Origin of the sequence: Rhodanobacter sp. T12-5 (genome assembly GCF_008329435.1) — a bacterium.
GTDB lineage: Bacteria > Pseudomonadota > Gammaproteobacteria > Xanthomonadales > Rhodanobacteraceae > Rhodanobacter.
The window spans coordinates 1-57,671 of sequence record NZ_NPKN01000007.1; the positions used below are offsets into that span (position 1 = coordinate 1).

50 protein-coding genes, 1 tRNA gene and 2 pseudogenes (1 of these 53 running past the window's edge) are annotated in these 57,671 nt (G+C 64.5%); 13 read left to right on the forward strand and 40 right to left on the reverse strand.

Annotation, left to right across the window (positions count from 1 at the left end):
• Positions 1-122, forward strand: a pseudogene (locus tag CIW53_RS17970) (IS3 family transposase); the annotation flags it as partial.
• Between the two features lies 1 nt (position 123).
• On the opposite strand, the pseudogene CIW53_RS13700 reads toward CIW53_RS17970, so the two are convergent.
• A pseudogene (locus CIW53_RS13700) lies at positions 124-900 on the reverse strand (IS110 family transposase); the annotation flags it as partial.
• A gap of 132 nt (positions 901-1,032) precedes the next feature.
• Here CIW53_RS13700 and CIW53_RS13705 point away from each other — a divergent pair.
• A complete protein-coding gene (locus CIW53_RS13705) occupies positions 1,033-1,437 on the forward strand; it encodes a hypothetical protein (RefSeq protein ID WP_207105467.1) in 405 nt (134 codons plus the stop codon).
• 91 nt (positions 1,438-1,528) lie between these two features.
• Here CIW53_RS13705 and gstA read toward each other — a convergent pair whose 3' ends face one another.
• On the reverse strand, positions 1,529-2,146 hold the full coding sequence (gstA, locus tag CIW53_RS13710; RefSeq protein ID WP_149365287.1) for a glutathione transferase GstA: 618 nt from the start codon (positions 2,144-2,146) through the stop codon (positions 1,529-1,531).
• Positions 2,147-2,315: 169 nt separating this feature from the next.
• On the opposite strand from gstA, the gene CIW53_RS13715 reads away from it, so the two are divergent.
• The gene (locus tag CIW53_RS13715; RefSeq protein ID WP_149365288.1) at positions 2,316-2,750 is read left to right on the forward strand and encodes a helix-turn-helix domain-containing protein; all 435 of its coding nucleotides are present in this window, start codon (positions 2,316-2,318) and stop codon (positions 2,748-2,750) included.
• Between the two features lie 6 nt (positions 2,751-2,756).
• Here the strand turns inward: CIW53_RS13715 and cysK are convergent, their stop codons facing one another.
• The gene (cysK, locus tag CIW53_RS13720; RefSeq protein WP_149365289.1) at positions 2,757-3,695 is read right to left on the reverse strand and encodes a cysteine synthase A; all 939 of its coding nucleotides are present in this window, start codon (positions 3,693-3,695) and stop codon (positions 2,757-2,759) included.
• Between the two features lie 217 nt (positions 3,696-3,912).
• On the opposite strand from cysK, the gene CIW53_RS13725 reads away from it, so the two are divergent.
• From CIW53_RS13725 to pilH, 8 genes are all read left to right on the forward strand, one after another.
• The gene (locus tag CIW53_RS13725; protein WP_149365290.1) at positions 3,913-5,109 is read left to right on the forward strand and encodes a cupin domain-containing protein; all 1,197 of its coding nucleotides are present in this window, start codon (positions 3,913-3,915) and stop codon (positions 5,107-5,109) included.
• Positions 5,106-6,056 (forward strand): GNAT family N-acetyltransferase, encoded by a 951-nt coding sequence (locus CIW53_RS13730; protein ID WP_149365291.1) that lies wholly within the window; start codon positions 5,106-5,108, stop codon positions 6,054-6,056. Before CIW53_RS13725 ends, CIW53_RS13730 begins: the two co-directional genes overlap by 4 nt.
• Before the next feature lie 283 nt (positions 6,057-6,339).
• Entirely contained in the window at positions 6,340-9,216 is a 2,877-nt protein-coding gene (locus tag CIW53_RS13735) for a 2-oxoglutarate dehydrogenase E1 component (RefSeq protein ID WP_343192465.1), read from the forward strand.
• Between the two features lie 80 nt (positions 9,217-9,296).
• The gene (odhB, locus tag CIW53_RS13740) at positions 9,297-10,505 is read left to right on the forward strand and encodes a 2-oxoglutarate dehydrogenase complex dihydrolipoyllysine-residue succinyltransferase (protein ID WP_149365293.1); all 1,209 of its coding nucleotides are present in this window, start codon (positions 9,297-9,299) and stop codon (positions 10,503-10,505) included.
• A 143-nt stretch (positions 10,506-10,648) separates the two neighbouring features.
• Positions 10,649-12,073 (forward strand): dihydrolipoyl dehydrogenase, encoded by a 1,425-nt coding sequence (lpdA, locus tag CIW53_RS13745; RefSeq protein ID WP_149365294.1) that lies wholly within the window; start codon positions 10,649-10,651, stop codon positions 12,071-12,073.
• 149 nt (positions 12,074-12,222) lie between these two features.
• Positions 12,223-12,819 carry a TIGR00730 family Rossman fold protein gene (locus tag CIW53_RS13750; protein WP_149365295.1) on the forward strand — a complete coding sequence of 199 codons (597 nt, stop codon included), beginning with the start codon at positions 12,223-12,225 and terminating at the stop codon, positions 12,817-12,819.
• Positions 12,820-12,841: 22 nt separating this feature from the next.
• Complete coding sequence (locus CIW53_RS13755; RefSeq protein ID WP_149365296.1) at positions 12,842-13,840, forward strand: oxidoreductase; 999 nt, start codon at positions 12,842-12,844, stop codon at positions 13,838-13,840.
• Positions 13,841-13,909: 69 nt separating this feature from the next.
• Entirely contained in the window at positions 13,910-14,275 is a 366-nt protein-coding gene (gene pilH, locus CIW53_RS13760) for a twitching motility response regulator PilH (RefSeq protein WP_149365297.1), read from the forward strand.
• Positions 14,276-14,349: 74 nt separating this feature from the next.
• Here the strand turns inward: pilH and CIW53_RS13765 are convergent, their stop codons facing one another.
• Positions 14,350-15,249, reverse strand: a complete 900-nt coding sequence (locus CIW53_RS13765; RefSeq protein ID WP_149365298.1) for a DnaJ C-terminal domain-containing protein — start codon at positions 15,247-15,249, stop codon at positions 14,350-14,352.
• 71 nt (positions 15,250-15,320) lie between these two features.
• On the reverse strand, positions 15,321-15,770 hold the full coding sequence (locus CIW53_RS13770; protein ID WP_149365299.1) for an Hsp20/alpha crystallin family protein: 450 nt from the start codon (positions 15,768-15,770) through the stop codon (positions 15,321-15,323).
• Positions 15,771-15,903: 133 nt separating this feature from the next.
• Here CIW53_RS13770 and CIW53_RS13775 point away from each other — a divergent pair, with 133 nt between their 5' ends.
• Positions 15,904-16,395 carry a peroxiredoxin gene (locus tag CIW53_RS13775; protein WP_149365300.1) on the forward strand — a complete coding sequence of 164 codons (492 nt, stop codon included), beginning with the start codon at positions 15,904-15,906 and terminating at the stop codon, positions 16,393-16,395.
• A gap of 70 nt (positions 16,396-16,465) precedes the next feature.
• Here CIW53_RS13775 and gyrA read toward each other — a convergent pair whose 3' ends face one another.
• Together gyrA and mtnA are read right to left on the reverse strand one after the other, a co-directional pair.
• Positions 16,466-19,087 (reverse strand): DNA gyrase subunit A, encoded by a 2,622-nt coding sequence (gyrA, locus tag CIW53_RS13780; protein ID WP_149365301.1) that lies wholly within the window; start codon positions 19,085-19,087, stop codon positions 16,466-16,468.
• Between the two features lie 310 nt (positions 19,088-19,397).
• Positions 19,398-20,426 (reverse strand): S-methyl-5-thioribose-1-phosphate isomerase, encoded by a 1,029-nt coding sequence (gene mtnA, locus CIW53_RS13785; RefSeq protein WP_149365302.1) that lies wholly within the window; start codon positions 20,424-20,426, stop codon positions 19,398-19,400.
• A 111-nt stretch (positions 20,427-20,537) separates the two neighbouring features.
• Between mtnA and CIW53_RS13790 the strand changes: the two genes are divergently transcribed.
• Entirely contained in the window at positions 20,538-21,467 is a 930-nt protein-coding gene (locus CIW53_RS13790) for a PD40 domain-containing protein (protein WP_149365303.1), read from the forward strand.
• 137 nt (positions 21,468-21,604) lie between these two features.
• On the opposite strand, the gene CIW53_RS13795 is transcribed toward CIW53_RS13790, so the two are convergent.
• From CIW53_RS13795 to fabF, 33 genes are all read right to left on the reverse strand, one after another.
• Positions 21,605-22,675, reverse strand: coding sequence for a class III poly(R)-hydroxyalkanoic acid synthase subunit PhaC (locus tag CIW53_RS13795; RefSeq protein ID WP_149365304.1), 1,071 nt, complete (start codon positions 22,673-22,675; stop codon positions 21,605-21,607).
• A gap of 12 nt (positions 22,676-22,687) precedes the next feature.
• Positions 22,688-23,779: a poly(R)-hydroxyalkanoic acid synthase subunit PhaE gene (locus CIW53_RS13800; protein ID WP_149365305.1), complete on the reverse strand. Its 1,092-nt coding sequence runs from the start codon at positions 23,777-23,779 to the stop codon at positions 22,688-22,690.
• Between the two features lie 124 nt (positions 23,780-23,903).
• Positions 23,904-26,018 carry a polyribonucleotide nucleotidyltransferase gene (pnp, locus tag CIW53_RS13805; RefSeq protein ID WP_149365306.1) on the reverse strand — a complete coding sequence of 705 codons (2,115 nt, stop codon included), beginning with the start codon at positions 26,016-26,018 and terminating at the stop codon, positions 23,904-23,906.
• Between the two features lie 84 nt (positions 26,019-26,102).
• Positions 26,103-26,372 (reverse strand): 30S ribosomal protein S15, encoded by a 270-nt coding sequence (gene rpsO / locus CIW53_RS13810; RefSeq protein WP_007513234.1) that lies wholly within the window; start codon positions 26,370-26,372, stop codon positions 26,103-26,105.
• A 166-nt stretch (positions 26,373-26,538) separates the two neighbouring features.
• Complete coding sequence (gene truB, locus CIW53_RS13815) at positions 26,539-27,465, reverse strand: tRNA pseudouridine(55) synthase TruB (RefSeq protein ID WP_149365307.1); 927 nt, start codon at positions 27,463-27,465, stop codon at positions 26,539-26,541.
• Between the two features lie 27 nt (positions 27,466-27,492).
• On the reverse strand, positions 27,493-27,876 hold the full coding sequence (gene rbfA / locus CIW53_RS13820; RefSeq protein ID WP_149365308.1) for a 30S ribosome-binding factor RbfA: 384 nt from the start codon (positions 27,874-27,876) through the stop codon (positions 27,493-27,495).
• Positions 27,877-27,971: 95 nt separating this feature from the next.
• A complete protein-coding gene (infB, locus tag CIW53_RS13825; protein ID WP_149365309.1) occupies positions 27,972-30,794 on the reverse strand; it encodes a translation initiation factor IF-2 in 2,823 nt (940 codons plus the stop codon).
• 130 nt (positions 30,795-30,924) lie between these two features.
• Complete coding sequence (nusA, locus tag CIW53_RS13830) at positions 30,925-32,430, reverse strand: transcription termination factor NusA (RefSeq protein ID WP_149365310.1); 1,506 nt, start codon at positions 32,428-32,430, stop codon at positions 30,925-30,927.
• 48 nt (positions 32,431-32,478) lie between these two features.
• Complete coding sequence (gene rimP / locus CIW53_RS13835) at positions 32,479-33,024, reverse strand: ribosome maturation factor RimP (RefSeq protein WP_149365311.1); 546 nt, start codon at positions 33,022-33,024, stop codon at positions 32,479-32,481.
• Positions 33,025-33,220: 196 nt separating this feature from the next.
• Positions 33,221-33,297: transfer RNA gene (locus CIW53_RS13840), tRNA-Met, on the reverse strand.
• A gap of 70 nt (positions 33,298-33,367) precedes the next feature.
• On the reverse strand, positions 33,368-34,822 hold the full coding sequence (gene nuoN / locus CIW53_RS13845) for an NADH-quinone oxidoreductase subunit NuoN (protein WP_149365312.1): 1,455 nt from the start codon (positions 34,820-34,822) through the stop codon (positions 33,368-33,370).
• A 12-nt stretch (positions 34,823-34,834) separates the two neighbouring features.
• A complete protein-coding gene (locus tag CIW53_RS13850; protein WP_149365313.1) occupies positions 34,835-36,343 on the reverse strand; it encodes an NADH-quinone oxidoreductase subunit M in 1,509 nt (502 codons plus the stop codon).
• Positions 36,344-36,357: 14 nt separating this feature from the next.
• The gene (nuoL, locus tag CIW53_RS13855; protein ID WP_149365314.1) at positions 36,358-38,418 is read right to left on the reverse strand and encodes an NADH-quinone oxidoreductase subunit L; all 2,061 of its coding nucleotides are present in this window, start codon (positions 38,416-38,418) and stop codon (positions 36,358-36,360) included.
• A gap of 4 nt (positions 38,419-38,422) precedes the next feature.
• Positions 38,423-38,728 (reverse strand): NADH-quinone oxidoreductase subunit NuoK, encoded by a 306-nt coding sequence (nuoK, locus tag CIW53_RS13860; protein WP_007513213.1) that lies wholly within the window; start codon positions 38,726-38,728, stop codon positions 38,423-38,425.
• Entirely contained in the window at positions 38,725-39,372 is a 648-nt protein-coding gene (locus tag CIW53_RS13865) for an NADH-quinone oxidoreductase subunit J (protein WP_149365315.1), read from the reverse strand. The genes nuoK and CIW53_RS13865 overlap by 4 nt, the downstream gene beginning before the upstream one ends.
• 9 nt (positions 39,373-39,381) lie before the next feature.
• Positions 39,382-39,873 (reverse strand): NADH-quinone oxidoreductase subunit NuoI, encoded by a 492-nt coding sequence (gene nuoI, locus CIW53_RS13870; RefSeq protein ID WP_149365316.1) that lies wholly within the window; start codon positions 39,871-39,873, stop codon positions 39,382-39,384.
• A gap of 3 nt (positions 39,874-39,876) precedes the next feature.
• Positions 39,877-40,905 (reverse strand): NADH-quinone oxidoreductase subunit NuoH, encoded by a 1,029-nt coding sequence (gene nuoH, locus CIW53_RS13875; RefSeq protein ID WP_149365317.1) that lies wholly within the window; start codon positions 40,903-40,905, stop codon positions 39,877-39,879.
• A gap of 5 nt (positions 40,906-40,910) precedes the next feature.
• A complete protein-coding gene (gene nuoG / locus CIW53_RS13880; protein ID WP_149365318.1) occupies positions 40,911-43,235 on the reverse strand; it encodes an NADH-quinone oxidoreductase subunit NuoG in 2,325 nt (774 codons plus the stop codon).
• Positions 43,232-44,557, reverse strand: coding sequence for an NADH-quinone oxidoreductase subunit NuoF (nuoF, locus tag CIW53_RS13885; protein ID WP_149365319.1), 1,326 nt, complete (start codon positions 44,555-44,557; stop codon positions 43,232-43,234). The genes nuoG and nuoF overlap by 4 nt, the downstream gene beginning before the upstream one ends.
• Positions 44,557-45,126: an NADH-quinone oxidoreductase subunit NuoE gene (nuoE, locus tag CIW53_RS13890; protein ID WP_149365320.1), complete on the reverse strand. Its 570-nt coding sequence runs from the start codon at positions 45,124-45,126 to the stop codon at positions 44,557-44,559. The genes nuoF and nuoE overlap by 1 nt, the downstream gene beginning before the upstream one ends.
• Before the next feature lie 21 nt (positions 45,127-45,147).
• Positions 45,148-46,401, reverse strand: coding sequence for an NADH-quinone oxidoreductase subunit D (locus CIW53_RS13895; protein ID WP_149365321.1), 1,254 nt, complete (start codon positions 46,399-46,401; stop codon positions 45,148-45,150).
• Between the two features lie 2 nt (positions 46,402-46,403).
• Complete coding sequence (locus tag CIW53_RS13900) at positions 46,404-47,138, reverse strand: NADH-quinone oxidoreductase subunit C (protein ID WP_149365322.1); 735 nt, start codon at positions 47,136-47,138, stop codon at positions 46,404-46,406.
• A gap of 25 nt (positions 47,139-47,163) precedes the next feature.
• Positions 47,164-47,721 carry an NADH-quinone oxidoreductase subunit B gene (locus CIW53_RS13905; RefSeq protein ID WP_108471354.1) on the reverse strand — a complete coding sequence of 186 codons (558 nt, stop codon included), beginning with the start codon at positions 47,719-47,721 and terminating at the stop codon, positions 47,164-47,166.
• Positions 47,712-48,068: an NADH-quinone oxidoreductase subunit A gene (gene ndhC, locus CIW53_RS13910; RefSeq protein WP_149365323.1), complete on the reverse strand. Its 357-nt coding sequence runs from the start codon at positions 48,066-48,068 to the stop codon at positions 47,712-47,714. The genes CIW53_RS13905 and ndhC overlap by 10 nt, the downstream gene beginning before the upstream one ends.
• Before the next feature lie 262 nt (positions 48,069-48,330).
• On the reverse strand, positions 48,331-48,684 hold the full coding sequence (locus CIW53_RS13915; protein ID WP_149365324.1) for a PilZ domain-containing protein: 354 nt from the start codon (positions 48,682-48,684) through the stop codon (positions 48,331-48,333).
• A 121-nt stretch (positions 48,685-48,805) separates the two neighbouring features.
• On the reverse strand, positions 48,806-51,646 hold the full coding sequence (locus tag CIW53_RS13920) for an EAL domain-containing protein (RefSeq protein WP_242451916.1): 2,841 nt from the start codon (positions 51,644-51,646) through the stop codon (positions 48,806-48,808).
• Between the two features lie 169 nt (positions 51,647-51,815).
• Entirely contained in the window at positions 51,816-52,835 is a 1,020-nt protein-coding gene (locus CIW53_RS13925; protein ID WP_149365326.1) for a PIG-L family deacetylase, read from the reverse strand.
• A complete protein-coding gene (gene holB / locus CIW53_RS13930) occupies positions 52,826-53,761 on the reverse strand; it encodes a DNA polymerase III subunit delta' (protein ID WP_149365327.1) in 936 nt (311 codons plus the stop codon). Before holB ends, CIW53_RS13925 begins: the two co-directional genes overlap by 10 nt.
• On the reverse strand, positions 53,758-54,399 hold the full coding sequence (gene tmk / locus CIW53_RS13935; protein WP_149365328.1) for a dTMP kinase: 642 nt from the start codon (positions 54,397-54,399) through the stop codon (positions 53,758-53,760). The genes holB and tmk overlap by 4 nt, the downstream gene beginning before the upstream one ends.
• Positions 54,396-55,433: an endolytic transglycosylase MltG gene (gene mltG, locus CIW53_RS13940; protein ID WP_149365329.1), complete on the reverse strand. Its 1,038-nt coding sequence runs from the start codon at positions 55,431-55,433 to the stop codon at positions 54,396-54,398. Before mltG ends, tmk begins: the two co-directional genes overlap by 4 nt.
• The gene (pabC, locus tag CIW53_RS13945) at positions 55,426-56,256 is read right to left on the reverse strand and encodes an aminodeoxychorismate lyase (RefSeq protein ID WP_149365330.1); all 831 of its coding nucleotides are present in this window, start codon (positions 56,254-56,256) and stop codon (positions 55,426-55,428) included. Before pabC ends, mltG begins: the two co-directional genes overlap by 8 nt.
• Positions 56,256-57,602, reverse strand: a complete 1,347-nt coding sequence (locus tag CIW53_RS13950) for an aminodeoxychorismate synthase component I (protein ID WP_149365331.1) — start codon at positions 57,600-57,602, stop codon at positions 56,256-56,258. The genes pabC and CIW53_RS13950 overlap by 1 nt, the downstream gene beginning before the upstream one ends.
• A gap of 2 nt (positions 57,603-57,604) precedes the next feature.
• Positions 57,605-57,671: the end of a beta-ketoacyl-ACP synthase II gene (gene fabF, locus CIW53_RS13955; RefSeq protein WP_149365332.1), read on the reverse strand. The gene runs 1,172 nt beyond the window's last position; 67 of the gene's 1,239 nt are visible here — the last part of the coding sequence; the start codon falls outside the window, past its right edge; its stop codon occupies positions 57,605-57,607.

Sequence of the window (57,671 nt, forward strand, 5' to 3'; positions counted from 1 at the left end):
AGGCACGGTCCGACGTCTTTGACTACATCGAACGCTTCCACAATCCCCGAATGCAACGCAGAATCGAGGTTCGGGATCGGGCCTTCACGGCCTTAACTCAACTGTCCGCGAAAACGGGGTAGAACCCCTGGAGTGCTGAGTCGGCACCACACCCAGCCAGGCGGCCAGTTGCCGTCCATTCCGAAACTCCCGTGCGTTGCCGATGCTGGCGACCATCGCATCGACGGTGATCGGCCCCACGCCGACAATCGCGCCGATCCGCATGCACCGCACGTCCTGTCGCGCGTGAGCGTCGATGCGTGCACCGCACGCGTCGATGGCCGCGTGCAACTGCGCCCAGTGGGCGCTGAGGTCGTGCAGCAACTCGATGAACTCGCCAGGCAGTGCCGCCGCCCCATCGAGATCCACCAGCACGCGGCGCAGAGCCGCATCGCTTTTCGCCACCACGATGCCGAACTCGGCCAGCAGGCCGCGCAAGCGGTTGCCGACCGCCAGCGACTCGGTCTTGTAGCCCTCGCGCACCCGATGCCACGCCAGCCGCGCCTGCTGATCGACATCCTTGACCGGCACGAAGCGCATGTTGCCCTGCCGGGCCGCGGTGGCGATCGCCTCGGCGTCGTTGCGATCGTTCTTGGCCGTGCGGCTCTTGCGGAACGGGGTGACGAACTGCGCCGCCATCAGGCGCGGCTGCAGACCGTACTCCAGGCAACGGCGCCCCCAATGATGCGCCCCACTGCACGCCTCCATCGCCACCACCGTGCCGGGCGGCCGCTGGGCCAGCCACAGCGCAAACGCCTCGCGTCCCAGATCCCGCCGGCCCAGCACGTGGCCGGCCGCATCCATCTCACACACCGAAAACACGCTCTTCGCCAAGTCCACGCCAATGGTTATAGTGCTCATGGAGACTTCCTCTTCTGCTGACGGTTGTGTCGCAACACCATCATGGCCCTCGAGGCCGAAAGGGGAGGAAGTCTCTTTTTACTCGTTCAAGGCGGACGGCTTCGCCGCCGCTTAACTCCAGCGTTAGATCCCATGAAATCATCTCGGCTCGGCAAACTAGAAGCACAACTTTCGGCCGCCGAGACGTCGCTGTTCGACTTGCTTGCGCAGGCGCTTCCTCGCGTAGTTCACTCCGGCGAGATGCTCTTCTTCAACCCCACCTTTCTGCCGGACACTATCCAGCCTCATTGGCTACCTCAAGAGAGCGAGGAGCTCCTGTCCCTCGCCAGCGACTCAGTGTCATTACGTGAAGAGCTGGGCTTGCCCGTAGTTGGCACGGTTGGCCAGCTTTACCTTTCTGCGTGCAGCGAATCGGCAAACCACGCCAATGGCAATCGGCGCGGGCCTCGGCAGCTAGCAACGTGGTTGCTTGGCGAGCTGAGGTCTAACATCTCGTTCGAGGCGGACGGCTACGCCGCCGCTCAACTTAAGCGTTAGGCGGCGCAGCGTTTCATCCTGCTTCAAATGGTCGTTGGCGGCCGCGTTACGTTCACGGCTTCTCTCACCATCAGGGCAGCTTCGGCGGGTTCTACCCCGTCTTCTTGCGCAACCCCTCGGCCTCCAGCGCCGCTTGCACCGCGGGGCGCTCCGCCACGCGCTGCTGGAATGCCATCAGCGCGGTGAATCCGGACAGATCCAGCTCGACGTGCCTGGCCCAGTTGGTGACCGTGAAAAGGTAGGCGTCCGCTGCGGTGAAATGGTCGCCCAGCAGCCACGGCTGCTTCGCCAGCACGTCTTCGATCAACTGGTAGCGCTTGAGCAGGTATGCCTTGCGCTCGGCGCGGGTGGCCTCGGGCGTGTCGGGCTTGAACAACGGGCTGTAGGTCTTGTGGATCTCGGAGTTGATGTAGCCCAGCATTTCCTGCAGGCGGTAGCGCGCCAGCGTGCCGTTGGCGGGCGCCAGGCCGCTCTCGGGCTTGAGGTCGGCCAAGTACTGCACGATCGCCGGACCTTCGGTCAGCAGTTCGCCATTGTCCAGCGCCAGCGCCGGCACGTAGCCCTTCGGGTTGACCTGCCAGAAATCCGCGCCGCCCTCGGTGCGTTTGGCCTTGCCGTCGACCTTCTCCAGCGACAGCGCGATGCCGGCTTCCAGCGCCACGATGTGCGGCGACAACGAGCAGGCGCCCGCCGAGTAATAGAGCTTCATGCGTTTTCTCCGTGATGGGGAAGTGGGGAAGAACCACCGCCGCGGCTACACGCACCACAACGATGCCGGCATGCTAGCCATCATGGTTACTTATGGATACCACCTAACCAGCGGTTAGCGTAAAAATGTAGTATCCGTCGGGTTACCGCACTCTCCCGAGGCAATTCCGATGGGCCTGCCCGTACGCAAGAGCAAGGTCGCCGCGCCGCCGGCCTGCCCGCTCACCGAAAGCCTCGCGCTGCTGCGCGGTGCATGGGCGCCGAACGTGGTCTGGTACCTGAGCGCCGAGCCGCGCCGCTTCGGCGAACTGCGTCACGACATCCCGCGCATCTCCGCGCGCGTGTTGAGCGCGCGGCTGCGCGAGCTGGAATCGCGCGGGCTGGTGACGCGGCGCGTGCTGGCCACCTCGCCGCCGTCGGCCGAGTACGCGCTTACGCCGCTCGGCCGCGAACTGCTGCCGGCGATCCAGGCGCTGGCCAGCGTGGGCCGGAAACTGATCGAGGAATGGGAGGAAGGCCGATCGAAACGTGCGTCCGCAGCCGCACGCACGCGCACGAAACCTGCCGTGACCGGCCGCCGGAAACATCCGACGACCAGCCCGTGAGCCCGCTCAGACTTCGTCCGAACCTTCGTTGACACCCTCGAACAGGAAGGTCGACAAATAGCGTTCGCCGGTATCGGGCAGCATCGCCAGCAGCACCGAACCGGCGGGCGCGTCCTTTGCCACGTCGAGCGCGGCGGCCAGCGTGGCGCCGGAAGAGATACCGGTGAAGATGCCTTCGCGTTGCGCCAGTGCGCGCGAGGTGTCGCGGGCCAGCACGTCATCGATAAGCACGATGCGGTCGACCACCTTCGGGTTCAGCACGGCCGGCACGAAGTCCGGGGTCCAGCCCTGGATCTTGTGCGGCTGCCACTCCTTGCCGGAGAGCAACGCGGCACCCGTCGGCTCGGTGGCGATGACCTGCACTTCCGGGCGGGCCACTTTCAGCACCTCGCCGACACCGGTCAGCGTGCCGCCGGTACCCCAGCCGCTGACGAAGTAATCCAGCCGGCGTCCGGCGAAGTCGCGCAGGATTTCCGGCCCGGTGGTCTGTCGGTGATACGCCGGGTTGGCAGGGTTTTCGAATTGGTTGGTGAAGAACCAGCCATGCTTCTGCGCCAGTTCCACGGCCTTCTCCACCATGCCGGTGCCACGGGCTGCACCGGGCGTCAGCACGACCTTGCCGCCGTAGGCGCGGATCAGCTTGCGTCGTTCGATCGAGAACGTGTCCGACATCACCGCCACGAACGGATAGCCGCGTGCGGCGCAGACGGCGGCCAGCGCCACGCCGGTGTTGCCCGAGGTGGCTTCGATCACGGTCTGGCCGGGCTTCAGCGTGCCGCGCTGTTCGGCGTCGAGGATGATCGCCAGCGCGAGGCGGTCCTTCACCGAGCCGGCCGGGTTGAACGCCTCCACCTTCACGTAGAGTTCGACGTGTTTCGGCGCCAACTGATGGAGACGGACGATCGGCGTGTTGCCGATGGTGTCGAGGATGCTGTCGTGGATCATGGGAGAGTTTCCGGCAGGCAGGAGTGAATGAAAGAAACGGGCGGCAGGCATCATGCGCCTGCAAAAGTGAAATTATTCGTCAGGCATGGTGCACGGCGGTCAGCACGTCGGCCGCCATCGACACGGCCCGATCCGGTGCATGCAAAGGGTGCACGGTGGCCGGTGACGCAGGCATTGCGATGATACGGCCAGACCCGCCCGCCGTTACAATGAGCGAATGACCAAACCCATCGTTTTCCCCATCGAAGTCCGCGGTTCCGCCAGTCGACCACTGGGCATGTCGCCTGCCCGCTTCCTGCGCGACTACTGGCAGAAACGTCCGCTGCTGATTCGCCAAGCCTTCCCGAACTTCCAGCCACCGCTGCAACCGGACGATCTTGCCGGCCTGGCGTGCGAACCGGCCGCCCTGGCCCGCCTGATCGTGCACGACGAAAAGCGCGACCGCTGGCACGTCAATCCCGGCCCGCTCGGCGAAGCCGATTTCGCCAAGACCCCGGACAGCAACTGGACCCTGCTGGTGCAGGATGTCGACAAGTGGGATGCGGATGTCGCCGGCCTGCTGCAGCACTTCAGCTTCCTGCCGAGCTGGCGCGTGGATGACGTGATGGTGTCCTACGCCGAACCCGGCGGTGGCGTCGGCGCCCATGTCGACCAGTACGACGTGTTCCTGCTGCAGGGCCTGGGCCAACGGCACTGGGCTATAAGCGACGACCCGATGGCGCCCAAGGCGTTTCGCCACGACGTCGAGCTCAAGCAACTCGCGCATTTCGAGCCCACCCACGAATGGCTGCTGGAGCCGGGCGACATGCTGTACCTGCCGCCGGGGGTGCCGCACGACGGCGTCGCCTTCGGCGGCCCGTGCATGACGTTCTCGATCGGCATGCGTGCACCTTCGCAGGCAGAACTCACCGGCGATCTGGCCGACCACATCGCCGAACACCTGCCGGAAGAACTGCGTTACGCCGACCCCGACCTGAAGCCGGCGAAGGCTACCGGCGAAATCGACCGCGCCGCGATCGAACGGCTGAAGGACGCACTGCCGTTTGCTGCCGCGCTGCGTGACGACATGCTGTACGACTGGTTCGGTCGCTTCATCACACGCTACCGCAACGCGCAGATTCCGGCGCCGCTGGAAAAGCCGCTGGACGCCGCCGCCCTGACCAGGCAACTCGACGCCGGCGCGCAGTTGCTGCGTCATCCGTGGTCGCGGCTGGCCTGGAGCCACGGCAAATCCGGCTGCACGCTGTATGTCAGCGGCCATGCCTACCCGGCCACGCCCGCGCTGGCTCAGCAATTGTGCGAGCAGCGCGAACTCGTCGTGCACGGCAAGCCGGATGCCGTCGAACGCGCCTTGCTGCTGGCCCTGGTCAATGACGGCCACCTGTTGCCGAGCAAGTCCCGCCGACGTCGATGAAACTGCAGAACTTCCACGTCGAGTCCGCCGACTGGTCGCGCGAAGACCAGCGTGCCGCGTTGCTCGATCTGCGTTACACCGTGTTCGTGCAGGAACAAGGCGTACCGGAGCAACGCGAGCGCGACGGACTGGACGGGGAGTGCTGGCACGTGCTGGCGCGCGACGAAGCCGGGCGACCGATCGGCTGCGGCCGACTTACGCCCGCACACAAGATCGGCCGCATGGCGGTATCGCAGGAATGGCGCGGCCGCGGTGTCGGCGTGGCCATGCTTCGCGAGTTGATCGCGCGTGCCCGCGCGCTGGGCTGGCCGGAGGTGGCGCTGGATGCCCAGGTTGGCGCGATCGGCTTCTATGAACGCGAAGGCTTCGTGGCCCATGGGGCCGAGTTCGAGGATGCCGGGCTTGCCCATCGCGCCATGCAGCTTGCTCTTCCGGTCGACGGCGGTGCCGCGCAACCGTTGCGCGACACCGGCGCGCTGCCTGCCGGCACACCGGGCGACACGGCCAGGGCTCGACTGCAGCTCCTGGGCGAGGCCCGTCATCGGCTGGCGATCTACTTGCCGCTGCTGGGAAATGACGTTTACGCCAGCGAGGAAGAACTGGCCGAGTTGCGACGCATCGCGATCTCCGGCCGTAGCGCGCAGATCCGGATCCTGCTGCACGACCCGGCCAGCGCGCTGCACAACGACCACAGGCTGATCGCATTGGCGCAGCGGCTGTCCAGCGCAATCCAGATCCGCATGCCGGTCGAGGAGGCAGACCTGAACTACGCGTCGTCCTTTCTGCTCAATGACGCCGGCGGCTACCTCTTCCTTCCGGACGCCGCCCGTGCGCAAGGTCGCGCTGCGCGCCACGACCGCGCCGGCCAGGCGCCGCTGCAGCAGCATTTCGACGAAGTGTGGGAACGCGCCGAGCGCGCCAGCGCGCTGCAGATCCTGGATATCTAGCGATGCGGGGATGGAGCCCGGGCAAATACGGCGCCACCGACCGAACGTCTGCGGGCATTGGCCGTCGAAGGCGATCGGGCGGAAGCCGCAAAACGCACGAAAGCGCTGATAAATGCGAAGCGAGCCCGATCCGGGCCCGGCGGCGGATCGTCCCGCGCCACAATCGGGTTGCCGCGTTGCAGCAGCGCAAGGCTATAATTGTGGAGATTCTCCCCAGCCATCCGTGCCAGCGGTCTGTCGGGCTTGAAAACCGACGGAAAACCGCGACCTCAAGGTCACACGGATGGCTGAAAAGCATCCCTTCCCTGCCGGTGGTGACGTGACTACAAACCTGATCCGCGAGTTCTTCGAATCTTCCCAACTCGCAGGCGGCAATGCCGACTACGTCGAATCACTCTACGACGCCTGGTTGGCCGATACTTCGTCGGTGCCGGCCGAATGGGCCAGCTATTTCGAGACCTTCAAGGGCCGCGAATCGGGGGATGTCTCCCATGTCGCGGCCATTGCGCGTATCGAGGCGGCGCAGAAACAGCGCCACAACGGCGCCACCGCCGTGCCGATGAGCGACGAGCACGCGCGCAAGCAGGCTGGCGTGCTGCGCCTGCTCACCGCCTACCGCTCGCGCGGCCACCTCGCCGCCGATCTCGACCCACTCGGCCTGACCGAAAAGATGACCGCGCCCGATCTGGGCCTGGCCTTCCACGGCCTGTCCGATGCCGACCTCGATACCGAATTCGACACCGGCAATTACGCGGGTGGCGGCCACCGCCTGAAGCTGCGCGAGCTGCTGGCCCGCTTGCAGAAAACCTACGCCAGCACGATCGGCGCCGAGTTCATGCACATCAGCAACCATGAACAACGCAACTGGATCTACAGCCGACTCGAACAGCGCGCTGGACAGAGCGGCCTGGACAAGGCCGGCAAGCAGCGCGTGCTGGACGGCCTCACCGCCGCCGAGGGCCTGGAACGCTACCTGCACACGAAGTACGTGGGCCAGAAGCGCTTTTCGCTGGAAGGCGGCGACAGCCTGATCCCGATGATCGACGACGTGGTGCGCGAGGCTGGCGACAACGGCGTCAAGGAGCTGGTGATCGGCATGGCCCATCGCGGTCGGCTCAACGTGCTGGTCAACATCCTGGGCAAGCCTCCCAAGACCCTGTTCGACGAATTCGAAGGCAAGTTCGAGCATCCGGACGACCCGGCACATTCCGGCGACGTGAAGTACCACATGGGCTTCTCCGCCGACGTCAAGACGCCCAAGGGCGGCGTGCACGTGGCGCTGGCGTTCAACCCGTCGCACCTGGAGATCGTCAACCCGGTGGTTTGCGGTTCGGTGCACGCGCGCCAGACCCGCCGCCGCGACACCTTGCACACGCAATCGATGGCCGTGCTGATCCACGGCGACGCCGCCTTCGCCGGGCAAGGCGTCAACATGGAACTGCTGAACATGTCGCAGGCGCGCGGATTCAAGATCGGCGGCAGCCTGCACATCGTGATCAACAACCAGGTCGGCTTCACCACCTCCAATCCGCAGGACGCCCGTTCCACCATGTACTGCACCGACCTGGCCAAGATGGTCAACGCGCCGGTGCTGCACGTGAACGGCGACGACCCGGAAGCGGTGATCGAGGTCACCCGGCTGGCCTACGCGTTCCGCAAGCAGTTCCGCCGCGATGTGGTGATCGACCTGGTCTGCTACCGCCGCCACGGCCACAACGAAGCCGACGAGCCGGCGGCGACCCAGCCGGTGATGTACCAGATCATCCGCAAGCGCCCGACCACGCGCGACCTGTACCAGCAGCAGTTGGTGAAGGACGGCGTGCTGGCCGAGGGCGATGCCCAGAAGCAGTTCGAGGCCTACCGCGACCGGCTCGAAGCGGGCGCGCCGATGACCGAGCTAGACACCTCGCCGCGCCGCGATGGCCATGTCGACTGGGCACGTTTCCTTGGCGGCAAGCTGTCCGCGCCGACCGACACCACGGTGCCGAAGAAAAAGCTTCAGGAGCTCTCCGACAAGATCCTCACCCTGCCCGCCGACATCACCCTGCAGGCGCGCGTGGCGAAGATCTACGACGACCGCCGCAAGATGGCCGCCGGCGAGCAGCCGGCCGACTGGGGATTTGCCGAGAACCTCGCCTACGCCACCCTCGTCGACGCCGGCCACGACATGCGTCTGGTCGGCCAGGATTCCGGCCGCGGCACGTTCTTCCACCGTCATGCGGTCCTGCACGACCAGAAGGACGGCCACACCTACATGCCGCTGGCGACCGTCCGCGCGGGCGCCGACGTCGAGGTGATCGACTCGCTGCTCAGCGAAGAGGCGGTGATGGCGTTCGAGTATGGCCACTCCACCACCGACCCGGACACGCTCAATATCTGGGAAGCCCAGTTCGGCGACTTCGCCAACGGCGCGCAGGTGGTGATCGACCAGTTCATCAGCTCCGGCGAAGCCAAATGGAACCGGCTGTGCGGCCTGGTGCTGCTGCTGCCGCACGGCTACGAAGGCCAGGGCCCGGAGCATTCCTCCGCGCGTCTCGAACGCTTCCTGCAACTGTGCGCGTTCGACAACATGCAGGTCTGCGTGCCGACCACGCCAGCGCAGGATTTCCACATGATCCGCCGACAGATGCTGCGCGCCGCGCGCAAGCCGCTGATCGTGATGACGCCGAAATCGTTGCTGCGCCACAAGCTGGCGGTGTCATCGCTGGACGAGCTGGCCAACGGCAGTTTCCAGTTGGTGATCGGCGAACATCGCGAGCTGGCGGCGAAGAAGGTCCGGCGCGTGGTGCTGTGCTCCGGCAAGGTCTACTACGATCTGCTGGAAGAAGCCGGCAAGCGCGAGCTGAAAGACGTCGCCATCGTGCGTGTCGAGCAGCTCTACCCGTTCCCGCGCGCCGAAGTCACGGCCGAGCTGGACAAGTACCCGACCGCCAAGGAAGTGATCTGGTGCCAGGAAGAGCCGATGAACCAGGGTGCCTGGTTCCAGATCCGTCACCACCTGCAGGCCTGCATCGGCAGCAAGCACAGCCTTTCGTACGCGGGCCGCGCGCGCTCGCCGGCACCGGCAGCCGGCCACCTCAATACCCATAACGTCGAACAGACAGCACTTGTCGAACAGGCGCTCGTCGCGGCCGTCGGCACCGACCACTCCGCAGAATAAAAGAAACTTAGAGTGCGGCCATGGATGGCCGCTTTTTGACCTTAGCGTTCAGGGATGAACGCACTAATTAAGGAAATCTCATGTCCATCGAACTCAAAGTCCCCGTCCTGCCCGAGTCGGTTTCCGACGCCACCATCGCGACCTGGCACAAGAAAGCCGGCGACGCGGTGAAGCGCGACGAGAACCTGGTCGACCTCGAAACCGACAAGGTCGTGCTGGAAGTGCCCTCGCCGGTCGACGGCGTGCTGAAGGAAATCCGCCACGAAGTCGGCGACACGGTGAACAGCGAGCAGATCATCGCGATCATCGAGGAAGGTGCCGCCGCCGCAGCGCCGGCCCCGGCCGCTGCTGCGCCCGCCCCCGCGGCCGCCGCTCCTGCGCCGGCTGCGCCGAAAACCGCCGCGAAAGGCACCGAGGATCTCTCCCCGGCCGGCCTGCGTGTCGCCACCGAAGAAAAAATCGATCCGTCCAAGGTCGCCGGCACCGGCCGCGACGGTCGCGTGACCAAGGAAGACCTGGTCAACTACGGCAAGGGCGGCACGGCTGCCCCGGCCGCCGCTGCACCAGCCGCGAAGCCGACCCCGGGTTCGCGCCCGGAAGAACGCGTACCGATGACGCGCATGCGCGCACGCATCGCCGAGCGCCTGATGCAGTCGAAGAACTCGATCGCCATGCTCACCTCGTTCAACGAAGTGAACCTGGCCGAAGTGGTGAAGATGCGCAAGGCACTCGGCGATGCGTTCCAGAAGGAACACGGCATCAAGCTCGGCTTCATGAGCTTCTTCGTCAAGGCGGCCGCCGAAGCGCTGAAGCGCTACCCGTTCGTCAACGCCTCGGTCGACGGCAACGACGTGATCTACCACGGCTACCAGGACATCTCGATCGCCGTGTCCACCGACAAGGGCCTGGTCACGCCGGTGCTGCGTGACGTGCAGGACATGAGGTTCGCCGACGTCGAGCAGGGCATCGCCGACTACGCCACCAAGGCGCGCGCGAACAAGCTGTCGCTGGACGACCTGCAGGGCGGCACGTTCACCATCACCAACGGCGGCACCTTCGGTTCGCTGCTGTCGACCCCGATCGTGAACCCGCCGCAGAGCGCGATCCTCGGCATGCACACGATCAAGGAACGCCCGATCGTCGAGAACGGCCAGATGATCGCCGCGCCGATGATGTACATCGCGCTGTCCTACGACCACCGCATCATCGACGGCAAGGACGCGGTGCTGTTCCTGGTCGACATCAAGAACCAGTTGGAGAACCCGCAGCGGATGTTGCTGGGCCTGTAAACGCTTGAACCCCTCTCCCGTCGGGAGAGGGGTTGGGGTGAGGGTTCGGTTGCGTCGAACACTTCACACCACACCCGAACCCTCATCCGGCGCTTCGCGCCACCTTCTCCCGACGGGAGAAGAAAAAAGCAAAGAGAAAAACCATGAGCGAAAAATACGATGTCATCGTCATCGGCGCCGGCCCGGCCGGCTATGTGGCCGCGATCCGCGCCGCACAGCTGGGCTTGAAGGCCGCCTGCGTCGACGCGTTCGCAGGCAAGGACGGCAAGCAGGCGCTCGGGGGTACCTGCCTCAACGTGGGCTGCATCCCGTCCAAGGCGCTGCTCGATTCCTCGCGCCAGTTCCACAACCTCACGCACAACTTCGGCGTGCACGGAATCACGGCCGACAACGCGAAGATCGACGTACCGACCTTCATCGGCCGCAAGGACAAGATCGTCAAGCAGTTCACCGGCGGCGTGGCGCAGCTGTTCAAGGCCAACAAGATCACGCCGTACTTCGGTACCGGCAAGCTGCTGAAAGGCAACAGCGTCGAGATTACCGGACCCGACGGCACCAAGCAGACGATCAGCGCGACCAACGTGATCCTCGCCTCAGGCTCGGTACCGATCGAGCTGCCGTTCGCGAAGTTCGACAACAAGATGATTCTCGACAACGCCGGCGCGCTCGACTTGGCCGAAGTGCCCAAGCGCCTCGGCGTGATCGGTGCCGGCGTGATCGGGCTGGAACTGGGCAGCGTGTGGAAGCGCCTGGGCAGTGACGTCACCATCCTCGAAGCACTGCCGGATTTCCTCTCCGTCGCCGATGCCGACGTGGCGAAAGTGGCGGCCCGCGAGTTCGCCAAGCAGGGCTTGACCATCAAGCTCGGCGCCAAGCTGACCAAGGCCGACATCAAGAAGAAGGAAGTCCACCTCACCTACGAGGACAAGGACGGCGCCCATGAACTCGTCGTCGACAAGCTGCTGGTCGCCGTGGGCCGCCGTGCCTACACCGCCGGCCTGCTGGCCGACGACACCGGCGTGAAGCTGGACGAGCGCGGCCGCATCGTGGTCGACGAACACAACCACACCGGCGTCGACGGCGTGTGGGCGATCGGCGATGCCGTGCGTGGCCCGATGCTGGCGCACAAGGGTTCCGAGGAAGGCGTGGCGGTGGCCGAGTGGATCGCCGGCAAGGCCGGCCACGTCAACCTCGACACCGTGCCGTGGGTGATCTACACCGAGCCGGAAATCGCCTGGGCCGGCAAGACCGAGAAGCAGCTCAAGGACGAAGGCGTGCCGTACAAGGTCGGCAGCTTCCCGTTCGCCGCGATCGGCCGCGCCGTCGCGATGAACGAGGCGGTCGGCCAGGTGAAGATGATCGCCCACGCCGAAACCGATCGCATCCTCGGCGTGCACATGGTCGGCCCGGGCGTCTCCGAGCTGATCGCCGAGTGCGTGGTGGCGATGGAGTTCAAGGGCTCGTCCGAGGATCTGGCGCGCATCGTCCATGCCCACCCGACCCTCTCCGAAGCCGTGCACGAGGCCGCGTTGTCGGTCGACAAGCGCGCCATCCACAAGGGCAACTGAGGCCCGCGCAGGACCAACGCGGCCCGCTCGTGGCGACATGGGCGGGTCGCTCTTTTTCAGAAATGAGTGGAGAGAAGTGAGAAACGAGAGAGAGCATGCAAGCGCACACTCTTTTCTCACTCCTCTCCACTCTCCACTCAGGTAAGCCCATGCCCCAACCCACCGCCATCTGCGTCTACTGCGGCTCCAGCAGCGGCAGGCATCCCGAGTACGCCGAGCAGGCGCGCGCCTTCGGTACGGAAATGGCCCGGCGCGGTATCGCGCTGGTCTACGGCGGCGGCAAGGTCGGCCTGATGGGCGTGGTGGCCGACGCGGTGCTCGCCGGCGGCGGCAAGGTCATCGGGGTGATTCCTCGCCAGCTGGTGGAACTCGAAGTGGCCCATCCCGGCCTGAGCGAGCTGGTGGTCGTCGAGACCATGCACCAGCGCAAGACGCGCATGTACGAGCTGTCCGAAGCGTTCGTCGCACTGCCCGGCGGCTTCGGCACGATGGACGAGATGTTCGAGATGCTGACCTGGGCCCAGCTCGGCCTTCACCGTTATCCCTGCGCCTTCCTCGACGTGCGCGGCTATTACCGCGACCTGCGCACGATGATGGAGCACATGGTCGACGAGAACTTCGTGCGCCCCGAGCAGCGCGACAGCATCTGGTTCGGCGATGACATGACCGCCCTTTTCGACTGGATGCAAACGTACGAGGGCAGCTACATTCCCAAACGGATCGATACCAGCAGCGTCAGCGCCTGAACGACCGCCACGGGAGATCACGATGACCGTTTTCCGTTCCTTTCGCATCCACAACGACGACACCGGCCACCGCGCCGGCATCGAAACCGTGGACACCGATGCGCTGTCGCCAGGTGAAGTTCTGGTCAAGACGGCGTACTCGTCGGTCAACTACAAGGACGCGCTGGCCGGCACCGGCAAGGGCCGGATATTGCGCACCTATCCGCTCAACGGCGGCATCGACGTGGCCGGCCACGTGGTCGCCTCGACCGACCCGTCCTTCAGGGAAGGCGACGCGGTGCTGTGCACCGGCAGTGGCCTGTCCGAGACCCGTGACGGCGGCTACGGCGAATACGCGCGCCTCGACGCGCGCTGGACGATCCCGTTACCGGCCGGGCTGAGCCTGCGCGAGAGCATGATCATCGGCACCGCCGGCTTCACCGCCGCGCTCGCCGTGCTGCGCATGCAGGACAACCGGCAGACGCCATCGCTGGGACCGATCGCGATCACCGGCGCCAGCGGCGGCGTCGGCATGCTGGCGATCGACATTTTCAGCCGCGCCGGCTACGAGGTGCACGCGATCAGCGGCAAGGCCGACCACTTCGATTTCCTGCGCGGCCTCGGCGCCAGCGAGTGCATCGACCGACATCAACTCGTCTTCAGCGGCAAGCCGATGGATTCGGCCCGCTTCGGCGGCGCGCTGGACAATGTCGGCGGCAGCACACTGAGCGGCCTGCTGCCGCTGGTCAACCCCTACGGCAATGTGGCGATCTGCGGCAATGCCGGCGGTATTGCATTCGACAGCACGGTGATGCCGTTCATCATTCGCGGCGTGAGTCTGCTCGGCATCGCCTCGGCAGGCACCGCCCGCGACCTCCGTGACCGCATCTGGCAGCACCTGGCCAGTGACTGGAAACCACAGCATCTGGATCGCATCGCCACTCGCGAAATCGGCCTCGACGAACTGCCGGGAATTTTTGGGCGTATGCTCGCTGGCGATTCGTTCGGGCGTACGCTGGTGCGCATCGGCAACACGATTTGACGAACCCGCGCTTGGAAGTACCGTCACCACGGCTTAGAATCAACGAAACTCGAAGGGGACCTTTACCTTATGGCACGCATCCTGATCGTCGACGACTCCCCGTCACAATTGCTGGGCATCAAGCGGATCGTCGAAAAACTCGGGCATGAAACCCTTTCCGCCGAAGATGGTGCCGCCGGTGTCGAAGTGGCCAAACAGGAAAAGCCCGACCTGATCCTGATGGACGTGGTGATGCCCAACCTCAACGGTTTCCAGGCGACCCGCACCATCAGCAAGAATCCCGATACGGCTCATATCCCGATCATCCTGGTGACCACCAAGGATCAGGAAACCGACAAGGTCTGGGGCATGCGCCAAGGTGCCAAGGCCTATGTGACCAAGCCGATCAAGGAAGAGGATCTGGTCAAGGCCTTGCAGGAGTTCCTGCCCGGCTGATTGTTTCGCTGGGTCTGGAAAAAGGACGGCGCCCGCAGGCGCCGTTTTCATTTTCCCGGTCTGGCTTTCGCCGCTCAGCGGCGCGGATCGAAGTCCCTGAAGTGTTCACCCAGGGCCTCGTAGGCCGCCTTCTGCTCGTCATTCTCGGGCACCGGCGCGCGAATCGACAATTCCACCAGTTGATCGCCCGGGTGCGCGCCCGGCATGCCGCGTCCCTTCAGGCGCAGCTTGCGTCCCGACTGCGAACCGGCGGGAATGCGCAGGTCAACCGTCCCGGCAAGAGTCGGTACCGGCACGGTCGCCCCCAGCGCCGCTTCCCAGGGGGTGATCGGCAGCACATGCACCACGTTGCGGCCGTCCAGACGGAAACGCGGATCGTCGCGGATGCCGATTTCCAGCAACAGGTCGCCCTTCGGCCCACCGGCCATGCCGGCCTGGCCCTGACCGGACAGGCGGATCACCTGGCCAGGCTGGATACCTGCGGGAATCTTCACTTCCAGCACGCGCTCGCCGCCGGCCGGATCCTGCATCGCCAGACGGGTACGGCCGCCGTCGAATGCCGTTTTCAGATCGATTTGCACCGAAGCTTGCACATCCCGGCCGCGGCGCGGACGAGGTTGGCCACGAGGCCCGCCGGCCGCGCCCCGCCCGAACAGGCTCTCGAAAAAATCGCTGAAGTCGCCGTCGCCGCCATCACCGAAACCCTGGCTCTGGCCCTGCCAGCCCGGCGGTGGCCGGAACTGCTCGCCCTGCCGATAGCCGCCGGCGCGCAACTGATCGTAGGAACGCCGCTTCTCGGCATCCTTGAGCACCTCGTTGGCCTCGTTGACCGACTTGAATTTCTCCTCCGCGCCGGCTTCCTTGTTCTTGTCCGGATGGTATTTGCGCGCCAGCTTGCGATACGCCGCCTTGATCTCGGCCTCGCTCGCATCGGGCTTCACGCCCAGGATCTCGTAATAGTCTTTGAATTCCACTCGCCACTCCCGACTCACGCAAAACCCGCGACAGATCGCTCCGTCGCGGGATGTACCGCCACACTCCTGGCTCAGTGGCTCGTGTTGATGGTAATGCGTCGCGGCGTTGCCTGTGCCTTCTTCGGTATCACGATTTCCAGCACGCCGAAACGGCCGTTCGCAGTGATGCCCTCGGCATCGGCGCTGTCCGGCAGGGCAAAGCGGCGATGGAAGGCACCCCGGGCACGCTCCACGCGGGTGAACTTGCCGTTCGACTCGGCGCTGCCGGCCTCGCGCTCACCCTTGATGGTCAGGATGCCCTTTTCCATGCTCACCTCGATCTGCGCCGGATCCACACCAGGAATGTCCGCGAGGATCACAAAACGCTGCTCGTCCTCGCGAATGTCCACGCGCGGTGCCCACTGACTGGTGACGACGTTGGATGCGTCGCTGTCTTCCGGCTGCAGGAAACGATCGAATACTTGCCGTACTTCCTCGGGCAGGCCGTTGGTGTTCCAGATGCCATGACGAACCGGATTCATCGCATGTCTCCTCAGGTTGAATTGCGGCCCATCGCCGCTTGCCGGGAAAATAGGTGCTGTGACCGACGATTCAAGGCGACATTCCGGTACCGCCCGAATTAGCATTCAGGTCTCCCCCCGGATCCGAGACCCCATGAGCATCCAACCCGGCGACACGATTCCCGACACGGCCATCCAGCTCATCGACGGCGATATCCAGCCCAGCCAGACCGGCACGCTGTTCGCCGGACGCAAGGTGCTGCTGTTCGGCGTACCTGGCGCATTCACGCCCACCTGTTCGAACAAGCACCTGCCCGGCTACTCGGCGCACTACTCCGAGTTCCGCGCACTGGGCACCGACGTGATGTGCCTGGCGGTGAACGACGGCTACGTGATGCAGGCCTGGGCGGCTTCGCAACAGGTACCCGCCGGCCTGCTGATGTTGGCCGACGGCAATGCCAGTTTCACCCGCGCGCTCGGGCTGGAGCTGGACGGCAGCGCCTTCGGCATGGGCCTGCGCACGCGCCGCTTTGCGCTATACGCGGAAGATGGCGTGGTGCGTATGGTCCATGTCGAGGCACCCGGCGAGTTGCGCGTCTCCAGCGCCGAGGCGATGTTGGCGGCGATCACGGCGATCACCCACTGAGACGGCCACCCTGCCCCTGCAATGAAAAACCCCGGCATCGCCGGGGGTTTTCGATCAAGCCTGCATCAGCTTACTCATCGGTGCCTACTGCTTCGACGCCACTGGAACTGGAGCCGTCGTCACCGGTCGGTACATTGGCATCGGTAGCCACGGCATCCTCGCCGTTGTCCTCTTCCGCGTCCAGCCGCATCACGCTGACCAGTGTCTCGTCCTTGGGCAGGCGAATCAGGGTGACACCCTGGGTATTGCGGCCGAGCTGCGAGACTTCCGCCACCCGAGTACGCACCAGCGTTCCCTGGTCGGAGATCAGCATCAGTTCGTGCGCCTCGGTGACCTGTACCGCAGCGACGAGTGCACCATTGCGCTCGGAGCACTGGATGCCGATCACGCCCTGGGTACCGCGACCCTTCTTGGTGAACTCGACCAGCTGGGTGCGCTTGCCGTAGCCACGCTCGGTCGCGGTGAGGATGTCGCCGTCGGCGGCCACGATCAGCGATACCACGTGGGCGTCCTTGGCCAGCTTCATGCCGCGCACGCCGGCCGCCGTGCGGCCCATCGAGCGCACGGTGTTTTCGTCGAAACGATTGACCTTGCCGTTGGAGGCGAACAGCAGGATGTCGCTGTTGCCATCGGTGAGTTCGACATTGACCAGGGCGTCGTCGTCGTGAAGCTTGATCGCGAGCTTGCCCCTCTGCAGCTGGAACGCGAACTCGGTCAACGGCGTCTTCTTCACCGTGCCTCGTTTCGTGGCAAAAAACACGAAACGATCCTCGCCGTACTCGCGGATCGGCAACACCGCCTGCACTTTCTCGCCTTCGCCCAACGGCAACAGGTTGATGATCGGCTTGCCGCGCGCGCCCGGACCGGATTCGGGGATCTGGTAGACCTTCTGCCAGTAGACCCGGCCGGTGCTGGTGAACGTGAGCAGGGTGTCATGCGTGTTGACCACCCACAACTGCTCGACGACGTCCTCGTCCTTCAAGGCAGAAGCCGAACGCCCCTTGCCGCCGCGCTTCTGCGAGCGGTAGGTGCTGGCCGGCTGCCGCTTGATATAGCCGGTGTGCGACAACGTCACGACCATGTCTTCCGGCGCAATCAGGTCCAGGACGTTGAGATCTTCCTGCGAATGCTGGATTTCGGTGCGGCGGGCATCGCCGAATTCGGCCTTGACCGCATCGAGCTCGCTGCGGATCACCTCGAGCAGACGCTGGGGATTTTCCAGGATTTCGATGAGGCCGCGGATGGCTTCGAGGATCTGCCGGTACTCGTCGGAAAGCTTCTCCTGTTCCAGCCCGGTCAGGCGATGCAGACGCATCGCCAGGATTTCCAGTGCCTGCGCTTCGGACAGCTGGTAACCGTCGGCCTTCAGGCCATCACGCGGATCCATGTCCTCCGGTCGCGATGCATCGGCACCGGTCGCCGACAACAGCGCACGCACGAGGCCTGCCTCCCAGTGACGCGCCACCATGCGCTCGCGCGCCTCGGCCGGCGACGACGAGGTCTTGATCAGCTCGATCATCTCGTCGATGTTGGCCAGCGCGACGGTCAAGCCTTCGAGGATGTGCGCGCGGGCACGCGCCTTGCGCAGTTCGAAGATGGTGCGACGGGTAACCACTTCGCGCCGATGGCGGATGAACGCTTCGAGGATGTCCTTGAGGTTCAGCAGCCGCGGCTGGCCGTCCAGCAGCGCCACCATGTTGATGCCGAACGTCACCTGCATCTGGGTCTGCTGGAACAGGTTGTTCAGCACCACGTCGCCCATCGCATCCTTGCGGATCTCGATGACGATGCGCATGCCGTCCTTGTCGGATTCGTCGCGCAGTTCGCTGATGCCTTCGAGCTTCTTTTCCTTCACCAGCTCGGCGATCTTCTCGATCAGCCGCGCCTTGTTCACCTGGTACGGCAGCTCATGGACGATGATCGTCTCGCGGCCGTTCGACTCGGTCTCGATTTCGGCCCTGGCACGCACCAGGATGCGGCCGCGACCGGTGCGGTACGCCTCGATGATGCCGGACGAACCGTTGATGATGCCCTGGGTGGGAAAGTCCGGGCCGGGGATGTAGTGCATCAATTCGTCGATCGAGAGCGCGGGCTCGTCGATCAGCGCAATCGTTGCCGCAATCACCTCGTTGAGGTTGTGCGGCGGGATATTGGTGGCCATGCCCACGGCAATACCGGCCGAACCGTTGATCAGCAGGTTCGGCACGCGCGACGGCAGCACCAGCGGTTCGCGCTCGCTTTCGTCGTAGTTGAAGCCGAAATCGACGGTGTCCTTGTCGATGTCGGCAAGCAGCTCGTGGGTGAGCCGCGACATGCGCACTTCGGTGTAACGCATCGCGGCGGCGTTGTCGCCGTCGACCGAACCGAAGTTGCCCTGGCCGTCTACCAGCATGTAGCGCAGCGAGAACGGCTGCGCCATGCGCACGATCGCGTCGTATACCGACTGATCGCCATGCGGATGGTATTTACCGATCACGTCACCGACTACGCGGGCCGACTTCTTGTATGGCTTGTTGTACACATTGCCCAGTTCATTCATCGCGAACAGCACGCGACGATGCACGGGTTTCAGGCCATCGCGTACATCCGGGAGGGCGCGGCCCACGATCACGCTCATGGCGTAATCGAGATAGCTCTGGCGCATCTCGTCTTCGATGTTGACACGAATGATTTCTTTGGCGAGTTCTGCCATGAATCGGCTTCCTTGATGACAAAAAAAGGACGCTGGCGCCGCGCCTCCAGCGCATGCGCAAGCGACCCGAAATCAACTCGCTGATTGTAACACGGAGAGCCGCGAAACGACAGGATTTAGTTGTTTGAAATCAATGAGTTGCACTGGCGTTTCGCAGTACGTGGAAAGCGCCCCGCAGACTGCTGAAAATTTGATCAGAAGTGGACGTGACAATGTAGCCCTGACAGGCGCGGACAGCCGCCTCGCCGACTGCCAAATCCGGCAACACGATGGGTTCAGGGCACCCTTGCAAAGGCTCGAGGCAGTGCGCTCACCAACCAAACATTGCCTGCATCGAGATGCTGTTCGGCCGCTCGATCACCCCACGCTCGGTGACGATCGCATCGATAAGTTCGGCGGGCGCCACGTCGAACACCGGGTTCCATGCCTGCGCACCATCGACCACGGTACGTTTGCCGGCCGTGTTCAGCAGTTCGGTCGCGTCGCGCAGCTCGATCTCGATTTCCTCGCCGGAACCGGTCGCCATGTCGACGGTCGAGGACGGTGCCACCACCATGAATTTCACGCCGTGGTATTTCGCGGCGATCGCCAGTTGGTAAGTGCCGATCTTGTTCGCGGTATCTCCGTTCGCGGCGATGCGGTCGGCACCCACGATCACCCATTGCACGTCACCGGATTTCATCAGGTGCGCAGCAGCGGAATCGGCGATCAATTGGGCCGGGATTCCGTCGTGCACCAGCTCCCACATGGTCAGCCGCGCACCCTGCTGCCATGGCCGGGTTTCGCCGGCATAGACGCGCGCAATCCGCCCCGCCGCCACGCCCGCACGGATCACGCCCAGCGCCGTGCCGTAACCGGCGGTGGCCAGCGAGCCCGTATTGCAATGGGTCAGCACACCCGAACCGGCGGTGATCAGTGAAGCGCCCAGCTCACCCATGTGACGATTGGCAGCCAGGTCTTCGTCCTGGATCGCCTGCGCCTCGCACACCAGTGCGTCGGCATCGGCACCGGCGGCGATACGCCTCTTCATCCGATCCAATGCCCACATCAAGTTCACCGCCGTGGGACGTGCGGCACGCAACATTGCCAACACGGGCTCCAGCGCCGCTCCCTGCCGCGCGGCCATCGCCACGCCCCAGGCTGCAGCGATGCCGATGGCCGGCGCTCCACGCACCACCAGATCGCGGATCGCCTGGGTGACCTGATCCGCGTCGCGGCAATCGATCCAGCGTTCTTCAGCCGGCAGCAGGCGCTGATCGAGCAGTCGCAAATGATCTCCCTGCCACTGCACGGCACGGATGGAATCGTGTTCGCGGGTCGGCGTCGGCGAAATCGTCATTGGCTGTCGGGCTGCATGCATGAAAAAGGAAAGCGTAGCATGCGCCCGGGCACGTTCGGCCGCTCTGCGACCGTCTTATAGTTGTCCCGACGACACCACGGGAGTACGCGCATGACGAGCGGCAATCGCCACCCGAACCGCACAACCGGTTGGCACCTTTCGCTCGTCCTGGGCCTGCTCGGCGCGAGCATGATCGTGCGTGCGACCGCGGCGCCGATCACGACTGCCGCAGTGCCATGGACGCCGCCGCACATTGCATCGGAGTTGTTCGAGTCGCACGGCGCCTTTGATCCCGAACACGGCGACTTCTATTTCGTGCGCAGCTCACCGAGCTTCCGCGGCTGGCGAATCATGGTCAGCCACTGCAACGCCGACGGCTGGGGCACACCTGTCGATGCCAGCTTCGCAGGTGATGGCGTGGAGGCCGATCCCTTCATTACCTCCGATGGCAAACGCCTGTATTTCATCTCCACCCGTTCGACCGATGGCCAGAAGCACAAGGATCTCGACATCTGGGAGGTCGATCGCGGCGATGAGGGCAACTGGGGCGAGCCGCGACGGTTGCCGCCGCCGGTCAATTCGCGCAGACAGGAGTGGTTTCCGCGCCCTGGAGCGGACGGCTGGCTGTACTTCGGTTCCGGGCGCCCGGGCGGTTTCGGCAAGACCGATATCTGGCGTGCCCGCGAAGATCGCCCGGGCCATTGGCAGGTGGAGAACCTGGGCAAGGCGATCAATACGCCGGGCGATGAGTATGAACCACTACCCTCACCCGACGGCCAGCGGCTGATCGTGATGGCCGATGGCGGCCTGTACCAGAGCGAGCGCCAAGAGAATGGCTGGAGCGAGCGCCGCAGCCTCGGGCCGGCGGTGAACGTCAACGGCAGCGAAATCGGCGCGGCATTCTCGCCAAGCGGAAAATCCCTGCTGTTCTCGCGCGACACAAAGGAGCCGCGCTCCGGCGAGTTCTACGTCTGGCAGCCGGACGGTGCCGAAGCGTGGCCGCCGGCGTGCCCGGCCAAGGGGCGCGTTGCCTCGGATTGAGTGCGATTCCTGCCTTCGCGGGAATGACGATGGTGGGGTGATGGGCTGGCGTGCCAGTTCTTTTGTTTGGTCATTCCTGCGAAGGCAGGAATCGCTCTTGAACGCGGAGCTGACCACCCACCTTCATCGCGCTGAACTCAGCGGGACCGCTCCGCCAACCACTGGTGAATCGCCGGCGGCACTTCGCGTTGTGCGCGCCCGGACACGTAGATGCCGATGTGGCCACCCTTGAACGCGAGCTGGGTGTAGTCGGTGGTACCCACGTGCTTGCCCAACGCGCGCGACGCGTCCGGCGGCACCAGATGATCCTGCTCGGCGAAGATGTTCAGTACCGGCTGGGTGATCATGCCCAGATCGACCGGCTGGCCGCCGATCTGAAGCGTACCCTTGACCAGCTTGTTGCCCTGGTAGAAATCCTTGATGAACTGGCGGAACGCCTCGCCAGCCTGGTCGGGTGAATCGAAGATCCAGCGCTCCATGCGCAGGAAGTTTTCCAGCTCGGTCGGGTTGTCGAGAATGTCGACCAGGCCGATGTACTTCTGCTGGTTCAGTCGCACCGGCTTCAGCGTAAGGTAGACGTAGTTCATCAGCCCGGCGGGGATATTGCCCATGGTGTCGACGAACAGGTCCACATCCATGTTGCGGCACCAGCTCGACAGCATGTTGTCCGGTGTGTGGAAATCCACCGGCGTGACCATGGTGATCAGGTTCTTCACCTTGTCCGCGTGCAGCGCGGTATAGCACAGCGAGAACGCGCCACCCTGGCAGATGCCGAGCAGGTTGATCGCATCGAGATCGTGACGTTTGCGCACCGCATCGACGCAGCGGTCGAGATAGCCATTGATGTAGTCGTCCAGGGTCAGCCAGCGATCGGCGCCATCGGGATAGCCCCAGTCGATCAGGTAGACGTCCTCACCTTGCTCGAGCAGGTTGCGCACCATCGAACGGTCGGCTTGCAGGTCGGTCATCCACACCGTGTTGACCAGTGCGTAGACGATCAGCAATGGCGTCTTCGATTTGGCCTGGCCGTGCCCGGTGAAATGCCACACCTTCAGCTTGTCCTCGCTGTAGACCAGCTCGCGCGGGGTGTTCGCGTACTCGGGCTCGTGCATGCTGCGCAGATGGCCCATGCCGGCGGCGAGCTTGCGCTGGAACGCGGCGATATCGCCAAGGGCCTTGGTCGGGTCGATGCGCAATGGCGTGTACATGGCGATGTCTCCTTACTTGCGCTTGCGCGGACTGGGGCGGGATTTGGATGCGGCAGCAGGCTTGGCCTTGCCGGCCACCGTCGTGCGGACCTTTGCCGGAGTTTTCGAAACGGACTTCTTTACCGCCGAAGTCGATCGTTTGATCGAAGCAACCTTCTTCACCACGGGTGCTACCTTGGCCCCGTTCGCAACCTGGCGCTTCAGCGCAGAAAGTTCGCGACGCAGCGCCATGATCTCGTCGGCACGATCTTCGGTCGCCGTTGCCTGGCTGGCGCGAAATTCACGGCGCAAGGCCTGCAATCGCTCGCCGAGGCTCGACACCTCGCTGCGCGTCGGCATGCCGAGTTGCTGGCAGAACTGTTCGGTCTGCTGTTGCTGCATCTGGCGCACGCGCATCTGCGTATTGACCATGTTGCCGTAGACCTCGCGAAACTCATCGGTCAGCGCGATCTCGGCATACGCCTCTTCAGCGGCGTCCACCCACAAGTCGTACAGCGCCTTCAGCGAGTCGATCTGGCGGCCCGGCTCGGCACGCTCCGCCAACTTGTCCTGCAGGCGCTGCATCGCCTGTGCGTTGGAACGCTGAATCAACGCCTGATAACGCGCTGAAGCCTGCAACGATTCCAGCACGGCAGCCGCCATCGCCTGCTGCTTCATTTGTTGTTCGCGATCCTGACCAAACGCCGGCGTCGGCCCATGCGCACCCGGCAGGTCGCCAAAGCCGCCGTGCTGCGCCGCCTGCATCCAGGATTGCCACTGCCGCGCAAAGCCTTCCGCGCCAGCACTGTCGATGCCGCCGAACGCCTGTGCAAACGGCTGGCTGGCGCCACCGAACAGTTGCTGCAGTTGCTGACGCCAATCCACTGGCTGGGCCGCGGCACCGTTGAGGGCGGCGCCCTGCATCCAGTCGAAATAACCCTTCAGACCAGCCAGCGTGCGTTCCAAAGTGTCGTTGCCGGAAGTCGCCGCTGTCGGCGACGTGAAGAACGGATTGGCAGCGGCAGGTTGGGGTTGCTGCTGTTGCAACTGGCGTGTCCAGGCATCCCATGATTGCTGCGCCAGCGACTGGTAGTCCCTGATGAAATCGTTTGCCGGGTCGGCCATCGGTACATCCTCGTACAAGGTCCATCCATCCTAGCAAAAGCGTGTGTCACAAAATCACCCTGCCAGAACGCACAAGGCCCGGCATGCGCCGGGCCCTGTGAAATCGCATCTTGCAAGGAAAAACTCAGGCAGTGGCACCGCCTGCGCGCTCGTCCTCGGTCACTGCCTTCATCGACAGGCGGATGCGGCCCTGCTTGTCGACTTCGAGCACCTTGACCTTGACGATGTCGCCTTCCTTGAGCTTGTCCGAAACCTTCTCGACGCGCTCGTCGGAGATCTGCGACACGTGCACCAGACCATCCTTGCCCGGCATGATCGTGACGAATGCACCGAAGTCCATCAGCTTGGCGACCTTGCCTTCGTAGATGCGACCCGGCTCGACGTCGGAGACGATCTGCTCGATGCGCTTCTTCGCCGCTTCGCCCGCCTCGCGATTGACCGAGCCGACGATGATGGTGCCGTCGTCGCTGATGTCGATCGTGGTGCCGGTCTCTTCGGTGATCGAACGGATCGTGGCGCCGCCCTTGCCGATCACTTCGCGGATCTTGTCCGGGTGGATCTTGATGGTGATCAGACGCGGGGCGTATTCGCTCATTTCGGTGCGAGCTGTGGTGAGCGCCTTGCTCATCTCGCCGAGGATATGCAGGCGGCCACGCTTGGCCTGTTCCAGCGCCACCTTCATGATCTCTTCGGTGATGCCGTCGATCTTGATGTCCATCTGCAGCGCGGAAATGCCGTCGGCACTGCCGGCCACCTTGAAATCCATGTCGCCGAGATGATCCTCGTCGCCCAGGATGTCGGACAGCACCACGAAGTCGCCGCCTTCCTTGACCAGACCCATCGCGATACCGGCCACCGGCGCCTTCAGCGGCACGCCGGCATCCATCATCGCCAGCGAGGAGCCGCACACCGAAGCCATCGACGAGGAACCGTTGGACTCGGTGATTTCCGAGACCACGCGCACCACGTACGGGAATTCCTCGATTGTCGGCTTCACCGCCTGCACGCCACGCTTGGCGAGACGGCCGTGGCCGATCTCGCGACGCTTCGGGGCGCCAAAACGACCGGCCTCACCCACCGAGAACGGCGGGAAGTTGTAGTGGAACAGGAACGGATCCTTCGACTCGCCGCCCGGCGCGTCGATGATCTGCGCGTCGCGCGTGGTGCCCAGCGTGATCACGACCAGAGCCTGCGTCTCGCCGCGGGTGAACAGCGCCGAACCATGCGTACGCGGCAGCACGCCGACACGGGCGGTGATCGCGCGCACGTCGTCGAGCTGGCGGCCGTCTATGCGCACCTTGGTCTTCAGCACGCTGTCGCGCATGGTGTGGTATTCGAGTTCCTCGAATTCCTTGGCCATCGCGGCGGTGGACCAGCCGTTTTCTTCGGCCTGTGCCTTGAGCCCGGCCAGCACGTCGGCCTTGATCGCGGAGATCGCGTCGCGACGCTCTAGCTTGTCACGCACCTGGAACGCTGCAGCCAGCTGATCGCCGACCGCGCCCTTGACGGCAGCGACCAGCGACTCGTTGCGCGCCGGCGCCTGCCAGTCCCACGACGGCTTGCCGGCCTCGGTGGCCAGTTCGGCGATCGCGCGGATCGCGGTCTGCATCTGCTGGTGGCCGAACATCACTGCGCCGAGCATTACGTCCTCGGACAGCAGCTTGGCTTCGGATTCCACCATCAGCACGGCACCGGCGGTACCGGCGACGACCAGGTCCAGTTCGGAGGTCTTCAGTTCGGTGGCCGACGGGTTCAGCAGGTACTTGCCGTTGGCGTAGCCGACGCGGGCAGCGCCGATCGGACCCTTGAACGGGATGCCGGCCAGGCTCAGCGCGGCGGAGGCGCCGAGCAGCGCCACGATGTCGCCGTCAACTTCCGGATTCAGCGAGACAACCTGCGCGATGACCTGCACTTCGTTCTTGAAGTCATCCGGGAACAGCGGGCGCACCGGACGATCGATCAGGCGCGAGGTCAGCGTCTCCTTCTCGGTCGGACGGCCTTCGCGCTTGAAGAAACCGCCGGGAATGCGGCCGGCGGAATAGAACTTCTCGACGTAATCGACAGTGAGCGGGAAGAAATCCTGGCCTTCCTTCTGCTTGGTCGCGGCAACGGCGGTGACCAGCACCACGGTGCCGCCCATGCTGGCCATGACCGCACCGGATGCCTGGCGGGCAATTTCGCCCGTCTCCAGCGTGACTTCGTGATTACCGTACTGGAATGACTTGGTTACTTTTGCCACGTGCTTAATTCCTGATCTGATTGAGAAGTGCGCCCACGGATGGGCGCCTCTTGATCTGTGCGTTCATGGATGAACGCACGCGAATTACCGACGCAGGCCGAGGCGTTCGATCAGGGTCTGGTAGCGCGCGAGATCGCGATCCTTCAGGTAGCTGAGCAGACGCTTGCGCTGGTTGACCAGCTTCAGCAGGCCACGGCGGGAATGGTGATCCTGCTTGTGTTCCTTGAAGTGGCCGGTGAGGTGGTCGATGCGGGCGGACAGCAGCGCCACCTGGACTTCGGTCGAACCGGTGTCGTTCGGCACGCGGCCGAAATCAGCAATGATCTTGCCGGTCTGTTCTGCGGTAAGAGACATGGATATACGTTCCTTGGAAAGGCGATGCGAAGCTTGTGCTTGCATCATCGCGATGACGCAAGCACAAGCTTCGCCTAGATGAATGAAAGCGTTGAAATAACTTGTCTATTCTACTGATGGGAGCGGTGTTACAACAAGTGCGCAGCCGGTTATCGGCGCAAATTCCTCAGTCTGGCGGCAGGTTGAAGCCACGCAGGACGCGCGCGCGGCCCTCATCGTCCGGTTCCAGCAGTGCCAGCAATGCACCATCGCTGGCAAATGCCGCACATCTACCCACTTCCTGCAGGCCCGGCAGGACAATCTGCTGGCCGCGTGAGATCGCCATGCTCTGTGTTTCGTCCAGATGCAGGACGGGTAGATCGGACAAGCCGGCCGAGACCGGCAGCAAGTGCGCCAGCAAGGCTTCATCGCCCTGCTCCGCCGCCTGCTGCAATTGTTCCAGCGTCACCATCTGCGGTTCGCGGAACGGTTCGACCCAGATCCGGCGCAACGCGGTCAGGTGCGCGCCGCAGCCGAGGTCTTCGCCCAGATCCACCGCCAGCGAACGCACATAGGTGCCGGAACCGCACTCCACCAGAAGTTGCAGCGTGTGACCCTCGCGCGCCAGCAGATCGAGCCGGTATACATCCACCTCGCGCGGTGGCACCTCGACGGTTTCGCCGCGGCGCGCCTTCACATACAGCCGCTCGCCATCCTGCTTCAGCGCCGAATACATCGGTGGTACCTGCAGGATGTGGCCGCGCAATCTGGCCAGCGCCGATTCGATCGTGGTTTCGTCGAGCTCGGGTACCGCACGCTGCTGCACGACCTCGCCTTCGCTGTCGGCGGTCTCGGTGGTGAGGCCAAGCCGGCACTCGGCCAGATACGCCTTGCGCGCGCCGAGCAGGCTGCCGGCCAGTTTGGTCGCTTCGCCGAAACACAGCGGGAGCAGGCCGGTGGCCAGCGGATCGAGCGCACCGGTGTGGCCGCCCTTGGCCGCACGCAGCAGTTTGCGCACGGCCTGCAGCGCCTGGTTGGAACTCAGGCCCGAGGGCTTGTCGAGCAACACGATGCCATGCAGTTGGCGGTATTGAATACGCGGCAGACGACTCATCGGTTCAGCGATACCCAGCGTGGCGTCTCAATCCTGCTTGCCGCCATCCGGCGCAGCCAGGTCGCGCGCCTGCTGGCGCAGCAGCGACTCGATGCGCTCGCCCTTGTCGACCGAGTCGTCGTACTTGAACTTGAGCTCCGGCACCCGGCGCATGCGCATGCCGCTGTGCGCCAGCGCGTGGCGGATCTCGTGACCCATCTCGTTCAACGCCTTCACCGCGGGAAGCCCCTGTTCGGGCATCAGCGCAGTAACCCACACCGTGGCCCAATCCAGGTCACGGGTGATCTCCACATCCGACACGCTGACCGACGGCAAGCCGTGATCGCGCACCGCCGCATGCACCAGCAAGCCAAGCTCACGGCGCAGCTCGGCACCAATGCGGTCAGTACGTTTGAAATCGCGGGAAGGCATGAGGGAAAACCTGAGTAGTGAGTGGAGAGGAGTGAGAAACGAGAGAGAGCGTTTGCGCCCCACTCATTTCCCACTCCTGCGCACTCGTTTCTGCTTTAAAGCGTGCGTGCCACTTCGGTACGTTCGAAGCACTCGATCTGGTCGCCCGGCTTGACGTCGTTGTACTGCTTCACGGCAATGCCGCATTCCATGCCGTTGCGCACCTCGTCGACCAGTTCCTTGAAGCGGCGCAGCGATTCCAGCTCGCCCTCGAAGATCACCACGTTGTCACGCAGCACGCGGATCGGCTTGCTGCGTTTGACCGTACCTTCGGTGACCATGCAACCGGCCACGGCGCCGAACTTGGAGCTGCGGAACACGTCGCGCACTTCGGCGGTGCCGATGATGTCCTCGCGCACTTCCATGCCGAGCAAACCGGTGGCCGCCTGGGTGACCTGATCGATCACGTCGTAGATGATCGAGAAGTAGCGCACGTCCAGGCCGTTGGTCTCGATCACCTTGCGCGCCGAGGCATCGGCACGCACGTTGAAGCCGATGATCAGCGCCTTCGAAGCCGCCGCCAGGGTGGCGTCGGATTCGTTGATGCCGCCGACGCCGGACGAGACCACGTTGACGCGGACCCGCTCGTTGCCGATCTGGGTCAGCGACTCGCGCAACGCCTCGACCGAACCCTGCACGTCGCCCTTGACCAGGATGTTGAGCGTCTGCTGCTCCACGCCCTGGCCCATCTTGGCGATGATGTCCTCGAGCCGGTTGCTCTTGCTGACCATGCGCGTTTCGCGGCGCTTGAGCTCGCGCTCCTGGGCCACTTCGCGGGCCAGGCGCTCGTCCTCGACGCAGACGAAGTCGTCGCCGGTTTCCGGCACGCCGGACAGGCCAAGCACCTGCACCGGAATCGACGGTCCGGCTTCGGTGACCTGCTTGCCGGTTTCGTCGATCAGCGCGCGCATGCGGCCGTATTCGACGCCGCAGACCACGAAGTCGCCCTTGCGCAGCGTGCCCTGCTGCACCAGCACGGTAGCCACCGGACCGCGACCGCGATCCAGGCTGGATTCGATCACCACGCCGGAGGCGCGACCATCGGCCACCGCCTTCAATTCCATCACTTCGGCCTGCACCGAGATCGCATCGAGCAGATCCTCGACGCCCATGCCCGTCTTGGCCGACACCGGGATGAACTGGACGTCGCCGCCCCAGTCTTCCGGCACCACTTCGTACTGCACCAGACCCTGCTTCACGTTGTCCGGGTTGGCGCCGTCCTTGTCCATCTTGTTCACGGCCACGATCAGCGGCACCTTGGCGGCGCGTGCATGCTTCACCGCTTCCACCGTCTGCGGCATCACGCCGTCATCGGCCGCCACCACCAGGATCACGATGTCGGTCGACTGCGCGCCACGGGCGCGCATCGAGGTGAACGCCGCGTGGCCGGGTGTATCCAGGAAGGTGATCACGCCCTTCGAGGTTTCCACGTGATACGCGCCGATATGCTGCGTGATGCCGCCGGCTTCGCCGGAAGCGACCTTGGTGCGGCGGATGTAGTCGAGCAGCGAGGTCTTGCCGTGATCGACGTGACCCATGATCGTCACCACTGGCGGGCGGGTGATTTTCTCGCCTTCCAGTTCGACGTTCTGGGTGTGCGCCGCCAGCGTTTCCTCGGCGTTGTTCTGATTGTCGGCGACCGGCGTGTGGCCGAGCTCCTCGACCACCAGCACCGCGGTGTCGTGGTCGACGGTCTGGTTGATGGTCGCCATCACGCCCATCTTGAACAGCGCCTTGACCACCTCGGAACCCTTGACGGCCATTTTCTGGGCCAGCTCGGCAACGACGTTGGTGTCGCCCACCACCACCTCACGCACCACCGGGGCGGTGGGGCGCGAGAAGCCGTGCGGACCGGTTGGCGCAGCACTGTTGCCGCGCGAAAGCATCTCGCGACCGCCGCGACCGGGTTTGCCACGCTTGTTGCTGGACGAACGACGAGCCCGATCGGCCTCGCTCAGATGCATCTGGCCGCCGGCAAAGCGCTTGCCCCCACCATCCCGGCCTTCCTTGCCGCCGGCACCGTTGGCGCTGTCGTTGCGTTCACGCGCATGCTTGGGCTTGCCACGGCTGGCGTCGCCGGGCGCCGTCGCTGGCGCGGCCGCAGCGCCGGCAACACGCGCTGCCGGCGCTGCGGGTGCAGCCGCTGGCGCCGGTGCCGGTACCGGCTTGACCAGCTTTTCGCGTTTGCGCGGCTCATGGATGCGCGGCAGGATCATGCCCAGGTCCCGCTGATCCATGCGCTGGACCGATACGGCGGCGTCATCGCCGACATCCGGCGCGCTCACTTCCACTGTCGGTTCCGGCGCTGCCTCGACCGGGCTTTCGGCGACCGGCTCGGCGGCACGGGTGGCCTCGGCGTGGGCTTGTTCTTTTTCTGCGTGCCGCTGCTGCTCATCGAGGGCGCGCTGCTGCGCTTCCTCCTGACGGCGCTGCTCGGCCTCGACCCGCTCGCGTTCTTCCTGTTCGCGCTGCTGCTGCGATTCCTGCAGCTTGCGCACGGCTTCCTCGCGCTCGGGCTCGGCGCTGGCTTCCTCGGCGATCACGCTGCGCTTGACGTAGGTGCGCTTGGCACGTACCTCGACGTTGACCGTCTTGGCCGTGCCGGCGGCTCCGCGGCCGCCTGGCGTGGCCACTTTCAGCTCACCGACGGTTCGTCGCTTGAGGGTGATCTGGCGTGGCGCGCTGTCCTCGACCTCCGAGGCAGTTTCGCTCTTGCCATGCGTACGGCGCAGGAAGCCCAGCAACTTCACCTTCTCGGTGCTGCTGATGACCTGTTCCTGGTCGGAAAATTTCATGCCCGCCTCGCCAAGCTGCGTCAGCAGCTTGTCGACCGGCATACCCAGTACCTGGGCGAGTTGTTTGATCGTGACGTCCGACATCGTGTTCTTTGCTCCGCCGTTCCCGCGCTTATCATCTGTGCGGCATTGTCTGCGCCGCCACCTCCATCCGTGGTGAAAGGTTCAGGAGAACCTTTCCTGGCACACCCATCCAGGGTGTTGCCGTCCGCGGTTAGCCGCCTTTCTCCAGTCGCGCGATCATCGGCGCACGCGCGGCCATGATGAGGGCTGCAGCCCGCTCTTCATCCATGCCCTCGATATCGATCAGGTCGTCCACCGCCAGATCCGCCAGATCGTCGACCGTGCTCACTTCACGGGCAGCCAAGGCATAGGCCGTCGTTTCGTCCATGCCTTCCAGCGCCAGCAGCTCTTCGGAAGGCTGATGCTCGTCGACGCCCTCCTCCACCGCCAGGGCCTCGGTCAGCAGCGCATCGCGGGCACGGGCGCGCAGTTCCTCGACGATGTCCTCGTCGAAGCCCTCCACTGCCAGCAGCTCGGCGCTGGGCACGTAGGCGATTTCCTCGACGCTGGAGAAACCCTCCTGCACGAGGATAACGGCAATCTCCTGATCCACTTCGAGCTTGTCCATGAACAGCGCCCGCGCGGCGTCCTGCTCGGACTCGCTCTTGGCGGTGACCTGGTCCTGGGTCATCACGTTGAGCTGCCAGCCGGTCAGCTTGCTGGCGAGACGCACGTTCTGGCCGCCCCGGCCGATCGCCTGGGACAGCTTGTCCTCGGCCACCGCGATGTCCATCGAGTGCTTTTCCTCGTCCATGATGATGGACTGCACTTCCGCCGGCGCCATCGCGTTGATGACGTACTGCGCCTGGTTCTCGTGCCACAGGATGATGTCGACGCGTTCGCCGTTGAGGTCGTTGGAGACCGCCTGCACGCGCGAACCGCGCATGCCGATGCAGGCACCGATCGGATCGGTGCGGCTGTCATGGGCCAGCACGGCGATCTTGGCGCGGTCGCCCGGATCGCGGGCGCAGCCCTTGATCTCGACCAGGCCCTGGCCGACTTCCGGCACTTCCAGCTTGAACAGCTCGATCATGAATTCCGGCGCGGCACGCGACACGAACAGCTGCGGACCGCGGGCCTCGGAACGCACTTCGTACAGATAACCACGCACGCGGTCGCCGACGCGGGCCGACTCGCGCGGAATCGTCTTGTCGCGCGGGATGAACGCCTCGGCATTGCTGCCCAGGTCCAGGTAGATGTTGCCGCGCTCGACGCGCTTGACGATGCCGGTGACCAGCTCGCCCACGCGATCGGCGAACGCATCGACCACCTGCTGGCGCTCGGCTTCGCGCACGCGCTGCACGATCACCTGCTTGGCGGCCTGCGCGGCGATGCGACCGAACTCGGCGTTCTCGACCTGCTGCTCGATATACTGGCCCACTTCGGCGTCGGCGCGCTCGTCCAGCGCGTCCATCAGGCGCAGTTGGTACGACGGCGATTCCATCTCGCCGTCGTCGGCGATGATTTCCCAGCGACGGAACGTCTCGTATTCGCCGGTGTTGTGATCGATCGACACGCGGATGTCGGGCTCCTCTTCCGGATAGCGTTTCTTCGCGGCGGAAGCCAGCGCGGCCTCCATCGCCTCGAAAATCACTTCCAGCGGCACGCCCTTTTCATTGGCAACCGCGTCGACGACCAGCAAAAGTTCTTTGCTCATTGCAGCAACTCCATAGGACACCCAACGGTGTCCACCAAATCTGACGGATTATTCTTTCGCGGCCTTGGGGGCCGTTGTCTTGCCGCCGCGCTTGGGCTGCGGCGCATAACCAAGCGCCACCCAGTCCGGCACCACACGCGCACTTTCCACCAGCGCGTGCTCGAATTCGAATGTCTTGCCTTCGGCTTCCAGCACGATGTGTTCGCCTTCCACCGACACCAGCTTGCCGCGCAGGCGACGACGCCCTTCCAGCATGGTCTTCAACAACAACTTCACTTCCTGTCCGCTGGCCCGCGCAAACTGTGCAGCGGTGAACAACGGGCGATCCAGTCCTGGCGAGGAAACCTCCAGCACGTAATGGCCGGGGATCGGGTCCTCCACGTCGAGCAGGGCGGACAATTCGCGGCTGGCGGTCTCGCAATCCTCGATACCGACTTCGCGCCGCTCGCCGTCGCCCGCTTCCTTGTCGAGCAAGTCCAGATAGACGCGCAGGGTACTCTGCCCGTGCGACGGGGTGAACTCCACGCCAAGGCATTCCAGGCCCAGATCGGCCAGTACCCCGGTGAAGCGTTGTGCCAGTGCCTGTGTATCCATGGGTTGCCTTTCCGACTCGCTCTCCGAACCGCAGAAACAAAAAATGGGCTCCAACGGCCCATTTCCTTATCTCGCCGATGTCCCTCCTCATGCAGCTCTTTCCGGTGCGCAGGGCTGCCGAAGCAACCAGGCACGACGCATCCGTGCGCCCAACAAAAAAGCCTCACGAGGAGGCTTTCTTGCATCAAGAAAGATCTGGTAGCGGGGGCAGGATTCGAACCTGCGACCTTCGGGTTATGAGCCCGACGAGCTGCCAGACTGCTCCACCCCGCATCAGAGTCCGAAGAGTCTACCGGGGTGGCCGGTTTCTTGCAAGCCTTGTCGTGAACAAATCCATCGTTGCTCAGAGACCGAACGCACGTCGGCACCAGCCGAGCAGCGGTCCCCAGTACATGCCCAGCACCAATAGCGACAATGCATTCAGCGACAGCACCACGCGCAGCGGCTTGTCCCGTTGCACCTGCAGCGCACTGTCTTCGGCCGGCTTGTCGAAGTACATCACCTTGACCACGTACAGGTAGTAGTACAGGCCGATGATGGCAAACACGATGCCGACGATGGCCAGCCACAGCATATTCGCGTGGATCGCCGCCTCCAGCACCAGCACCTTGGCCCAGAAGCCGAACAGCGGCGGCACGCCGGCCAGCGAGAACATCGCCAGCAGCATCAGGAACGCCATCCACGGCGACTTCTGGTTGAGCCCCTTCAGGTCGGCGATTTCCTCGCACTCGAAACCCGCCCGGGTCAGCGCCAGCATCACGCCGAACGCGGCCACGCCCATCAGCGCGTAGCAGATCGCGTAGAACATCGCAGCGGCATAGCCTTCCGGGCCGGCGGCGGAAAGGCCGAGCAACAGGTAGCCCATGTGCGAGATGGTCGAATACGCCAGCATGCGCTTGAGGTTGGTCTGCACGATTGCGACCAGGTTGCCGATCGCCAGCGAAGCCACCGCCAGCACGGCCAGCATCAGCTGCCAGTGGTGCGACAGGTCGCCCATGCCGGCATCGAGCAGGCGGTAGGCCATGCCGAACGCCGCCAGCTTCGAGCCTGAAGCGATGAAGGTGGTGACCGGGGTGGGCGCACCCTGGTAGACGTCGGGAATCCACATGTGGAACGGTGCGGCACCCAGCTTGAAGCCGATGCCCACGATCATGAAGATCAATCCGAACAACAGCAGGGTCGGCGCCGTGGTGTAGCTCATCACGTTGTGCAACTGGGCCAGGTCCAGGCTTGGAGTGCCACCCATGCCCGAAGCGCCGTAAACCATCGACATGCCGTACAGCAGCATGCCCGAGGCCAGCGCGCCCAGCACGAAGTACTTGATCGCCGCTTCCGGCGGCAACTTGGCATCGCGGTTCAGCGCCACCAGCGCATACGACGACAACGACAACAATTCCAGACCCAGGTAGACGGTCACCAGGTTGCCGGCCGAGACCAGCAGCATGATGCCGATCACCGCGAAGATCATCAGCGTATAGAACTCGCCGCCAAGCAGCTTGCGGTCGATCAGGTACGGCCGCGCGTAGACGAACACCATGGCCGTGGTGCCCAGCGCGAAGACCTTGAGGATCTCGGCTACGTCGTCGCGCACGAACATGCCGCCGAACGCGGTGATCGCCTGCTCCGGCTGGCCGGCGATCACCAGATAGATCGCAACCAGCAATACCGCGATCGAGATCCAGTGCAGCAGCGGCCGCTGCTCCGATTTCATGAAAGCGTCCAGCAACAGCAGCAGGCACGCTGCCGCCACCAGGTAGAACTCCGGCAACAGGATCAGGATGTCATTGATGGTTGGCATGTTCGATCCCGATCAAATCTTGTGAATGGCAAGCTGTCGCACCAGTTGCGACACCGAGCTGTCCATCAGGTGGACCAGCGGCTGCGGCCAGATGCCCAGCGCCAGCACGGCAGCGGCAAAGGCCACCAGCACGAACGTCTCGCGGCCGTTGATTTCCTTCATCTCGGCCACGTGCGGGTTGGTGATCTCGCCCCACAGCACGCGCTTGACCAGCCACAGCGTGTAGGCCGCACCGATGATCAGCGTGAACGCGGCGAACAGTGCGATCCAGGGGTTGGCGGCAAAGCTGGCCAGGATCACCATGAACTCGCCGACGAAACCGCTGGTGCCCGGCAGGCCGCAATTGGCCATCGCGAACAGCACGTAGAAGAAGCCGAACCACGGCATCACGTTGATGACGCCGCCGTAATCCTTGATCTGGCGCGTGTGCAAGCGGTCGTACATCACGCCGATGCAGGTGAACATCGCGCCGGAAACGAAGCCGTGCGAGATCATCTGGATCATCGCGCCCTGCATGCCGAGCAGCGCCATGTCGGTGCTGCCCTGCTCGCGCACCAGCGCGAACGCGATGAAGATGCCCAGGGTGACGAAGCCCATGTGGGCCACCGACGAATACGCCACCAGCTTTTTCATGTCCTCCTGCACCAGCGCGACATAGCCGATGTAGACGATCGCAATGAGGCTGAGCGCGATGATCAGCCAGGCGAAGTGCGCACCTGCGTCCGGCACGATCGGCAGGATGAAGCGAAGCATTCCGTACGTGCCGACCTTCAGCATCACCGCGGCCAGCACCACCGAGCCTCCGGTCGGTGCCTCGACGTGGGCATCCGGCAGCCAGGTGTGCACCGGCACCATCGGCACCTTGATCGCGAACGCGATCAGGAACGCGAAGAAGATCCAGGCTTGCTCCTTGAACGTCAGCGGCAGCGCCGCCAGCGTGGCCAGGTCGAACGTGTGCGCCTTCTGATACAGATACAGCAGCGCGATCAGCATGAAGACCGAGCCGAAGAACGTGTAGATGAAGAACTTCAGCGTCGCATACACACGGCGAGGACCACCCCATATGCCGATCAGGATGAACATCGGGATCAGGATCGCCTCGAACAGCGCATAGAACAGCAGTGCGTCGGTGGCGCAGAACACGCCGATCAGCAGGCCTTCCAGCATCAGCATCGCGGCCATGTACTGGTGCGGCTTGTCCTGGATGACCTCCCAGGCGCCCGCGATCACCAGGATGCCGACGAAGGTGGTCATCACGATCAGCGCCACCGAGATGCCGTCGACCGCCAGCCCGTAATGCACGCCCCACGAAGCGATCCACAAGTAGCTTTCGGCCAGCTGCATGCCGCCCGCATCGGCGTTGTACTGCAGCAGCAGGAACAGGCTGACCACGAAGGTCAGCACGGCCACCAGCATCGACAGCCAGCGGGCCAGGTTGGGTCGCGCCGCGCCGGCGAGCAACACCGGGATGGCACCGACGACGGGTAGCCAGATCAGCAGGCTGAGCAAGTGATTGAACATGGATCCCGTTTCCCTTATTGCCCGGCCAGTCCGGTACCAATGAACCAATACCCGCCAAGCAGCAGGATCAGGCCGAGAATCATCGCGAAGGCATAGTGATAGAGGTAACCCGACTGCAACCGACGCATGCTCGCGGCGATGCGATGCACCACGCCCACCGAACCGTTGACCATCGCGCCGTCGATCACGCCGCGCTCACCCACTTTCCAGAACCCGCGACCCAGCAGTACGCCGCCACGGGCAAACAGGGCGAAGTAGACATCGTCTACCCAGTACTTGCGATCGAGCACCGTCCACAACGGCTTCAGCGCGGACTTGATCCGGCCAGCCAGCGCCGGATTGAACAGGTAGACATACGTGCAGATCACGAACGCGGCGACCACCAGCAGGAACGGCAACTGGGTGAAACCGTGCATGGCCATCGCCGCCGCGCCATGAAACTCCTGTCCCAGCTCGGCCAGCACGTTGTTTGCCTCTTCCACGTGGATCGCGCTGCCGAACCAGTTGCCGAACAGCACCGGCCTGACCGTGAAGAAACCGACCAGCAGCGAGGGGATCGCCAGCAGCACCAGCGGCAACGTCACCACCCACGGCGATTCCTTCGGCGCATGCGCCAGTACGCCCGGCTCGTGGTGGCCGTGATCGTCGTGGTCGTCGTGGTCGTCGTGGTCGTCGTGGCCATGGCCATGATGCTCGACCACGGTGAAGCGCTCCTTGCCGTGGAAGGTCAGGTACATCTGGCGGAACGTGTACAGCCCGGTCACCAAGGCACCGGCCATCACGCAGAAGTAGGCGTAATGCGCGCCCCAGCGATGCGAAAGGCCGACCGCCTCGATGATCGCGTCCTTCGAGTAGAAGCCCGAGGTGAACGGGATGGCCACCAGCGCCAGCGAACCGATCCACATGGTGATCCAGGTGATCGGCATGTACTTGCGCAGCCCCCCCATGTAGCGCATGTCCTGCTCGTGATGCATCGCGATGATCACGGAGCCGGCGCCAAGGAACAGCAGCGCCTTGAAGAACGCGTGCGTCATCAGGTGGAACACCGCGCCGGAGTACATCGACACGCCCAACGCCACCGTCATGTAACCCAACTGCGACAGCGTGGAATACGCGATCACCCGCTTGATATCGTTCTGCACGATGCCGATCAAGCCGGTGAACAGCGCCGTGGTCGCGCCGATCACCAGCACGAAGCTCAGCGCGGTGGACGACAACTCGAACAGCGGCGACATGCGCGCCACCATGAAGATGCCGGCAGTGACCATCGTGGCCGCATGGATCAGCGCGGAGATCGGGGTCGGACCCTCCATCGAATCGGGCAGCCACACATGCAGCGGCACCTGCGCCGACTTGCCCATCGCGCCGATGAACAGGCAGATGCAGATCACCGTGGCGGCATCCCACTGCGTGTGCGCGGTGATCTGCAGGGTCTTGCCGATCAGCGACGGCGCCGAACCGAACGCGGTGGCGTAATCCAGCGTACCGAGGAAATACAACACCGCGGCGATACCGAGCAGAAAGCCGAAGTCGCCCACACGGTTGACCAGGAACGCCTTCAGATTGGCGAAAATCGCGGTCGGCCGCTTGTACCAGAAGCCGATCAGCAGGTACGACACCAGGCCCACTGCTTCCCAGCCGAAGAACAGCTGCATGAAGTTGTTGCTCATGACCAGCATGAACATCGAGAAGGTGAACAGCGAGATGTAGCTGAAGAAGCGCGTGTAGCCCGGATCGTCGCGCATGTAGCCGATGGTGTACACGTGCACCAGCAGCGACACGAAGCTCACCACCACCAGCATCATCGCGGTCAGGCGGTCGACCATGAAGCCGACGCTGGCGTTGAAGTGGCCGATATGGAACCAGGTGTAGATGTTCTGGTTGTACTCGACGGCGCCGCCCATGGTGAGCTGGTACAGGACCAGGAACGAAAGCACGCAGGACACCGCCACGCCGAGGATGGTGACGGTGTGCGAACCGGCGCGGCCGAGGAACTTGCCCAGGAAACCGGCCAGCACGCAGCCGACCAGCGGCGCCAGTGCGATCGTCAGCAGGATGGATGTGGAAAGACCCATGTGTTCAGCCCTTCATGCTGTCGATGTCGGCGATGTTGATCGTGCTGCGCGTACGGAACAGCAGCACCAGGATCGCCAGGCCGATGGCAGCTTCTGCCGCGGCCACGGTGAGGATGAAGAACACGAAAACCTGCCCCGAGACGTCGCCGAGGAAACGCGAAAACGCCACGAAGTTCATGTTCACGGCGAGCAGCATCAGCTCGATCGACATCAGCAGCACGATCACGTTCTTGCGGTTGATGAACAGGCCGGCGACGGCGATGCAGAACAGCACCGCGCCAAGCACGATGTAGTGTGCGAGCGAGATCATGGCTGCGACTCCTGTGGAACGGTCGGTTCATCGGGGCGGACGGCGGCCATCTTCACGATGCGGACGCGATCGCGCGGATTGACCTTGACCTGCTGGCTGGCCGACTCGTGGCGCGCATCGGCACGCTCGCGCAAGGTCAGCGCCACGGCCGCCACGATGCCCACGGTGAGGATCAGCGCGGCGATCTCGAACGGCAACAGGAACTTGGTGTACAGCGCGTGGCCCAGCCACTCGATGTTGTTCGACATGCCGGCGGCGATGGCGGGGTTGGCGCCCATCACCTGCGCATGCATCGCGCGCACGCCGATCAGGCCGAGCATCTCCACCAGCATCACCACGGCCACGATCAGGCCGACGGGAAGGAACTTGACGAAGCCTTCGCGCATCTTCTCCTGGTCGATGTCGAGCATCATCACCACGAACAGGAACAGCACCATCACCGCGCCGACGTAGACCACGATCAGCGCCAGCGCGAGGAATTCGGCTTCCAGCAGCAGCCACAGGCAGGCCGCGCTGAAGAAGGTAAGCACCAGCGCCAGCACCGCATGCACGGTGTTCTTCAGGGTGATCACCGACAGCGCCGCAGCGACGGTGACGAAGCCGAAGGCGTAGAAACAGATGAGTTGTAACAGTTGGGGATTCATCGTCAGGCCTCAGCGGTACGCCGCGTCTTGCGCGCGGTCAGCGGCGATCTGCTGTTCGAAGCGATCGCCGATGGCCAACAGTTGCTGCTTGGTCACCACGTTCTCGCCACGGTGTTCGAAGTGGTATTCGTGGATCGAGGTCTCCACGATCGAATCGACCGGGCAACTCTCTTCGCAGAAACCGCAGAAGATGCACTTGAACAGGTCGATGTCGTAGCGCGTGGTGCGGCGCTGGCCGTCGCTCTCGCGCGGTGCCGAGTCGATGGTGATCGCCAGCGCCGGGCACACCGCTTCGCACAGCTTGCAGGCGATGCAGCGCTCCTCGCCGTTCGCATAACGACGAAGCGCGTGCAGGCCGCGGAAACGGTTCGACTTGGGGATGTGCTCCATCGGGTAGCGCATCGTGTATTTCGGCTTGAACAGATAGCGCAGGGTCAGACCCATGCCCTGGAACAGCTCGACCAGCAGCAGGCTCTTGAAGTAACCGGTAACGCGATTCATGGCTTATGCCCCCACGCCGATGCTGACGATGCCCCAGTACTTCAGGCAGCCCGCCACGAAAACCCACGCGATGGCGATGGGAATGAACACCTTCCAGCCCAGCCGCATGATCTGGTCGTAGCGGTAGCGGGGAAAGGTGGCGCGGAACCACAGGAACATGAAGGAGAACAGGAACGCCTTGATGAACAGCCAGATGAAGCCACCATGCCCGATGAATCCCCACGAGGGCGGGAACGGCGACAGCCAGCCGCCCATGAACAGGATCGCGGCGAGGAAGCTCACCAGGATCATGTTGGCGTACTCGGCCAGGAAGAACAACGCGAACGCCGAGCCGGAATATTCCACGTGGAAACCGGCCACGATCTCCGACTCGCCCTCGGCCACGTCGAACGGCGCGCGGTTGGTTTCGGCCACGCCGGAGATGAAATAGACCACGAACACCGGCAGCAGCGGCAACCAGAACCAGTCGAAGATGCCCTTTCTGCCGGCCTGCGCGTTGACGATCTCGGTGAGATTCAACGAACCGGCCAGCACCAGCACGCAGACCAGGCACAGGCCCATTGCCAGTTCGTAGGAGATCACCTGCGCCGCCGAACGCATCGCGCCGAGCAGCGCGTAGCGCGAGTTGGAAGCCCAGCCGGCGATGATGATGCCGTACACGCCCATCGAGGTCATCGCCAGCAGGTACAACACGCCGGCGTTGGCGTTGGACAGCACCATTTTTCCGCTGAACGGAATCACCGCCCACGCCGCCAGCGCCGGCACCAGCGCGATCATCGGCGCCATGTAGTACAGGAAGCGGTTCGCCTTGGTCGGCAGGATCACTTCCTTGATCAGCAGCTTGGTCACGTCCGCGAAGGCCTGCAGCAGGCCGAACGGACCGACCTTGTTCGGCCCCATGCGGACGTGCATCCAGCCCAGGACCTTGCGTTCCCAATACACGAACATCGCCACCGCGATGACCAGTGGCAACACGATGCACAGGATGTAGATGATCGGCCACACGAGCTGGTTGATGAATTGATCAGCCATGATGCTTATGCCCTGCTCAGGGTGATGGCCGCGCCATACGGCGGCAGCGTGGCGGTGAGATCCTGGGCAGCCTCGATCCATGCCGCACCATCCGGCACGGCGGCATCGATCGCCAGCGGCAGCAGCACATCGGCGACGCGCACCTCGTCACCGGCGGCCAGCCCCTGGCGACCGGCTTCATCCGCATTCAGGCGTACCGCGGGAGCGCGGTTGAGCGGATGGGCATTCAATGCCGTCGCACGCCGCAGCACCGCATCGCCGCGATAGATCGGCCAGGTGGCCAGGCGGGTAAGCGCACCCGCGGCCTTGCGTTCGGCGAGTTCGTTTCGCGGCGTCGACGCACGCTCGGCGATGCCGTCGCGCAGGCCGGCAAGATCGTCGAACTCGAAGCCTGCCAACTGCAGGGTGCCGCCCAATGCGCGCAGCACCTTCCAGCCCGGACGAACCTGGCCGGGCGCCTTGGCGCCGGCAGCGACGCCCTGCGCCAGACCATCGACGTTGACCAGGGTCGCGTCGATCTCCGGCAGCAGCGCGATCGGCAGGATCACGTCGGCCACGTCGCGCAATGCGGCGCTGGCGTAGGCACTGAATGCCACCACCTGGTCGGCGTCATGCAAGGCCTTCAATGTCGCGGCGCCGTCGGCGAAATCGTGCGGCGGCTCGACGCCGTACAGCAGGTAACTCTTGCGCGACTGCGCCAGCATCGCCTGCGCATCCAGTCCGCCGTTGCCCGGCAGCACGCCGAGCTTGCCGAGGCCGATCGCATTCGCGCCGACCGGCAGTTCGTCGTAGCCGGCGCCGGTGGCGTCGGCGATGAAGCGGGCCAGCGCACGCAACCAGGATGCCTGCGGATGGGTTACCGCGGCTTCGCCGAGGATCACCACCGCCCTGCCCGACTTCAATGCGGCAATGGCCTCGCTGTCACCTTCGTCGCTCTGAGCAGCGTTGATCGCATCGGCCAATGCCGCTGGCGCGCCCGCTCCGGCAGCAACCGCTGCCCTGGCCAGCGACAGCAGCGCGTCGACCAGCGCCTGCGGCGCCACCACGGCTTCACCGGCCAGCTTGTAGTTGAAATCGAAATGCGCGGGATTGACCGTATAGACCTTGGCGCCCTTCTTCACCGCCTGATGCAGGCGATGGTTGACCAGCGGCATCTCGTGGCGCAGGTCGGAACCGACCAGCAGCGCGGTCCTGACCTGATCGAGTTCGGACACCGGCAGCGTGAACGACCGCGCCACGGCATTGTCGGCAAAGTCGAGCTGGCGCAGGCGATGATCGACGTGCGCGCTGCCCAGGCCACGGGCCAGCCGCATCAGCAGGTCGCCCTCCTCGTTCGAGGTGGCCGGATGCACCAGGATGCCAAGCTCGCTGCCCGGCGCCTTTTTCAGCGCTTCGCCGGCAAACTGCAGGGCGTCTTCCCAGGTGGTCGCCTGCCACTGGCCGTTGCGCTTCACCTCCGGCGCGCCGATGCGATCGGCCGCGTACATGCCCTGGTGGCTGTAACGGTCGCGATCGGACAGCCAGCATTCGTTGATCGATTCGTTGTCGCGCGGCACCGTGCGCAGCACTTCACCGCGGCGCGTATGCAGCCAAAGGTTGGAGCCGAGCGCATCGTGGTAGCCGATCGACGGCTTGGCGATCAGCTCCCAGGCACGTGCCTTGAACTGGAACGGCTTGTTGGTCAGCGCGCCGACCGGGCAGACATCAATGATGTTGCCGGACAGTTCGGTCTCGACCGTCTTGCCGATATAAGTGCCAATCTGCAGGTTTTCGCCACGGCTCATGCCGCCCAGCTCGTAGGTGCCGGCGATCTCGCTGGTGAAGCGCACGCAGCGCGTGCACTGGATGCAGCGGGTCATCTCGGTGGCGACCAGCGGCCCGATGTTCTCGTCGGCGACGGTGCGCTTGCGCTCGGTGAAGCGCGAGACGCTGCGGCCGTAGCCCAACGCCACGTCCTGCAGCTCGCACTCGCCGCCCTGGTCGCAGATCGGGCAGTCCAGCGGATGGTTGATCAGCAGGAATTCCATCACGTCTTTCTGGAACTTCAGCGCCTTGTCCGAGCGCGTCATCACCTTCATGCCATCCGCTACCGGAGTGGCACACGCCGGCTGCGGCTTGGGCATCAGCTTGCCGCCCATCTCCACGTCGACCAGGCACATGCGGCAGTTCGCGGCGATCGGCAGCTTGCGGTGGTAGCAGAAACGCGGGATCGACACGCCGATCGCGTCGGCGGCCTCGATGATCATCGCGCCCTTGCGGATCTGCGTCGGCTTGCCGTCGACCTCGATGTTGATCAGGTCGGGCGCGGTGCTGGTCGGCTGCGCACTCATGCAGCAACTCCACTGTTGGTTTCGGCGAGCTTGTCCTCGACCATCGAGCGACCGTGCTGCACGAAGTATTCGAACTCGTTCCAGAAGCGCGCAAGGAAACCCTGCACCGGCCATGCTGCGGCTTCGCCGAATGCGCAGATGGTATGGCCTTCGATCTGACCGGCGATCGCCTTCAGGCGATGCAGGTCTTCGTCGGTGCCCTTGCCTTCGACGATGCGCGACAGCACGCGGTACATCCAGCCAGTGCCTTCGCGGCACGGCGTGCATTGACCGCAGGATTCGGCCATGTAGAAGCGTGCGATGCGATGGCAGACCCGAACCATGCAGGTGGTTTCGTCCATCACGATGACCGCGCCGGAGCCCAAACCCGAGCCGGCCTTCTGCAGGCAGTCGTAGTCCATCGTGCTGTCGAGCATGATGTCGGCCGGGAGCACCTTCATCGAGGACCCGCCGGGGATCACCGCCTTCAGCTTGTGGCCGTTGCGCACGCCACCGGCCATTTCCAGCAGATCCTTGAACGGTGTGCCCAGACGGATTTCGAAGTTGCCCGGATTGTTGACGTGGCCGGAGACCGAAAAGATTTTCGGACCGCCATTGTTGGGCTTGCCGAGGTTCAGAAACCAGTCGGCGCCGTTGCGCAGGATCGCCGGTACCGAGGCATAGGTTTCGGTGTTGTTGATCGTGGTCGGCTTGCCGTAAAGGCCGAAATTGGCCGGGAACGGCGGCTTGAAGCGCGGCTGGCCCTTTTTGCCCTCCAGCGATTCCATCAACGCGGTTTCCTCGCCACAGATGTAGGCGCCGGCGCCAAGTGCGTTGTAAATATCCACGTCGATGCCGCTGCCCTGCACGTTCTTGCCCAGCAGGCCGGCCGCGTACGCTTCCTTCAATGCTTCTTCGAGATGTTCGTACGGCTCGTGGTGGAATTCGCCGCGCAGGTAGTTGTAGGCCACGCTCGAGCCGGTGCAATAACAGGCGATCGCCATGCCCTCGATCACCGCGTGCGGGTTGTAGCGGAGGATGTCGCGATCCTTGGCAGTACCCGGCTCGGACTCGTCCGAGTTGCACAGGATGTACTTCTGCATGTCGCCCTTCGGCATGAAGGACCACTTCAAGCCGGTCGGGAAACCCGCGCCGCCGCGGCCGCGCAGGCTGCTCTTCTTGATCTCGTCGACCAGCGATGCCGGATCGGGTTTCTCGGCGAGGATCTTCTTCCACGCCTTGTAGCCGTCGACCTGGAGATAGCTGTCCATCGCCCACGGCTTGTCGAAATGCAGCGTGGTGTAGACGACCTGGTGTTCCTTGGGTGCGGATCCGACAGCCATCAGTGCTTTCCCTCGGCGTCATGGGCATGCGCGGGACCGTCGATGCTCAGACCGTCGAGGATCTCGTCGAGCTTCTCGATGGTGAGCCGCTCGTGATAGTGGCCGTTCACCGTCATCGCCGGTGCGTAGACGCAGGCAGCGATGCATTCCTCTTCCTGCTTCAGGTAGATCCGGCCATCCGGCGTGCTCTCGCCCGTCTTGATGCCGAGCTTGTTCTCGCAGTGGCGCACCAGGCCTTCGGCGCCGTTGAGCCAGCACGAGATGTTGGTGCAGATCGCCACGTTGTTGCGGCCGACCGGTTTGGTCTCCAGCATCGAATAGAAACTGGCCACCTCGTAGGCCCAGATCGCCGGCAGGTCGAGATACTTCGCGACCGCGGTGATCAGTTCGTCGGTGAGGAAGCCCTTGTTCTGCTCCTGCGCGCCGAACAGCGCCTGGATCAGCGCCGAACGTTTGCGGTCCGGCGGGAACTTGGCCACCCATGCATCGATGTGCTGGCGGGTGTGATCGGTAAGTACGGCGAGGGGATCGACGTTCCTTACCTGCTCGAAATGTCCGGTGGCTTTCATGCGTTTCTCCGTCGTGCCGGCTCAGCGATCCACTTCGCCGAACACGAGGTCGTAGGTACCGATCATGGCCACCACGTCGGCGAGCATGTGGCCGCGCACGATGGTGTCCATGGATGAAAGATGGGCGAAGCCCGGTGCGCGCAGGTGCACGCGGAACGGCTTGTTGGCACCGTCCGAAACCAGGTAGCAGCCGAACTCGCCCTTGGGCGCCTCGACCGCGGCATAGGTTTCGCCGGCCGGCACGCAGTAGCCCTCGGTGAACAGCTTGAAGTGGTGGATCATGGCTTCCATGTCCTCCTTCATCTCGACCCGCGACGGCGGAGCGACCTTGAAGTTCTTCACCATCACCGGGCCCGGATTGGCCTTCAGCCACTGTACGCACTGGCGGATGATCCGGTTGGACTGGCGCATCTCCTCCACCCGAACCAGGTAGCGGTCGTAGCAGTCGCCGTTGACGCCGACGGGAATGTCGAAATCCATCTCGGCGTACTTCGCGTACGGCTGCTTCTTGCGCAGGTCCCACTCGACGCCGGAGCCGCGCAGCATCGCGCCGGTCATGCCCCACTGCTGGGCCAGTTCCGGGCTGACCACGCCGATACCGACGGTGCGCTGCTTCCAGATGCGGTTGGTGGTGAGCAGTTCCTCGTACTCGTCCACCTTGGTCGGAAAGTCGGCGGTGAATGCTTCGAGGAAATCGAGCATCGAACCTTCGCGCCAGCTGTTGATGCGCTTGAGGTCGGCGCCCTTGTGCCAGGGCGACTCGCGGTATTTCGACATCTGCTCGGGCAGGTCGCGGTAGACGCCGCCGGGACGGTAGTACGTGGCGTGCATGCGCGCGCCCGAGACCGCCTCGTAGACGTCCATCAGCTCTTCGCGCTCGCGGAACGCGTACAGGATCACCGCCATCGCACCGAGGTCGAGCGCGTTCGAACCGATCCACATCAGGTGGTTCAGGATGCGGGTGATCTCGTCGAACATGGTGCGGATGTACTGCGCACGCTCCGGCGCCTCGATCCCCAGCAGGTTCTCGATCGCCTTCACGTAGGCGTGCTCGTTGCACATCATCGAGACGTAGTCGAGCCGGTCCATGTAGCCGATCGACTGGTTGAACGGCTTGGACTCGGCCAGCTTCTCGGTGCCGCGATGCAGCAGACCCACGTGCGGGTCGGCGCGGACGATGGTTTCGCCGTCCATCTCCATCACCAGGCGCAGCACGCCGTGCGCGGCCGGATGCTGCGGGCCGAAGTTCATGGTGTAGTTGCGGATTTCCTGCATGCTCAATTCTCCCGCCACTTGTCGGCGGCTTCAGCCCGCGCCTGCACCAGGTCGGCGTCGTCGCGGATGGTGCGCGGCACCAGCACGCGCGGCTCGATCGACACCGGCTCGTAGATCACCCGCTTCTGCTCGGGGTCGTAACGCACCTCGACGTTGCCGATCAGCGGGAAGTCCTTGCGGAACGGATGGCCGACGAAACCGTAGTCGGTGAGGATGCGGCGAAGGTCCGGATGGCCATCGAAGATGATGCCGTACAGGTCGAACGTCTCGCGCTCGAACCAGTTCACGCCCGGCCAGACCAGGGTCAGCGACGGGATCATCGGAAGGCTGTCGTCCTCGCAGAACACGCGCAGCCGCAGGCGGCGGTTGTGCTGGATCGACAACAGCTGGATCACCGCGGCGTAGCGGCGCGGCTGGTTCTCGCCGTTGCCGCGCGGGCGTCCGGCCCAATCGAAACGCCCCTGGGCCTGACCTTCCACGCCACGTGAGAAACCGGTACCGGAAACGGTCTCGGTATCCCACTCGGTCTGGCCGTAGCCGAGGTAGTCGATGCCGCACAGGTCGATCAGTTCGCTGAAGCGGAACGCCGGCTCGTCGCGCAGCGCGGTGGCCACCGCGACCAGGTCGGCGGCGCCCAGCTCGGCGACGGTCTCGTTGCGCGATGTGCTGATGGCCAGCGTATCGCCGAATCGCGCGGCGAGCTGCTCGGCCAGCGAGGTCTTTGGGGTGTCGGTCATGGGCTGCGCCTTCAGGGTGTGCCGCTCAAGAGCGCGCGATGGTGCTGGTGCGGCGGATCTTCTTCTGCAACTGCAGGATGCCGTGGATCAGCGCCTCGGCCGTGGGCGGGCAGCCCGGCACGTAGATGTCCACCGGCACGATGCGGTCGCAACCGCGCACCACCGAATAGGAGTAGTGGTAGTAACCACCGCCGTTGGCGCAGCTGCCCATCGAGATGACCCACTTCGGCTCCGGCATCTGGTCGTAGACCTTGCGCAGGGCCGGGGCCATCTTGTTGACCAGGGTGCCGGCGACGATCATCACGTCGGACTGGCGCGGGCTGGGGCGGAAGATGACGCCGTAGCGATCGAGGTCCAGCCGCGACATGCCGGCGTGCATCATCTCGACCGCGCAGCAGGCCAGGCCGAACGTCATCGGCCACATCGAACCGGTACGCGCCCAGTTCATCAGCGCGTCGATGCTGGTGGTGGCGAAACCGCGCTGCACCACCGGGTTGTCGCCGGCCGGACGCAGGATGTCGTCGACCAGGTTCAACGGCTCCGGGTTGTGCATCACCCGGCTGACGGAATCGATCACTCCCATTCGAGTGCTCCCTTCTTCCACACATAGGCGAAGCCGACCACCAGAAGCAGCAGGAACAGCCCCATTTCGATCATCGCGATCATGCCGATCTGCTGGAACACCACCGCCCACGGAAACAGGAAGGCGATTTCCAGGTCGAAGATGATGAACAGGATGGCGAGCAGGTAGTAGCGCACGTCAAAGCGCATGCGGGCATCTTCGAATGCCTCGAAACCGCACTCGTAAGGCGCAAGTTTTTCCGCCTCGGGACGGCGCGGACCGGCCAGCAGACCAACCGCCAGCAGCACCAGGCCAAGCCCGGTAGCAACGCCGATGAACAACAGGACAGGCCAGTATTCGGCAAGCACGATGCAACTTACCTCCGCACCCGTGGGCGCATCAGTGACCGTGGAGAATGACGCAACTCACGGTCCGGCGATTTCGATTCGGCTGGGGTTGCGTCGCCATGGGCGGCGTAGCCACGCTTGAGGCAAGGGCCGCAAACGTCCGATGTTCCGCAAGATGATTTCGCGAATCCACCCATTGTATCAGTGCGTTTGAGCACAACAAGCCTTGACGGGCGACCGCATGCGAATTATCGCAATGTATCGCCGCCGATCCGGAGCGGCTTCACATCGTATGCGTGGCGCGCTCGGACGAAAGCGTACCTGCGAGGATGTTCTCGATCCGGCTGCGCGCGGCTTCGGCGTCGCTGGATTCGTTGAAGTGAATGCCGATGCCGGCGGTTCGGTTGCCCTGGGCACCGAGCGGGCTGATCCAGACGACCTTGCCCACCACCGACATCCGCTCGGTTTCTTCAGCCAGGGTCACCAGCAACACCACTTCGTCACCGAGTGCATAGGATTGCGCAGTCGGTGCAAACAATCCGCCATGCTTGAGGAACGGCATGTACGCGTTGTACAGCGACGGTGCGTCCTTGATTTTCAGCGAAATGATGCCCTGACGGGCGGCCATCGGTTTCATGCTCGGCTCCTGCCGGGTGATCGAAGCACCCGGGCGATGGCTGTGATCTTAGATCTTGTGGCGCGCGTGCACCACAGGCCACGGCGGTGCGACAGTCGATACGAGGTTGCGGCAACGTGCATCACTGGTCGGTCAACAGCGACTGGCGTTCGTTGACCAGCTGGCTCCACGAATCGGGCGGCACCCAGTTGGCGACCCATGCGGGGATCGCCTCGGCAGGCATCGGCCGCGAAATCGAAAACCCCTGCAGTTGATGGCAACCGAGCGAGGCCAGCAGGTCGCCCTGTGCGGCTGTCTCGACGCCCTCGGCGATCACCGTCTTGGCCAGCATGCGTGCCGTGGTGATCACCCCCGCAGCGATTGCCATGTTGCGGTCGTCGCCGAGGATGTTGCGCACGAAACTCTGGTCCAGCTTGATGTGTTCGATGTCGAGCTGCTGGATATGGCTCAGCGAAGCACTGCCCGTGCCAAAATCGTCCAGCCCGACGCGGATGCCGCGACGGCGGCATTCTTCGATGACAGCCTTTGCCCGCGCGTGATCCATCGAGGGGCCGGTTTCGGTCACTTCGATACCGAAGCCCACGTCCATCACGCCCGGATAGGCCTCGAGTACCGCATCGATGTCGCTGAAGAAGGCCGGATGCAGCAGGTGCCGGGTGCTGATGTTGATCGAGACCGGAATCGAGATGCCGAATTGCATCCACGACTGGCATTGGCGCAACGCCTCGTCCAGCACATAGCGGCCGATCGGCCGCGCCAGTTGCGGGTCGTCCAGCACGTGCATGAAGTTGGCCGGCTCGATCAACCCCAGCTCGTCGTCCTGCAGCCGCAGCAACGCCTCCATCCCTGCCACGCCCTGCGGCCCCGGCAGACCGTCGATGTAGACGATCGGCTGGAACAACAGCCGCAGGCGGGATTGCACCAGCGCCTGGGCAATCCGTTCGCGCATCGCCTGCAGGCGCAGTTGTTCCAGTTCCATGGCCGGCTCGTACAGCGCACCGCGATCCTTGCCGTCCTCCTTCGCGGCATACATGGCCAGGTCGGCGTGCCGGACCAGGCCTTCGGCGTCGGATTCGTCAAGCGGAAACAGGGTCCAGCCGATGCTGGCCGACAGGTAAAGCTGCTCTCCCAGCAGATTGAACGGCAACCGCAATGCCTGCAGGATGCAGCGGCTGATGACATCCAGCTGTTCGCGGCTGTCGAGACCCGGAATCACCAGTGCGAATTCATCGCCGCCAAAACGGGCCAGTACATCGTCTTCGCGCAGCATGCCGAGGACCCGCGCCGACGCCTCCGCCAACACGCGGTCGCCACCTCCGTGGCCGACGCTGTCGTTGACGCTCTTGAAGCGGTCGAGGTCGAGCACGCCGACCGCCAGCAGGGAATGCGGTTTCGTGGCCCGCGTTCGCGCCTGCTCCAGCAGTTCGAACAGCAGCCTCCGGTTCGGCAAACCCGTGACCACGTCGTAGAAGGCCAGCCGCTCGACCCGCGCTTCATGCATTTTCTGTTCGGTGATGTCGCGCTGATGCCACAAACGTCCTTGCAGCAGGCCGTCGACCCGGATGGGAGTGAAATCGCGCAGGAAGATGCGCCCGTCCTTCATCGCCACTTCATCGCCGGTAATCGGCTCATCGGCGGCCAGGATCTGCTGGATCCTGTTCCATTCCTGCTCGGGATCCCTGTAGGCCTGCATCACCTGCGCATACATGACTTCCGCCGGCCGCCCCTCGAGTTCGGCCGGCGTCTCGTCCAGGCCAAACAAGGCACAAAAAGCCTCGTTGGCAAACTTCACCCGGCGATCCTTGGACAACACCAGGATACCGGCATGCTGTTTCGACAGGATGGTCCGGAAATGCTGCAGGTTGAAACGCAATTCCTGCTCGGCCAACAAGCGCGCGACGTGGCTGCGCTGCACCTGGATGCCGAGGCCCAGCTCGACGGCCATTTCCGAAAAGACCTGAACTTCGACCGGGCCGAACGCATCCGGCGTCGCTGCGCCGACCACGAAAACACCGACGATCGCCTCATCCACCCGCAGCGGCAGCGCCAGCAACGTCGCGACGCCTGACATTGCCGGTGTTTCGTCATTCGCGGGCGACGGCGATCCTACGTGGGCCTCGCCACGCGACAGTGCCATCGCCACTGCATCGCCGGCATCGACAGCGGCATCAGCCACCCAATCCCGTCGGAGAATGCTCCCGATGGCATCGCCAAGCCCTTCCTGCGCACACAATTGCAGGCCTGCCTCGGCGCCTGTTCCGAGCAAGCCGATCCAGGCTACCGAATACCCGCCTGTCCGTCGGGCCACGCGGCAGGCTTCGGCCAGCAAGGTCTGCTCGTCCACGCTGTGCGTGACGAGCTTGATCATCTCGCTGAGCAACCGCAGCGCGCGCCGCTGGCGCGCCTCTTCCTTTACCGACTGCAGCAGACGTGCGCGTTGCTCGTGAGCCTCCATCCCGAGCCCGATGCTCGATGCCGCCTGTTGCAGAAACTCGACCATCGATGAAGAGAAGAAGCCGGCGTGGGACGCGCGTATCACCAGCGCAGCACACACCTCGCCAAACTTCAGGACCGGCACGGCCACCGCGGCGACGACCCCATGACGCACGTAAGCCTGACGGAACATCTCCAGCCCCGGGGTACGGCGAATATCCGCCTCAACCTGCGGCTGACCGTTCCAGAATGGCGGACGCGCCATCGAAAACGGGATGCGATCCGGGTAGATGTCGACACTTTCCGCCGGCGGGCGGGCAGGTGCGATGCGGTGGAGCCAACCATTGCCGCGATCCAGTTCTCCCACCATCACCAGCCGGGCGCCGATTCGCCGTTCGAGGACTTCGATGACAGCTTCGTAAAGGATCGAAGGCTCCAATGAGCGCACCAGCAGTTGCCCGATCTCGGACAGCGCGGCGTAGAAGCTTTCGCTGGATGCGGGTACCGCTCCTGGCTTGACCTGTATCAAATTCTGATCCGGGTTGTGCATTCACATGACCAGCCAGCTGAACGGAATGGGTCGCTACTGCCGCGATGGACCTGATGGTGTTGCTGGCTCTCGGGCTGGCACAGGCAAGGGACGATGTCGGTCCCCGCCCGGCATCGTCATCCCCATTGGAGCCAACAAGCTAGCCCTGTCAATCGACCGGTGCAAGAGGTGCTGCAGCCGGCTCGGGAGCGGCGGTGCATTCGCACCAGCCCCAGTGATCGAAGATCCACAGTGAAGGCAGGGTCAGCGCCAGCCTTGCGAAAAGCGGCCGGCCTTCTGCCGTGGCCGCCGAGGGCAAGTGGAACCAGCCATCGCGGTCGCGCCGCAGGGGCGCCTCGTGCCAGCGCCAGCTGTGCTTTCCTGACGGGCCGATCGTGCTCAGCCGCAACCACGGCCGCAGCCACACCGGCGGGCGCCAGGGCAACACGGCATGGCTGTCGGCAGGGGTTCCCGATACCGATGCATAACGTTCGGGCCGGGTTGCCAGACGCCGCAGGCGCCCACTGCTCAGCGCCATCTGGCTGTGATGGGCCGCCAAAGCCGCGCGCTTGTTCGCCGCTTGCGTCGGCGTGCCGCGAATTTCAATCGACGCACCGGTCCGCCCGCGGCCATGCACCAGGTAGGTCAGCAGCGACGGTGGCTCGGGCTGTGTGGCCAAGGCCAATCGCACCAATACGTGAGCCGAGCCATGGTCCGGGTGACGGTCTTCGATCGAGGGCGCTGCCACCAGGCTGGGACGAAATTGCCCGATCGCGGCGGCCATTTCCGCCACCAACTCGCTGCCAGGCCGAAGCAGGACATCGGTAACGCCCATATCGGGCCAGTCCAGCGCCTGCAAAGCTTCCAGCGGAACGTCGAGACATTCCAGCGCGCGCAACATCTCCGCACGCCGACGGCGCCCCCAGCGCTGGCGATCCGCCGCACCGATCCGCACGCGCCGCTCCAACCAGCGTTGCGGCCAGGGATTGTTGTCACCGGCGGTCAGCAACACGATCCGCACTTCGCCACCGGCCGCCCGAACTTGCTGGATCAGCAGGCCGGTCGCAATGCTTTCATCATCCGGATGCGGCACGACCACCAGCAGACGCGTGCATGCGGAGAACGCCGGCAAGCCGACCTCCGCCAGCATTGAAGGCAGCGCATCCGGGGCGGCCTTGTTCAATGCCACTGCGCCAGCAGTTCCAGCAGCAGCAGATCTCCACGCAGCGGGCCACGCAGACTTTCGCGGGTACGGTTGACCGCGCCATGCCAATGGCCGAGCGCTTCCACGTCCATCGCGCTGGCCAGCGGGCCGGCATTTCCCGTGGTGCGCGCCCTGATCTCGTCCGCGCTGGCCTGCGCGGCGAACCACAATCGTTGGGCGGGTTCGTTGTCCAGCCAGCGCTTGACCACCTCGGTCGGCTGGCCACGGCCAGCCGCCAGCGCAGCCAGATCCTTGCGCACTTCGAGCCGCCGTTCGAGCGCACCTTCCCGGGACCAGGCAACAGCCAGGCCAGGATTGCCGCCCGCGGCAGCGAGTGCCGCCGCGGCGTCGCGCACGCCTTCGGCCTGCAGCCAGGCCAGGGCATCGGCGCTCGGCGGCACATGAAATTCGATGCGCTGGCAGCGGCTGCGGATGGTTTGCGGCAGGCGCCACGGCGCGTCGGCCAGCAGGACGAGCATGGTCTGCGCGGAAGGCTCTTCCAGCGTTTTCAGCAACGCGTTGGCGGCCGCCGGATTCATTGCATCTGCTGGATCGATGATCGCCACCTGCCAGCCGCCGAACTGGCTGCTCATCGCCAGCCGCGCCGACAGTTCACGGACCTGGTCGACCACGATCTCACTGCGCTGAACGCCATCCTTGCGCAGGCCGAAGCTGAGCGGGATCACGTCCGGATGCGTGCCCGCAGCCAGCAGCTGGCAACTGCGGCAATGCCCGCAGGCGTCGCCGTCGATCGGTTCGCTGCACAGCAGCCCGGTGACGAAGCGCCGGGCGAACTCACGCTTGCCCAGGCCGGTGGCCCCACACAGCAACAAGGCGTGCGGCAGCGCGTCGCGTTGGCGGCGCGCCTGCAGACGTGTCCAATGTTCGGCATGCCAGGGCAACCCGTTCATGGTTGTGGTTCTCCGAGCAGGGGCATCAAGGCCCGCGTCGCCGCCAGCAGTACGGCAGCCGGTGTCTCGCTGGCGTCAATCACCCGGAAACGATCGGGATCGGTCGCGGCACGTTCGCGATAACTCGCGCGCACCCGCTCGAAGAAGGCATCCGCCTCGCTCTCGATACGATCGGCGTCGCCGCGGCCGGCAGCGCGGGCGCGGCCGGTCGCCACCGGCAGGTCCAGCAGCAAGGTCAGGTCGGGTTTCACACCATGGCAAGCCCAGCGTTCCAGCTCGGCGATGCGCTCTGTCGGCTGGCCGCGGCCCCCGCCCTGGTAGGCGTAGCTGGCATCGGCGTAGCGGTCGCACAACACCCATCGGCCAGCGCCAAGCGCTGGCTCGATCACTTCACGCACCAGTTGTGCGCGCGAAGCAAACATCAACAACAACTCGGTCTCGGCAGCCAGCTCATGCTGGGCCGGATCAAGCACGATGGCGCGCACGGCTTCTCCGACGCTGGTGCCGCCGGGCTCGCGTGTCTGCACCAATGCGATGCCGTGCTGCTCGATGCATGCGCGCAGGCCGGCCAGCAAGGTGCTTTTGCCGGCGCCTTCGCCGCCTTCGAGACTGATGAATTTCCCGCGCGCGGTCGTCATCGGCAATGCTTCCGCTGGTAGCAGTCGACGTTGCGATTGTGTTCCTCCAGCGAACTGGAAAACACGTGCCCGCCATCGCCGCGCGCAACGAAATACAGCGCATCGCCGGCGGCCGGGTGCAGCGCCGCCTCGATGGCCGGCTTGCCCGGCAGGGCGATCGGCGTCGGCGGCAGGCCGGGGCGGGTATAGGTGTTGTACGGCGTGTCGGTGGTGAGGTCGCTCTTGCGGATATTGCCCGCGTAGCGGGCGCCCATGCCGTAGATCACGCTGGGATCGGTCTGCAGCAGCATGTGGTCCTGCAGGCGCCGCACGAACACACCGGCGATCCGGGCACGCTCGGCAGGCAGGCCGGTTTCCTTCTCCACGATCGACGCCAGGATCAGCGCATCGTATGGCGTGGCCAGCGGCAGATCCTTCGCGCGGCCGGCCCACAATTCGGCGAGTGTCTTCACCATGGCCGCGTGCGCACGTCTGAGGATATCCAGGTCGCTGTCGCCTTTGACATAGGCATAGGTCTCCGGCAGGAAGCGCCCCTCCGGCGCTTCACCGCCGGCACCGATCTTTTGCATGATCGCCGCGTTGTCGAGCCCGGCGCTGTCGTGATTCAACTTCTCGGCCCTGGTCAGCGCCTGGCGTAGCTCGGCAAAGGTCCAGCCATCGACGATGGTGAAATTTCGCTGCAGCACCTTGCCTGCCGCCATGTTGGCGAGCAGCTGGCGCGGCGTGAGACCCGGCTCGATCGCGTACTCGCCGGCATGCAGTTTGCCGGCAACGCGCATCTGCTCCGCCAGCAGGCGCCAGTACCACGGATTGGCCTTGCTGAGACCACGTTCGCGCAACTCGCCCACGATGCCCTTGAAGCTGCTGCCACGGCTGATGTCGATGCTGTCGCCTTGCCGCGCGACGTTCAGCGGCGTGGCGCCGAAACGGGTGTAGTCGTTCCATCCGTAGATCAGCGCGCCCACCGCTGCCAGCAATACGAGCAGCAACAGCATCCGCGACAACACGCGTCCGCGCATCGGTTTGTCACTCATCCGCCCTGCTCCATCGTAGTCCCAGATTGCGCCAATGCCGCTGCAGCTGATGGGTCGTCGCCCCCGGCGCATAACTGCGGTCGTCCAGCGAACGTACCGGCACGATTCCACGCACGCTCGAGCTGAGAAAGATCTCGCTGGCATCCAGCAACCTTTCCAGTGTCAGCTCGCCGATCCGCGCCTGCGGACACGTCGCCAGCACTTCGGCGCGGGCCACCCCGGCCACGCCGCAGCGATCCAGCGCCGGTGTCAGCAGCTCGCCGTCGACCACGGCGAACAGATTGGCCATGGTCGCCGAAATCACCCTGTCATGGCTATCGCGCAGCACGCCCTCGGTGATCGCCGGATCGTTCCATTCGGCACGTGCCAGCACTTGTTCGAGCCGATTCAGGTGCTTGATGCCGGCCAGCAGCGGCTGTTCTCCCAACCGGATCTCGCACACGCGCATGCGAATGCCCTGCGCGTAGTCCGCAGCAACCACCGGCGGTGGCGCAAACGCGGCCACCACCCGCGTCGGCCTCGGCGATGCCGGCAAGACGTAGCCGCGCTCGCCGGAACCGCGGGTGATGGTGATCCGCACTACCGCTTGCGCCATGTCGTTGGTGACGGCCAGCGCTTCGCACCACAGTTGCGCAGTGTCCGGCGCCGGTATCTGCAAGCGCGCGCAGCTTTCGATCAGCCGTTGCATGTGGCGCGACCAAAGTGGCGCCGACGCGCCAATCAGGCGGATGCTCTCGAACAAGCCATCGCCATATGCCAGGCCACGATCCAGCGCCGGCAATTGTTCCGACACCAGACCGTTGACCAGCATGCGCGGCGTCATCAGTCCGGAACTCCCAGTGCACGCAGCAAACCGCGCGCCTTCGCGCGGGTCTCATTCAGCTCGTCGGCGGCCACCGAGTCGGCGACGATGCCAGCCCCCGCGCGCAGGCTGGCTTCGTTGCCGGCCAGGGTCAGGGTGCGGATCAGGATGTTCAAGTCGAGCTCACCGTTGCGATCGAGATAGCCCAGCGCGCCGGTGTAGGCGCCGCGTGGCGCGTCTTCCAGCGCGGCGATGATTTCCATGCAGCGCACCTTGGGACAGCCGGTGATGGTGCCGCCGGGAAAGGTGGCGGCGATCACCTCGCCGGGCGTCACCTCGGCGCGCAGGCGTCCGCGTACATTGGAGACGATGTGGTGAACGTGGGCGTAACTCTCCACCACCATCAGCTCGTCGACCTCGACCGAGCCCGGCACGCAGACGCGACCGAGGTCGTTGCGCTCCAGGTCGATCAGCATCACGTGCTCGGCGCGCTCCTTCGGGTGCGCGCTCAATTCGCGGATGCGCGCCAGCTCGTCGTCGCCGGGCAATCGGGGGCGCGTGCCGGCGATCGGCCGGGTCTGCGCCACGCCACCGCGCACCTCGACCAGCCGCTCGGGCGAAGAACTCGCCACCGCCCAGCCCGGCTGCTGCAGCAGGCCGGCGAACGGCGCCGGATTGGCCTGGCGCAGCACCGCATACAGCGACGCCGGCACGGGCGGCTGCGCATAGCGCGCGCGCCAGGCACGCGACAGGTTCACCTGGAAGATGTCACCGGCGTAGAGGTGCTCGTGGATGCGCGCTACGCCGTCGAGGAACTGTTGCGGCGCATCCTCGTCCCAACCGGTCGGGGAGGCCGGCGGCGGAATCGGCGATACGACCGCGAGATCGGCTTCCAGTACATCGAGCAGATCCTCGTGGCCGGTCTCGGCGACCAGGATCGTGCAATCGCGTGCATGGTCGACGATCACTGCGGCCGGACAGCGCACGGCCAGCGCCAGCGGCAAGGTCGTCGGTGCCCGCAGCTTCAGCGTCGGTTCGATCTCGCCGGCCAGCTCGTAAGCCAGCAGCAACACCCAGCCGCCGTGGAACGGCAGCCCGTCGTTCTCCGGCGGCAGGCGCTCGGCCTGCCAGGCAGCGTCCAGCGCATCGAGGAAACGCCCTTCCCGCAAAGTCCCGGCATCATCGCAAAGACGGCCGTCGGCCTGCAGCGTGAGCCGCTCGCGCGGGAACGCAAACAGGATGTCGTAGCGCGAATGCGCGGTACCGTGCACCACGCTTTCGAGCAGGCACGGATAACGCTGCGGAAAAGCAGCGGCCGGCGCGAGCAGATCGCGCCGGCCGCCCAGAATACGGCGATGGCAGGTCACGCTCAGACGCGGCGGAAGGCCAGCGTGCCGTTGGTGCCGCCGAAGCCGAACGAATTGGAGATCGCCACG

Excerpts from the sequence above, each read along its gene's own strand:
- nusA (WP_149365310.1), bottom strand. The coding sequence starts at position 32,430 with ATGAGCAAAGAACTTTTGCTGGTCGTCGACGCGGTTGCCAATGAAAAG.
- CIW53_RS13730 (WP_149365291.1), top strand. The coding sequence starts at position 5,106 with ATGAAACTGCAGAACTTCCACGTCGAGTCCGCCGACTGGTCGCGCGAA.
- mltG (WP_149365329.1), bottom strand. The coding sequence starts at position 55,433 with ATGAGTGACAAACCGATGCGCGGACGCGTGTTGTCGCGGATGCTGTTG.
- nuoK (WP_007513213.1), bottom strand. The coding sequence starts at position 38,728 with ATGATCTCGCTCGCACACTACATCGTGCTTGGCGCGGTGCTGTTCTGC.
- CIW53_RS13715 (WP_149365288.1), top strand. The coding sequence starts at position 2,316 with ATGGGCCTGCCCGTACGCAAGAGCAAGGTCGCCGCGCCGCCGGCCTGC.
- lpdA (WP_149365294.1), top strand. The coding sequence starts at position 10,649 with ATGAGCGAAAAATACGATGTCATCGTCATCGGCGCCGGCCCGGCCGGC.
- nuoI (WP_149365316.1), bottom strand. The coding sequence starts at position 39,873 with ATGAATCGCGTTACCGGTTACTTCAAGAGCCTGCTGCTGGTCGAGCTG.
- CIW53_RS13750 (WP_149365295.1), top strand. The coding sequence starts at position 12,223 with ATGCCCCAACCCACCGCCATCTGCGTCTACTGCGGCTCCAGCAGCGGC.
- CIW53_RS13900 (WP_149365322.1), bottom strand. The coding sequence starts at position 47,138 with ATGACCGACACCCCAAAGACCTCGCTGGCCGAGCAGCTCGCCGCGCGA.
- gstA (WP_149365287.1), bottom strand. The coding sequence starts at position 2,146 with ATGAAGCTCTATTACTCGGCGGGCGCCTGCTCGTTGTCGCCGCACATC.
- CIW53_RS13755 (WP_149365296.1), top strand. The coding sequence starts at position 12,842 with ATGACCGTTTTCCGTTCCTTTCGCATCCACAACGACGACACCGGCCAC.
- nuoH (WP_149365317.1), bottom strand. The coding sequence starts at position 40,905 with ATGGCTGATCAATTCATCAACCAGCTCGTGTGGCCGATCATCTACATC.
- nuoG (WP_149365318.1), bottom strand. The coding sequence starts at position 43,235 with ATGAGTGCGCAGCCGACCAGCACCGCGCCCGACCTGATCAACATCGAG.
- CIW53_RS13865 (WP_149365315.1), bottom strand. The coding sequence starts at position 39,372 with ATGAATCCCCAACTGTTACAACTCATCTGTTTCTACGCCTTCGGCTTC.
- CIW53_RS13795 (WP_149365304.1), bottom strand. The coding sequence starts at position 22,675 with ATGTACACGCCATTGCGCATCGACCCGACCAAGGCCCTTGGCGATATC.
- rpsO (WP_007513234.1), bottom strand. The coding sequence starts at position 26,372 with ATGTCTCTTACCGCAGAACAGACCGGCAAGATCATTGCTGATTTCGGC.
- holB (WP_149365327.1), bottom strand. The coding sequence starts at position 53,761 with ATGAACGGGTTGCCCTGGCATGCCGAACATTGGACACGTCTGCAGGCG.
- CIW53_RS13800 (WP_149365305.1), bottom strand. The coding sequence starts at position 23,779 with ATGGCCGACCCGGCAAACGATTTCATCAGGGACTACCAGTCGCTGGCG.
- cysK (WP_149365289.1), bottom strand. The coding sequence starts at position 3,695 with ATGATCCACGACAGCATCCTCGACACCATCGGCAACACGCCGATCGTC.
- nuoF (WP_149365319.1), bottom strand. The coding sequence starts at position 44,557 with ATGGCTGTCGGATCCGCACCCAAGGAACACCAGGTCGTCTACACCACG.
- mtnA (WP_149365302.1), bottom strand. The coding sequence starts at position 20,426 with ATGACGATTTCGCCGACGCCGACCCGCGAACACGATTCCATCCGTGCC.
- CIW53_RS13725 (WP_149365290.1), top strand. The coding sequence starts at position 3,913 with ATGACCAAACCCATCGTTTTCCCCATCGAAGTCCGCGGTTCCGCCAGT.
- CIW53_RS13915 (WP_149365324.1), bottom strand. The coding sequence starts at position 48,684 with ATGAAACCGATGGCCGCCCGTCAGGGCATCATTTCGCTGAAAATCAAG.
- gyrA (WP_149365301.1), bottom strand. The coding sequence starts at position 19,087 with ATGGCAGAACTCGCCAAAGAAATCATTCGTGTCAACATCGAAGACGAG.
- rbfA (WP_149365308.1), bottom strand. The coding sequence starts at position 27,876 with ATGCCTTCCCGCGATTTCAAACGTACTGACCGCATTGGTGCCGAGCTG.
- CIW53_RS13905 (WP_108471354.1), bottom strand. The coding sequence starts at position 47,721 with ATGGGAGTGATCGATTCCGTCAGCCGGGTGATGCACAACCCGGAGCCG.
- rimP (WP_149365311.1), bottom strand. The coding sequence starts at position 33,024 with ATGGATACACAGGCACTGGCACAACGCTTCACCGGGGTACTGGCCGAT.
- pabC (WP_149365330.1), bottom strand. The coding sequence starts at position 56,256 with ATGACGCCGCGCATGCTGGTCAACGGTCTGGTGTCGGAACAATTGCCG.
- pilH (WP_149365297.1), top strand. The coding sequence starts at position 13,910 with ATGGCACGCATCCTGATCGTCGACGACTCCCCGTCACAATTGCTGGGC.
- CIW53_RS13770 (WP_149365299.1), bottom strand. The coding sequence starts at position 15,770 with ATGAATCCGGTTCGTCATGGCATCTGGAACACCAACGGCCTGCCCGAG.
- CIW53_RS13735 (WP_343192465.1), top strand. The coding sequence starts at position 6,340 with ATGGCTGAAAAGCATCCCTTCCCTGCCGGTGGTGACGTGACTACAAAC.
- nuoN (WP_149365312.1), bottom strand. The coding sequence starts at position 34,822 with ATGCCAACCATCAATGACATCCTGATCCTGTTGCCGGAGTTCTACCTG.
- tmk (WP_149365328.1), bottom strand. The coding sequence starts at position 54,399 with ATGACGACCGCGCGCGGGAAATTCATCAGTCTCGAAGGCGGCGAAGGC.
- infB (WP_149365309.1), bottom strand. The coding sequence starts at position 30,794 with ATGTCGGACGTCACGATCAAACAACTCGCCCAGGTACTGGGTATGCCG.
- nuoE (WP_149365320.1), bottom strand. The coding sequence starts at position 45,126 with ATGAAAGCCACCGGACATTTCGAGCAGGTAAGGAACGTCGATCCCCTC.
- odhB (WP_149365293.1), top strand. The coding sequence starts at position 9,297 with ATGTCCATCGAACTCAAAGTCCCCGTCCTGCCCGAGTCGGTTTCCGAC.
- CIW53_RS13895 (WP_149365321.1), bottom strand. The coding sequence starts at position 46,401 with ATGCAGGAAATCCGCAACTACACCATGAACTTCGGCCCGCAGCATCCG.
- CIW53_RS13850 (WP_149365313.1), bottom strand. The coding sequence starts at position 36,343 with ATGTTCAATCACTTGCTCAGCCTGCTGATCTGGCTACCCGTCGTCGGT.
- CIW53_RS13790 (WP_149365303.1), top strand. The coding sequence starts at position 20,538 with ATGACGAGCGGCAATCGCCACCCGAACCGCACAACCGGTTGGCACCTT.
- nuoL (WP_149365314.1), bottom strand. The coding sequence starts at position 38,418 with ATGGGTCTTTCCACATCCATCCTGCTGACGATCGCACTGGCGCCGCTG.
- truB (WP_149365307.1), bottom strand. The coding sequence starts at position 27,465 with ATGAGTCGTCTGCCGCGTATTCAATACCGCCAACTGCATGGCATCGTG.
- CIW53_RS13705 (WP_207105467.1), top strand. The coding sequence starts at position 1,033 with ATGAAATCATCTCGGCTCGGCAAACTAGAAGCACAACTTTCGGCCGCC.
- CIW53_RS13775 (WP_149365300.1), top strand. The coding sequence starts at position 15,904 with ATGAGCATCCAACCCGGCGACACGATTCCCGACACGGCCATCCAGCTC.